Origin of the sequence: Streptomyces lavendulae subsp. lavendulae, assembly GCF_002803845.1 — a bacterium.
Taxonomy (GTDB): Bacteria; Actinomycetota; Actinomycetes; order Streptomycetales; family Streptomycetaceae; genus Streptomyces; species Streptomyces lavendulae.
Genome location: NZ_CP024985.1, coordinates 2,405,522 through 2,463,192 on the forward strand (window position 1 = coordinate 2,405,522; position 57,671 = coordinate 2,463,192).

Below are 57,671 nucleotides of genomic sequence, written 5' to 3' on the forward strand. Positions count from 1 at the left end.
GCCGTCACCGTGCTGGCCCAGCAGCGCGCCCAGGAACTGGCGACGGTGTGCTCGATGGCCCAGGTGGGCCACGCCGTCTGTCACGCCGACGTGCTGGACGACCTGGTCAAGGCCGAGGTGCCCGGTCTGCGGATCGCCACCTACGGCGGGGACTCTCCGGACGACCTGCTGCGGCTGGCCGAGAACCACCGGGAGCCCTATCCCGCCGTCGAGACCTCCGCCGACGACGTGGCGCTGATCGCCTTCACCTCCGGCACCACCGGCCGCCCCAAGGGCTGCATGCACTTCCACCGCGACCTCCTCGCCGTCGCCGACACGTTCTCCCGCCATCTCCTGCGCCCCCGCCCCGACGACGTGTTCGCCGGCAGTCCCCCGCTGGGGTTCACCTTCGGACTCGGCGGACTGGTCGTCTTCCCGCTGCGCGCCGGGGCCTGCGCGCTGCTGCTGGAACAGGCCGCCCCTCGCGCACTGCTCCCCGCGCTCGCCGAGCACCGGGTCACGGTCCTCTTCACCGCTCCCACCGCCTACCGCTCGATGCTGGACACCCTGGGCCCCTACGACACGGGCGCCTACGACCTCTCCGCGCTGCGCCGCTGCGTCTCGGCCGGCGAGAACCTGCCCGCCGCCACCTGGCGGGCCTGGCACGAGCGCACCGGACTGCGGATCATCAACGGCATCGGGGCCACCGAACTGCTGCACATCTTCATCTCCGCGGCCGACGAGGACGCCCGCCCCGGCGCCACCGGCCGGGCGGTTCCCGGCTGGGAGGCCCGGGTCGTGGACCCCGCGGGCCGGCCCGTGGCGGACGGCGCACCCGGGCTCCTGGCCGTGCGCGGGCCGGTCGGCTGCCGCTACCTGGCCGACCCGCGCCAGCGCGAGTACGTCCGCGACGGCTGGAACCTGACCGGTGACACCTACGTCCGCGACACCGACGGCTACTTCCGCTACGTCGCCCGCGCCGACGACATGATCATCTCGTCCGGCTACAACATCGCGGGCCCGGAGGTGGAGGAGGCCCTGCTGCGCCACCCCGACGTCGTGGAGGCGGCGGTGGTCGGGCTCCCCGACGAGCGCCGGGGGCAGATCGTGGTCGCCCACGTCGTCGCGCGCGACGGAGCGGTGCTGACCGAGGACCTCCTGCGCACCCACATGCGCTCCGAACTGGCCCCGCACAAATGCCCGCGGTCCTTCGTCTTCCTGCCCGCGCTGCCCCGGACGGCGACCGGGAAACTTCAGCGCTTCCGGCTGCGCGATCTAGAGTGAACCCGTGGTCGAGCAGCACACTCCGCGATCTCTGATCGTCACGTTCTACGGCGCCTACGGGCGGACCTTCGAAGGGCCCGTCCCGGTGTCCGCGCTGGTCCGCCTGCTGGGCGCGGCCGGCGTCGACGCGCCCTCCGTCCGCTCCTCGGTGTCCCGGCTGAAGCGGCGCGGCTTCCTGGTGCCCGCGAAGACCGCGGACGGCGCCGCCGCCTACGACCTCTCCGAGGAGGCCCGGCTGCTGCTGGAGGACGGGGACCGGCGGATCTACGGCCCCCCTCAGGTGTCGGAGGAATGGCTCGTCGCGGTCTTCTCCGTCCCGGAGCAGGAGCGGAACAAACGCCACCTGCTGCGCTCCCGGCTCGCCCGGCTCGGCTTCGGGGCGGTGGCCCCGGGCGTGTGGATCGCCCCGGCCCAGCTGGCCCGCGAGACGGAGCACACGCTGGAGCGGTTGCACCTGACGGCCTACGTCGAGCTCTTCCGCGGCTCCCACCTCGGCTTCGCGCCCACCGCCGAGGCGGTGGCCCGCTGGTGGGACCTGACGGCGCTGGCCAAGCAGCACGAGGAGTTCCTCGACCTGCACGAGCCGGCGCTGCGCGCCCTCCAGTCGGGCCCCGAGCCCACGCCGGAGGCCGCGTACCGCACCCACCTCACCGCCCTGGACTCCTGGCGCCGCCTGCCCTACGCGGACCCGGGACTGCCCCGCGAGCTGCTCCCCGCGGACTGGCCGGGCGACCGGGCGGCGGCGGTCTTCGCCGAGCTCCACGCCCGGCTGCGGGACGCGGGCGCCCGCTTCGTGCGGACGTAGCGGCCGGCCGCGGCCGACCGCCGTGACGGGGCGGCGGTACGGCTTCGCGCACGGGGTGCGGGTCTTCATGGTTCCTCCTCCTGCCGGGCCCCGGTGGGGCCGCCGGACCGGCCGGTGATCCGGCCGCATTCCCAAGATCCCAGCGGCCCGGCACCGCCGCTTCCCCCACGTGGGGGAACCCTCTCCCCCACCCGGGGGAGCGCCCCGGGACCACCCCGCGCGCCCCCGCGAGCAGCCCGGAAATTCGGGTGCGCCCGGCTCCGGGCACCCGCCACGATGGGCCATGACATGGACCTTCAGCACTGATCTGGCGGCCTACCTGACGGCCGCGCGCCCCGCGTTGGCGGCACGGCCGGTGGTCAACACCAGCCTGCTCACCGTCACCGACTCCCTGGAACGGCGCGGCCTGCACGCCCACGGCACCGCCGACCCCGTCTTCGGCTGGTGGACCGGCGCCGACGGAACCGTCACGGGCGCCCTGCTCCGCACGCCGCCCTACCCCGTGCTGCTCGGCGCCCTGCCACCGGAGGCGGTCCGCGCCCTCGGCCCGGAGCTCACGGCCGGCCCGCTGCTCAGCGGGATCAGCGGGATCAACGCCCGCCGGACGGACGCCCTGACGCTGGCCGCCGCCTGGGGGCGCCCGACCCGGATCGTGGAGGAGCTGCGGCTCTACCGGCTCGGCACCCTGACGGCCCCGGAACGCGCCCCGGCCGGACGGCCCCGGCTCGCGGCCGAGGCGGACCTGCCCCTCCTGCTGGAGTGGACCCGGGAGTTCAACCGGGAGACGGAGCAGCCCGGCCGCGCCTCGGAAGCCGCCCTGCGCGAGCGGCTCTCCTACGGCGGCGCCCTGCTCTGGGAGCACGACGGCGGCCCGGTGTCCCTGGCGGCGTTCTCCCGCCCGATCGCCGGCGCCTCCCGCGTCGGCCCCGTCTACACCCCGCCCGCCGCCCGGGGCCGCGGCTACGCCGCCGGGATCACCCACGCCGCGACCGGAGCCGCCCACGCGGCCGGCGCCCGCGAGGTCCTGCTGTTCACCGACCTCGCCAACCCCACCAGCAACGGCATCTACCAGCGCCTCGGCTACACCCCGGTCGAGGACCGCGTCCACCTGGAGGCGCTCTGACCGCCCCCTCCCGCCGCCACCGCTACCCCTTCCCGGCCGGCGGCTTGCGGCTGCCGGCCCGGTAGGGGGCGGGCCAGGGCGCGCCCGGTCCCTCGTACCCCTGGTCGGCCGCGGCGTGCAGGGTCCAGTGCGGGTCGTACAGGTGCGGGCGGCCGACGGCGCACAGGTCGGCGCGCCCGGCCAGCAGCAGGGAGTTGACGTCGTCCCAGGAGGAGATGGCGCCGACGGCGATGACGGGGACACCGAGCGCGTTGCGGATCCGGTCGGCGTAGGGGGTCTGGTAGGAGCGCCCGTACTCCGGGGTCTCGTCGGACACGACCTGGCCGGTGGACACGTCGACGGCGTCCGCGCCGTGGGCGGCGAAGGCGGCGGCGATCCGCTCCGCCTCGTCCGGCGTGGTGCCGCCGGGCGCCCAGTCGGTCGCCGAGATCCGGACCGTCATCGGGCGGTCCCCGGGCCACACCGCACGGACCGCGTCGAAGACCTCCAGCGGGAAGCGCAGCCGGTTCTCCAGGGGGCCGCCGTAGGCGTCGTCCCGGTGGTTCGTGAGCGGCGACAGGAACCCCGACAGCAGGTAGCCGTGCGCGCAGTGCAGTTCCAGCAGGTCGAACCCGCATTCCGCGGCGCGCACGGCGGCCGCCGCGAAGTCGGAGCGCAGGACGGCGAGGTCGGCGGCGTCCAGCGCGCGCGGAACGGCCGACACGCCGGGCCGGTAGGGCAGCGCGGAGGCGGCGACGAGCGGCCAGTTGCCCTCGGGCAGCGGCTCGTCCATGCCCTCCCACATGACCCTCGTCGAGCCCTTGCGGCCCGAGTGCCCGAGCTGGACGCCGAGGGCGGTGCCCGGCGCGGAGGTGTGGACGAAGTCGACGATCCGCTTCCAGGCGGCCGTCTGCTCCGAGGTCCACAGGCCGGTGCAGCCGGGGGTGATCCGGCCCTCGGCGCTGACGCACACCATCTCCGTCATGACGAGCCCGGCCCCGCCCAGGGCCCGCTCGCCGAGGTGCACCAGGTGGAAGTCACCCGGCACCCCGTCCCGCGCCGAGTACATGTCCATGGGTGCGACGACGACCCGGTTGCGCAGGGTCAGGCCCCGCAGGGTGAACGGCGTGAACATCGGCGGGGTTCCCGCCGCGCCCCCAGCGCCCGCCTCGCCCGCCGCGCTCACCTCACCCACCTCGCCCGTCGGGCAGCCGAACTCCTCCTCCACCGCCCTCGTGAAGCGGGCGTCGCGCAGCCGCAGGTTCTCGTGCGTCACCCGTCGGCTGCGGGTCAGCAGGTTGAAGGCGAACTGCCGGGCCGGCTGGCCGACGTAGCCCTGGATCTCCTCGAACCACCGCATGCTGGCGGCCGCCGCCCGCTGGGTGCTGGCCACGGCGGGCCGCCGCGCCGCCTCGTACGCCGCCAGGGCCCGTGCCACCCCGGCCGCGGGGACCCCGTCCGGGGCCGGGCCCGCCGCGCCCGCTCCCGCCGCGCCCGCTTCCTCCCCTGGCACGGCCGCCAGGGCCTCGGCGAGCGCCAGCGCGTCCTCGACGGCCAGCTTGGTGCCGGAGCCGATGGAGAAGTGGGCCGTGTGCGCGGCGTCCCCGAGCAGGACCACGTTCCCGTGCGACCACCGCGCGTTCTCGACGGTGCGGAAGCGGGTCCACGCGGAGCGGTTGCCGCGCAGCGGCCTGCCGCGCAGGGCCTCGCTGAAGATCTTGGCGCACCGGGAGGCGGACTCCTGCTCGTCGCACAGGTCGAAGCCCGCGGCGCGCCACGCCTCCTCCCGCATCTCGACGATCACGGTCGAGGAGTCGTCGGAGTACGGGTAGGCGTGCAGCTGCATCACCCCGTGCGCGGTCTCCGCGATCTCGAAGCGGAAGGCTTCGAAGGCGAAGTCGGCGGCCAGCCAGATGTAGCGGCAGCGCCCTTCGGTGACGGTGGGACGGAAGTGCGCCGCGCCGTTCTCCCGGGTCGTGCTGTGCACCCCGTCCGCCGCGACGACCAGGTCGTGCGTACGGGCCAGCTCGTCCACGTCGGGGGCCGGGGTGCGGAAGCGGATCCGGACCCCGAGGCCCGCGCAGCGCTCGTGGAGGATCTCCAGCAGCCGGCGCCGGCCGAGCGCGGCGAAGCCGTGGCCGCCGGAGGTGAGCAGCCGGCCCCGGTGGACGACCTCGACGTCGTCCCAGCGCACGAACTCGGCGCCGAGGGCCGCGTGCACGACCGTGTCGGCGCGTTCGATGCCGCCGAGGGTCTCGTCGGAGAGCACGACGCCGAAGCCGAAGGTGTCCTCGGGGGCGCCCCTTTCCCAGACCTCCACGTGGTGTCCCTGCCGTGCCAGCAGCGCGGCGGCGTACAGTCCCCCCGGTCCCCCGCCCACGACGGCGACCCGCATGGCGTTACCTGCCCTTCCAGCGCGGCGGCCGCTTCCCGGTGAAGGCCGCGTGGAACTCCGCGTAGTCCTCGCCGTGCATCAGCAGCGCCTGGGTGTTGGCGTCGAGTTCGACCGAGGCGGCCAGCGGCATGTCCAGTTCCGCCGTCAGCAGGGCCTTGGTCTGCGCGTACGCGAGGGCGGGTCCGGCGGCGAGGTGGGCGGCCAGTTCGGCGGCCCGGGCGTCGGCCTTGCCCTCGTCGACCAGCTCGCTGAGCAGGCCGATCCGCTCCGCCTCGGGGGCGCGTACGGGTTCTCCGAGCATCAGCAGCCGGGTGGCGTGGCCGAGGCCGACGACCCGGGGCAGCAGGTAGGCGGCGCCCATGTCCCCGCCGGAGAGGCCGACGCGGGTGAAGAGGAAGGCGAACCGGGCGGTGGGGTCCGCGATCCGGAAGTCGGCGGCGAGGGCCAGCACGGCTCCGGCCCCGGCGGCCACCCCGTGCACGGCGGCGATCACCGGGAAGGGGCATTCGCGGACGGCCCGGACCACCTGGCCGGTCATCCGGTTGAAGTCGAGGAGCTGGGCGGTGTCCATGGCGAGGGTGGCACCGATGATCTCGTCCACGTCCCCGCCGGAGCAGAAGCCACGGCCCTCGCCGGCGAGCACGAGGGCGCGTACGGAACGTTCGCGGGACAGTTCGGCGAGCAGGTCGCGCAGGTCGGCGTAGGCGCCGAAGGTGAGCGCGTTCAGCTTCTCGGGGCGGTCGAGGGTCACGGTGGCGACACCGTCCTGCCGGGTCACCCGCAGGTTGCGCCACCGTTCGGTCGATGGGGTGGAACCGGTGAAGGGGCTCACGGAACCGACGGTATCACCGACTCGTGACCACCGTCACGGAAACGCGACACGGGAGGGTGCGACGGCCCGTCGGCCAGGACCCGGCCGGGGTGCCCTACGGAGCCGGAATTCCACTTCGTATCGTTGAAAGCGGGAGTTCACCCGGGCGCCACCGGAGCGACTCCCGCAGCACCGCCCCTCCACGCTCCCGCGACGATCCCGGAACGGACGGATCCGCTTTGCCCGACGCCTCCGCCTGGCGGATCGCCCTCCCGCACTCCACCGCCGCCGTGCCCCTCGCGCGCGCCCTGGTCCGCACCGCCCTCACGGACGGCGGCCCCTCGGCCGACCGGGACACCGCGGAGCTGCTGACCGCGGAACTGGTCGCGAACGCCGTGGAGCACACCTCCGGCGGCGGAGCCCCCATCGAGCTGGTCGTGGAGCTGCTGGCGAACGGCTGCCAGGTGGAGGTGCACGACGGCGACCCGCGCCCGCCGGGCGATCTCGCCGCCCGCCCCGACGACACCCCGCCCGACCCCTGGCAGGAGCACGGCCGGGGCCTGCTGCTGATCCGGACCCTCAGCTCCGCCTGCGGCCACCGGCGCACCGCGCGCGGGAAGGCCGTGTGGTTCACCCTGCCGGGCCGCGCCGCGACCCCCTGACGGCGCGGACGGGGGGCGGCCACGACGCCCCGGCCACCACGCCCCGACCGCGGACCCGGGGACTACGCCCCGGCCGCGGACCCGGCGAGCAGCGCCACGAGGACGGCCTTGATGGTGTGCAGCCGGTTCTCGGCCTCGTCGAAGACGACGGAGTGGACCGATTCGAACACCTCGTCCGTGACCTCCAGCGAGTCCAGCCCGTGCCGCTCGTGGACCTCGCGGGCCACCTTGGTGCCCAGGTCGTGGTAGGCGGGCAGGCAGTGCAGGAACTTCACGTCCGGGTTCCCGGTCGCGCGCAGCACGTCCATGGTGACGGCGTACGGGACCAGGGCCGCGATCCGCTCGTCCCAGACCTCCTTGGGCTCGCCCATCGACACCCAGACGTCCGTGGCCACGAAGTCGGCCTGGGCCACGCCCTCGGCGACCTCCTCGGTGAGGGTGATCCGGGCCCCGCTGGCCGCGGCCAGCTCCCGGGCCCGCGCCACGACGGCCTCGGCCGGCCAGTACGCCTTCGGCGCGACGATCCGGACGTCCATGCCCAGCAGCGCGCCGGTGACCAGGTAGGAGTTGCCCATGTTGAAGCGGGCGTCGCCGAGGTAGGCGAAGGCGATGTGCTCCAGCGGCTTGTCGCTGTGCTCGGTCATCGTGAGCACGTCGGCGAGCATCTGGGTGGGGTGCCAGTCGTCGGTGAGGCCGTTGAAGACCGGGACGCCCGAGTGCGCGGCGAGCTCCTCGACGGCGTCCTGGCTGTCGCCCCGGTACTCGATCCCGTCGAACATCCGGCCGAGCACCCGGGCCGTGTCCCGGACGGACTCCTTGTGGCCCATCTGGGAGCCGGTGGGGTCGAGGTAGACCGTGTGGGCACCCTGGTCGGCGGCGGCGACCTCGAAGGCGCAGCGGGTGCGCGTCGAGGTCTTCTCGAAGATCAGCGCGATGTTCTTGCCCTGGAGGCGGCGCTGCTCGGTCCCGGCCTTCTTGGCGGCCTTGAGTTCGGCGGCGAGCTCGACCAGACCGCGGAACTCGGCGGCGGTGAAGTCGAGCTCCTTGAGGAAACTGCGGCCGAAGAGGTCGGTGGCCATGGGGGACACTCCAGGGTGACGCTGACAGGGGATGCTGGAAGTCTATACGATCCTCTGCATTGATATACAGTCCGGCCTGGTCATCCGCCCCGGATCACACGGCGCCGGATCACACAGGGCCGGATCACAAGCGCCCGGTCACACGGCGTCCCGCTCCACCGGGCAGCTCATGCACCGCGGCCCGCCCCGCCCCCGCCCGAGCTCGCTCCCCGGGATCTCGATCACCTCGATGCCCTCCTTGCGCAGGTGCGTGTTGGTCGTGACGTTGCGCTCGTACGCGACCACCACCCCCGGTTCCACCGCCAGCACGTTGCACCCGTCGTCCCACTGCTCGCGCTCCGCCGAGTGCACGTCCTGGGTGGCCGTCAGCACCCTGATCCGCTCCAGGCCGAGCGCGGCCGCGATCGCCCGGTGCATGTGTTCGGCCGGATGGTCGCTCACCCGCAGTTCCCCGGGCCGCTCGCCCGGCCGGATCGTGTAGGAGCGCAGCATGCCGAGTCCCGCGTACTGAGTGAACGTATCTGCGTCGACCATCGTCATCACCGTGTCCAGGTGCATGAAGGCCCGCCGCTTGGGCATGTCGAGCGCCACGATGGCCGTCGCCGAGCCGGCCGCGAACAGGCCGCGCGCGAGCATCTCCACCGCCTGCGGGGTGGTCCGCTCGCTCATCCCGATCAGGACGGCGCCGTTGCCGATGACCAGGACGTCCCCGCCCTCGATGGTCGAGGGGTAGTCCGCCTGCCCCTGTGACCAGTAGTGGAAGGCCCCGGATCCGGTGAACAGCGGGTGGTAGCGGTAGATCGCCTCGAAGTGCACGGTCTCGCGCTGCCGGGCGGGCCAGCGCATGGCGTTGATCGACACCCCGTCGTAGATCCAGGCGGAGGTGTCCCGCGTGAAGAGGTGGTTGGGCAGCGGGCCCAGCAGGAAACCGTCCGTCTCCAGCGCGTGGAAGCGCACCGACACCGGCTCGGCGTGCCGCTCCAGGAACTCCCGTTTGGTCATGCCGCCGACCAGCGCCTCCGCGAGGTCGGCCGAGGAGAGCCCGCCGAAGACGGAACGCAGGTGGTCGGTGGCGAGGGGGCCGTACTCCTTCTCGTCGAAGACCCGGTCCAGTACGAGGTGTCTCGCCTCGGGGATGTCGAGGGACTCGCGCAGCAGGTCGCCGAAGAGGTGGACGGCGACGCCCCGGTCGCGGAGCACGTCCGCGAAACCGTCGTACTCCTGGCGGGCCCGGCGCACCCACAGCACGTCGTCGAAGAGGAGGGCGTCCTTGTTGCTCGGTGTGAGCCGCTTCAGCTCCAGGTCGGGCCGGTGGAGGATGACGCGGCGCAGCCGCCCGGTCTCGGAGTCGACGTGGAATCCCATGCCGTACACGTACCCAGACCGGGCGGCTTTCTGACCTTGCGTCGGCCGCGCGGACTCAGCGCAGGCCGAGAAGTGCCGTCGGGGCGCCGATCACTTCCGGAGCGATCACGCCGAGCTTGGGGGCGGTCAGGTTCGGGAGGCCGCTGTTGCTGCCGTCCGGCATCGTCAGGGGCGAGCCGACGACGGCTCCGGGGCTCCGGGTGCGCAGGGTGGTGTCCGGGGACTCCAGCGAGCCCTCCCCGTCCGTCGAGGGGTCGCCCAGCAGGTTGGGCACCGGCGAGGTGACCCGGGTGACCCCGAGGTCGGTGGCGATCGGCACCACCGGGAGCAGTGGGGTCGGGAGCATGTCGCCCTTGTGGTGGCGGGGTGCCTCGGGGGCACCGACGACCGGCACCGGGACGGCGGTGACCACGTGCGGGGTGGGTACGCCCAGCGTGGTCTCCACCGCCTCCAGCGGGACTCCCACGGGAACCGAGTCGGCCACGGCCGGGGTGGCCGCGCCGGCCGCGGCCATACAGGTCATGAGCGCCGCAATGCTTCCGCGCGCGGTCATCTTCATAGGTGACGTTCCGTCCTTCCGGGTTCGCGGACATTCCGCTGCCCTGGATGAACGATCCGGCCGGTGTATTCCCCGGACTTCTCCGCGAAAGTTCCCCCATACGACCTAATTCCAGGCCGTACGGGGGCCGCCGCTTTACGGCACGCGTCCCTCGATCGGGGTCCCGGCCGGGACCCCGGCGGGGGTCACAGCCGGGGGTCCACCGGCTCCGATTCGAGGGCGAGCACGGCGAACACCGCCTCGTGGACCCGCCACAGCGGCTCCCCCGCCGCCAGCCGGTCCAGGGCCTCCAGCCCGAGCGCGTACTCGCGCAGGGCGAGCGAGCGCTTGTGGCCGAGGAACCGCGGGCGCAGTCGCTCCAGCTGCTCCGGACGCGTGTACTCCGGTCCGTAGATGATCCGCAGGTACTCGCGTCCGCGGACCTTCAGCCCCGGCTGGACCAGCCGGCCCTTGCCGTCGCGGGCGTACGCCACGAGCGGCTTGACGACCATGCCCTCACCGCCGCCGGCGGTCAGCTCCAGCCACCAGTCGGTGCCGGCCCGCACGGACGCCTCGTCCCCGGTGTCCACGAGGATCCGGGCGGTGCGCCGCAGCAGCGGGGCACCGGACCGGTCGGCGGCGGCCCGTCCGTCGGCGTCGGCGAGCCGGTCCAGCCACCCCAGCTGCTCGTCGTGCGGTACGGCGGCCAGCGAACGGCCGGCCGCCGCGAGCAGCTGGAACGGCGCGAACCGTACGTCGTCCAGCCCGTCGGTGGTCCAGCAGTAACGCCGGTACGCCTCGGTGAAGGCGGCGGCGTCGGCGGCCCGGCCGCGCTGGCGCTCCAGGAGGGCTCCGGTGTCCACGCCCCGGGCCGCGGCCGCCTCCAGGGCGGCGAGGGCGTCCGGGAAGACGGCGCGGGAGGCCGCGCCGACGGCGGCGTACTGGTTGCGGAGCAGGCCGGTGGACTTCAGGGACCAGGGCAGCAGCTCGCCGTCGAACAGCAGCCAGTCCGTGCCGAGTTCCTCCCACAGGCCCGCGCCGTCGACGGCTGCGCGCAGGCGGGCGAGGAAGGCCTCCGTCACCCCGGGGTCGTGGAAGAAGGGGCGTCCGGTGCGGGTGTAGAGGGAGCCGGTGACGCCGCCGTCGACCCCGAACCGCTCGCGGGCCGCACCGGCGTCGCGGCAGAGCAGGACGGTGGCGCGCGAGCCCATGTGCTTCTCCTGGCACACCACCCGCTCGACGCCGTCGGCCCGGTACTGGGCGAAGGCCTCGGCCGGGTGCTCCAGCCAGCCCTCCTGCGCGGCCGTGGCGGTCGGGGCCATGGTCGGCGGGAGGTAGGGCACCAGCCGGGGGTCCACCGCGAAGCGGCTCATGACCTCCAGGGCGGCCGCCGCGTTCTCCTCGCGGACGCCCACGTTGCCCAGGTGACGGGTCTCCACCACGCGGCGGCCCTGTACGTCGGCCAGGTCCAGCGGACGGCCGTCGTGCCCGCCCGGAACCGCGGCGACGAGCGGCTTGACCGGCTCGTACCAGACCTTCTCGGCCGGTACGTCGACCAGTTCGCGCTCGGGCCAGCGCAGGGCGGTCATCCGGCCGCCGAAGACGGCGCCGGTGTCGAGGCAGATGGTGTTGTTGATCCAGGTGGTGTCCGGGACCGGGGTGTGTCCGTAGACGACGACTGCCTTGCCCCGGTAGTCCTCGGCCCACGGGTAGCGCACGGGCAGGCCGAACTCGTCGGTCTCGCCCGTGGTCTCCCCGTACAGGGCGTGCGAGCGGACCCTGCCGGAGGTGCGGCCGTGGTACTTCTCGGGCAGGCCCGCGTGACAGACCACCAGCCGGCCTCCGTCGAGGACGTAGTGGCTGACCAGGCCTGCGATGAACGTCCGCACCTCCTGCACGAACTCCTCGGACTCGCGCCCGAGCTGCTCGACGGTCTCCGCGAGGCCGTGCGTGAGCTGGACCTTGGAGCCCTTGAGGTAACGGCCGAGCTTGTTCTCGTGGTTCCCGGGGACGCACAGGGCGTTGCCGGACCCGACCATGCCCATCACCCGGCGCAGGACGCCGGGGCTGTCGGGGCCGCGGTCGACGAGGTCGCCGACGAAGACGGCGGTGCGCCCGTCGGGGTGGACGCCGTCCTCGTAGCCCAGCTTGCCGAGCAGGGTCTCCAGCTCGGAAGCGCAGCCGTGGATGTCGCCGATGATGTCGAAGGGGCCGGTGAGGTGGGTGAGGTCGTTGAAGCGCTTCTCCAGGACGACCTCGGCGGACTCGGCCTCCTCCACCGTGCGCAGCACGTGCACCTTGCGGAAGCCCTCGCGCTCCAGACCGCGCAGCGAGCGGCGCAGTTCGGAGCGGTGGCGCTGGATGACCCGGCGCGGCAGCCCGGCACGGTCCGGGCGGGCCGCGTTGCGTTCGGCGCAGACGGACTCCGGCATGTCGAGGACGATGGCGATGGGCAGCACGTCGTGCTCACGGGCCAGCCTGACCAGCTGACGGCGCGATTCCGCCTGGACGCTGGTGGCGTCGACGACCGTCAGGCGTCCGGCGGCGAGCCGCTTGCCCGCGATGTGGTGCAGGACCTCGAAGGCGTCCTTGCTGGCGCTCTGGTCGTTCTCGTCGTCGGCGACCAGGCCCCGGCAGAAGTCGGAGGACAGCACTTCGGTGGCCTTGAAGTGCTTGCGGGCGAAGGTGGACTTGCCCGATCCGGTGGCCCCGATCAGGACGACGAGGGACAGGTCGGTGACGGGGAGGACGCGGTGGGTGGTGGGAGTGTTCATGCTGCCTCGCCCTCCTTCGGGGTATCGGTGGTTTCGGTGGCGGAAGGGGTTTCGGTGGCGGAAGGGAAGTCGGTGGCGGCGGCCGTGAAGACGGCCATCTGGGTCGGCGGACCCACCTCGGGGTCGTCCTCGCCGACGGGTGCGTACACGACGGTGTAGCCGTACCGGGCGGCGACCTCGCCGGCCCAGGCGCGGAACTCCTCGCGGTTCCATTCGAAGCGGTGGTCGCGGTGGCGGACGTGCCCGGCGGGCAGCGACTCCCAGCGGACGTTGTACTCGACGTTCGGGGTGGTCACGAGCACCGTGCGGGGGCGGGCCGCGCCGAAGACGGCGTACTCCAGCGCGGGCAGCCGCGGCAGGTCGAGGTGCTCGACGACCTCGCTGAGCACGGCGGCGTCGTAGCCGGCCAGCCGCTTGTCGGTGTAGGCGAGCGAGCCCTGCAGGAGGGTGACGCGGGAGCTCTGGCGCTCCCCCATCCGCTCCAGCCGCAGCCGCCGGGCGGCCGTGGCCAGCGCCCGCACGGACACGTCGACACCGACGATCTCCGTGAAGGACGGGTCCTTCAGCAGGGCCTGGACGAGCTGTCCCTGTCCGCAGCCCAGGTCCAGGACCCGGGCGGCCCCGGCGGAACGCAGGGCGGCGAGGATGGCCTCGCGCCGGCGCACCGCGAGCGGGACCGAGCGCTGCGTGTCGTCCGGCTGCTCCTCCGCGGCGTCGTCGAGTTCTCCGGCCTCGCTGCCGTCGGCCTCGGCGAGGCGGGCCAGTTCCAGGCGCTCCATCGCGTCCTGGGTGAGCCGCTTGTGCCGGGCCAGGTAGCGGGCGGTGATCAGGGCGTGCTCGGGGTGCGCCGCCAGCCAGCCGTCTCCGGCGCGCAGCAGCTTGTCGACCTCGTCGGGGGCGATCCAGTAGTGCTTGGCGTCGTCGAGCACGGGCAGCAGCACGTAGAGCTGGCGCAGGGCGTCGTCGAGCTTCAGCTCGCCCTCCAGGACGAGCCGTACGTAGCGGCTGTCGCCCCACTCGGGGAAGCGTTCGTCCAGCGCGACGGGCTCGGTGCGTACGGAGTCCCAGCCCAGCGGGCCGAAGAGCCGCCGCACCAGGTCCGCGCCGCCCCGGGCGGGCAGCGCCGGCAGCTCGACGCGCAGCGGACGCGGCCGGCCGGGCAGTTCGGGCCGGGCGGCGCACGTACCGGCCAGGGCGCTGCGGAAGACCTTGCCGAGCGCGACGGCGAACAGGGAGGAGGCGGCGTACGGGCGGTCGTTGACGTACTGCGCGAGCGCCGCGTCGGGGGCTCCTCCCCGGCCCTTGCCCTTGCCCTGGGAGCGCCGCACGAGTGCGACGGGATCCACCTCCAGCAGCAGGGCCGCCGTGCACCGCTCGGCCGTGGCCTCGGGGTAGAACACGTGGGCGGTGCCGTGGGAGGTGGTGAACTCCTGCGCCTTGCCGGGGTGCTTGTGCAGCAGGAAGCCCAGGTCGGTGGCGGGTCGTTCGGGGGTGCCGGTGGTGGAGATCGTCAGGAACACACGGTCGATTCTGTTCCACGACCGCCGTCCGGCGCCCCTGGTTTTCCGGGCCCGGAGACGGTGTGCGGGGGCGGTGTGCGGACCGGGACGGGATCAGGGCGGCGGGGTGCGCAGGGCCGCGATGACGTCCGGTCCCACACGGCAGCAGCCGCCGACGAGGCGCGCACCCGTCGCGCGCCAGGCCGCCACGTTCCAGGGGGCGGGGGCGGACGGGGGGTGCCAGGTCCGGTCGGCGGCGTCCCAGACGGAGCCGTCGTTGGGGTAGGCCACGAGGGGCTTGGCGGTGACGGAGGCGGCCGCCTCCAGGGCGGGGAGCACATCGGCCGGGTCGCAGCAGTTGACGCCCACCGCGATGACCTCGGGGGCGGCGGCCGCGAGGGCGAAGGCCTCGTCGAGGGGCTGGCCGGCCCGGGTGCGGCCGGCCGCCACGGTGTAGGTGAGCCAGGCGCGGGCCCCGGTGCCGGCCAGGACGCGCAGCAGGGCCTCGGCCTCGTCGGTGTCGGGGACGGTTTCCAGGGCCAGCACGTCCGCCCCGCCCAGGGCCTCGATCCGGGGGCGGTGGAAGGCGGCCAGCCGGTCCACGCCCAGCCCGTACCGGCCCCGGTACTCGGAGCCGTCGGCGAGGACCGCCCCGTACGGGCCCACGGAAGCGGCCACCCACACCTCGTGGGCGGCGGCCCGCGCGGCCCGGTCGGCCACCCGTACGCTCCGCCGCAGCAGGACCGGGTCGTTCCCGACCTGGTAGCTCGCGGTGATCAGTACCTCGGCGCCGGCCCGGACGTACGCCGTGTGGGCGGCCTCCACCTGGTCGGGCTGCTCGGCGAGCACCCGGCCGGTCCACAGGTCCCCGGACAGGTCGCAGCCCTGGGCGGCGAGCTGGTTGCTGAGCCCGCCGTCCAGGAGGACGTTCCGGGCAGCCAGGGCGTCGGCGAGCGGGCCGGTCGCGCGGGGCATGGTCGGCTTCCTCCTAACGGAGCTGGGAGAGCACCCGGGCGGAGATGAGCTCCAGGTGGTCGAGGTCGTCGAGGTCGAGGAGCTGCAGGTAGACGCGGGAGGAGCCGATGGCGGCGTAGGCGCCGATCTTGTCGACGACCTCGGCCGGGGAGCCGGCGAGGCCGTTGGCCTTCAGCTCGTCCACCTCGCGGCCGATGGCGGCGGCCCGGCGGGCGACCTCGGCGTCGTCCTTGCCCACACACACCACCAGGGCGTTGGAGTAGACGAGGTCGTCGGCCTTGCGGCCGGCCTGCTCGGCGGCTTCCCGGACCCGGCCGAACTGCCGCTCGCTGTCCGTGATCGACGCGAACGGCATGTTGAACTCGTCCGCGTACCGGGCGGCGAGGCGCGGGGTGCGCCGGGCGCCGTGGCCGCCGATCAGGACGGGCACCTTGGCCTGGGCGGGCTTGGGCAGGGCCGGGGAGTTCTCCAGCCGGTAGTGCTCGCCGTGGTAGTCGAAGGTGGAGCCCGGCTCGGTGGCCCACAGGCCGGTGATCACGGCCAGCTGCTCCTCCAGCCGGGCCATCCGCTCCGCGGGGAAGGGGATCCCGTACGCCTTGTGCTCCTCCTCGAACCAGCCTGCGCCCAGGCCGAGTTCGACCCGGCCGCCGGACATCCGGTCGACCTGGGCGACCTGGATCGCGAGGACTCCGGGCAGCCGGAAGGTGCCCGCCGTCATCAGCGTGCCCAGCCGGATCCGCCGGGTCTCGCGGGCCAGACCCGCGAGGGTGATCCAGGCGTCGGTGGGGCCGGGCAGCCCGTCGGCGGATCCCATCCGCAGATAGTGGTCGGAGCGGAAGAACGCGTCGAAGCCGAGGTCCTCGGTGGCCTTGGCGACGGTCAGGAGGGTGTCGTAGTCGGCGCCCTGCTGCGGCTCGGTGAAAATGCGGAGGTCCATGTCTCCCATCCTGCCCTTCCGACCCCTGCCGGGTGAATCTGCGTCAACCGGAAGGGCCACCCCCCCGTCCGGCCAGTGACCAGCGCGGATGGGGCTCGTTGGCTCGGACGGAGCCGGACCGCCCGGCCCGCGCGCCGGCGGCCTCTCGCCGGTGCGTCCACCGCCCCCTTCCACTCGGAAGGGCCGGGGCCGAGGAGGCCGCCATGTCCCACGAGGCCGTGCCGGAGACCCGCCGAGAGAACGGACGGACCGGACAGGCAGCACAGGACCAAGCCCACCAGGACTCCGCGGCAGACACCCCGGGCGGCGGCGCGCCGAAGGGGCTGCTGCAGCAGATGGAGGAGCTGATGGCCGCACTGAACGCCGACCTCTCCCGGCTCGACGCCGACCTCCAGCACTCCGCGGACCGCGCTCCCTCCGGCACACCGGTCTCCCCGGGCGGCAGCACGTACGAGAGCGAGCACCGCGCCGACCGCTCCCACTGACCGTGCCCGGGTCCCGTCGCCCGCGGCGGGACCCTTCGGGCCGCGGCCTCAGACCACCCCGGAGGCCGACCCCCGTTCCCGTACGGTCATCCGGCGCAGCAGTGCGCGGACCCGGTCGCTCGACTCGTCGGCCGCGTCGATCGACTCTATGCACTGCCAGTACAAGCCCTCGTCATCCGTCCCGCAGGCCACGCCGACGAGCGCTATGCCCACCTCGCCGAGCAGCGCCTGCAGTCCCAGCAGCGCCTGTCGCGCGTCGGTCACCTCCGTCAGCCGCGCGGCGCGCGGCGGCTGTTCGGGCGCGCTGCCCTCCCCGCGCAGCGCCGCCCGGTCGATGACCCCGCAGCCTCTGCCTCCCGCTTCCCCCAGTCCCCGTGCCTCCGCTCTCAGCTCCGGCGGCCCGGTGACCGCCAGCCAGCTCCCTATCCCCTGCGCCAGCGCCTGGGCCTGCCAGGCCTCGCCGACGATGTCCCACGCAGCCCCGCTCTGTGCCAGCGCGTGCCGGCCGGCCGCGATGAGCCGTACCGCATCCATATGCCGTCCCCCGTCCGCACGACATCCCGCCGTCCTTCACTACCCAGAGTGAAGGCAACGGGCCAGTAAAGCCAGGGGTATTCGGAAATCTGTGGACACAAACATGGTTGTGGATGACACCATCACTCCGAAGAGTGACGATCAGAGGTCGAAGTGCCGGTCGCCGGGAAGCGGACTTCGTTCCTCTCGATCTTCGCGGCGAGCGCATCCAGCACGTCCACCCCTAGGACCTCACAGAATTGCAGCAGATACGCGAGCACATCGGCCACCTCATCGGCCACCCGATGGGCACTTTCAGGCTCCTCCATGATCGCGGCCGACTGTTCCGGTGTCAGCCACTGGAAGATCTCGACCAGTTCCGACGCCTCGACGCTCAGGGCCACGGCGAGGTTCTTGGGCGTGTGGTACGGGCCCCAGTCCCGGGCGGCCGCGAAGTCGGCCAGCCGTCGCTGGAGCCGGTAGAGCCGTTCGCCGTGCGGGGGCTCGGGCTCGGGGTTCTGGGGGGCAGTACTCATGGGACCAGGTCTACCACCGAGACGCCGGGGAGCCCGCGCCCGGTTCCCGCGGTCGCCTCGCCCACCGCGGCGGCCAGCCGGACGTGCCCGCGGCCGCTGGACAGCAGGGCCAGGCGCAGCAGTTCGGCGCTCTGCCCCCGGTCCAGCCCGCGGTCGAGGTCGTCGGCGAGGACGGTGAGCGCCTGCCGGGCGGCCAGCACGTCGGCGACCGGCTCCACCTGGAGCACCCCGGGCCCGGTGAGCAGGACGAGGGCCAGCGCGAGGAAGCGGAGTTCGCCCGCGCCGAGCCGCCCGAGGTCGGTCGCGGGCACGCCGGGACCCCGGTCCAGCACGGCCGCCACCAGACCGCCGACCGGCCCTCCGACCGGCCCGCCGACCGGCCCGCCGCGACCGCCGGCCGACCCGCCGCGACCGGCTCCCGGACCTCCCCGACCTCCTCCGCCCGTACCGCCGCCGGGGCCGGCGGCCGCCCCCCGTACGTCCAGCCCGGCGACCGGCCCCGCGCAGCCGGTACGGGCCGCCGCGGCCAGCAGGGCGTGCCGGGTGGCGCACTCGTGGCGGGTCCGGCGCAGTACGTCGGCCAGGTTCCGGCAGTCGCCGTGCAGCCGGCCGTCGCCCTGCGGGACGGGCGCCCGCATCCGCTCGGGCCGGGGGTCGCAGGGGAACACCGAGCGCAGGGCGACCACGACCTGCTCGGCGGCGGCGAGCACCCTGCGCTGCCCGGCGGTGGCTCCGGCCACCCGCAGCGGCAACAGGGCGGTGGCGAGCCGGTCGTCGGGGAGCGGGGCGCGGGTCACGCCGACGGCGCCCCCGGTGAACCAGGCGGCCTGGACGGAGCGCCGGCGCGGGTCGCGCAGAGCGGTGGTGAGCAGCATCTGACCGTCCTGGGCGAGGCGTTCGCCGACGACCCGCAGCTCGGGTTCGGCCTGGACGGCGAGGTCGAGGCGGACGGGCCCGGCCGGGCCGTCGACGGTGCAGCCGATGCGGAAGCCCCTCCGCCCGTCCGGGTCGGGGACGGCCCGTTCGGGCACGTGGGCCGCCGGATCGGGGAACACCTCGTCCAGGGCGGCCCCGGAGGCGAGCCGGGACAGGGCCGCGTAGGCGGCCAGGGCCTGGGACTTGCCGCTGCCGCTGGCTCCGGCGAACAGGGTCACGGGGCCGAGCGGGAAGGCCGCCGCCCGGTGCCGGCCGAAGGCGGACAGCCGCAGTTCGGTGACCGCGGGCCGCCCCGGCCCGGCGACCGCCCCTAAGGAGGCGGCGGGGGGAGCGCAGGAGGGAGGAGGGCAAGGGGCGGCCGGAGGGGTCCGGGAGCCGGAAGGGAGGGTGGCAGCGGACCGTGTCGCGTCCAGGGTGGCGTCCATGGGCGGACGGTACGGTCCGTCGGCCCGCCCCGGGGTACGGCGAACCGTTCCACCGCCCCGACCTTCCTACGATCGGGGGACGGCGGCCGCCGCGATCCCTTCGACCTCGGTCCCGACGGGTGCCAGCAGGAAGACGTTCCGGTCGACCCGGTGCATCCCGCTGCCCAGCCCGAAGACGACACCGCTGCTGAAGTCGAGGATCCGCTTGGCCACTTCGCCGTCCGCGCCCGTGAGGTCGAGCAGCACCGGGATCTGGGCGATCAGGTACTCCGCCACCTCGCGGGCGTCGGCGAAGATCTGGACCCGGATCACCACGAAGCGCCGCTGTTCCGCCGTGGACGCCCCGGGCGCCGTGGGAATCGTGCGGTGGTCCACCCGGGAGGGCCATTCGTTGCGACTGCGCAGCGGCACCACCTGCGCGAGTCCCTCCCACTGCTCGTCGGTGACGTCGTACCTGCTCACCGGGCCGCCTCGGCCGTGCGCTTCATGTGCATCCCCCCATCCTCTCGCGTTTCACCCGTTCAGCCCAACACCGACACGAAGCACGTAGGGTCGCCGCCATGACCAATGGCGACGAGGTCCGCACCGTACGCGACATCACGGGCGGTGGCCCGGTACGGCGCGCCGCGCCGGGTGCCGGTGGCCTGATTCCGTCCCCCCGAGGCCGACAACGGGCGGACGCGGTCCGCAACCGGGCCCAGATCCTGGGCGCAGCCGAGCAGTTGTTCACCGAACGCGACCCCCTGACGGTGACGATGGACCAGATCGCCAAGGCCGCCGGGGTCGGCCGGGCCACCCTGTACCGCCGGTTCCCCGACCCGCCGTCCGTCGCCGCCGCCCTCCTCGACGAGCACGAGCGCATCCTCCAGGGCCGCCTGGCGTTCGGCCCGCCGCCGCTCGGACCCGGGGCGCCGCCGGCGGAGCGGCTGGCGGCCTTCTACGCCGCCGCGCTGGAGCACCTGGAGCGACACCTGCCACTGGCCCTGGGCATCCGCCCGGGGCCGGACCGTTTCGGCCGCGCCACCTACCGGCACTGGCGGGCGCACGTACGGAGCCTGCTGGCGGACGCCGGCGCCGCCGATCCCGACGCCGCCGTGGACGTGCTGCTCAGCCCGCTCGCGCCGGAGGTCTACCAGTTCCAGCGGCACACCCTCGGCCTGCCTCCCGAACGGATCACCGAGACCCTCGGACGGCTGGCCCGCGGGGTACTCCCCGACCGACGAATAGGTTAGGTTAGGCATACCTAACCCGCTCGCTCGGATGATGGAGACCTCCGCATGCGCCTGTCCGGCGATCCCGCCACTCCCGCCACGGCCCGGCCCGGCGACGCCGAGCGCGTCCGCTCCGTACTGGCCGCCGCCCACTCGATGACCGTGGTCGTCGACGGCGTCCACCACGAGGTGCGCCACCTCGACGGCTCCGACGTCCTCGGGCGGCTGCACCTGCACCCGGCCGCGCCCGCCGCCGGGGAGCCGGGCCTCCCGCTCCCCGACGAGCGCCCCGCGATCCGGCTGGAGTTCACCGACATCGCCCCGACCCCGGTGCGCGACCGGGTGCGCGCCCGCGTCACCGTCCTCGGCCGCCTCCTCACCCCCTACTCCGGGGACGGCCACGCCGAGGCAGGCGACAGCACCTGCGTCGAGTACGGCCGGGCGGTCCTGGAGACCGCGGACGGGACCGCGTACATCGGGCTGGAGGAGCTGGACCGGGCCTGGCCCGACCCGCTCGCCCCGTACGAGGCCGGCATGCTCACCCACCTGCTGGACGACCACCCCGAGCTCGTCACCCTGCTGCTGCGGCTGGTGCGGCCCGCACCGTCGGCCGCCGTGGTCCGCGCGCTGCCGCTCGCCCTCGACCGGTACGGGATCACCCTGCGCCTGGAGGAGCGCCGCGGGCACCGCGACGTACGGCTGCCGTTCCCCTCGCCGCTGGACGACGTCGAGCAGTCGGGCGCGCAGATCCAGGCCCTCCTCAGCGCGGCCCGGCGGCGTTCGCATCGCAACACCCTGCCCGCCTGAGGGTCGACGGAGATCCGCTGGAGCCCTTCTGGAGTGCGGGAACCGGGCGTCCGCCTCCAGGAACAGTCTCCGGAACCGGATCGTTGGGTCGTACATGAAGGCAATCACCTACAGCACGTACGGAACTCCGACCGCCTTGGAGCTCGTTGAGGTACCGGAGCCCAAGGTCGGGCCGGGCGAGGTCCTCGTCCGCGTCAAGGCCGCCGGCGTCAACCCCGTCGACTGGAAGCTCGCCGCCGGCTTCCTCGGTCACGTCCTGGAAGTCCGCCACCCCGTCATCCCCGGCTGGGACGTCGCGGGAACCGTCGAGGCCGTCGGCCCCGACACGTACGACTACGCCGTCGGCGACGAGGTCTACGGCTACGTCCGCAAGGAATGGGTGCAGCTGGGCACCTACGCCGAGCTGGTCGCCGCCCCCGTGCGCACCCTCGCCCCCAAGCCCCGCGAGCTGACCTTCGAGGAGGCCGCAGGGCTCCCCCTGGCCGGGCTCACGTCCTACCAGGCCGTCACCCGGGCGGGTGTCGCAGCCGGTCAGACCGTGGTCATCCACTCGGCCGCCGGCGGTGTCGGCTCGCTGGGCGTGCAGATCGCGGTCCACCTCGGCGCCCGCGTCATCGGCACGGCGAGCGCCCGCAACCACGACTACCTGCGCTCCCTGGGCGCCGAGCCGGTGCTGTACGGGGACGGGGTGGCCGAGCGGATCCGGGAGCTGGCCCCCGACGGCGTCGACGCCGGGCTCGACTTCTACGGCGAGGGCGGCGTCGAACTGCTGCAGTCGATCGTCCGGCCGGGCGGCCCGGTGATCTCCGTCGCCGACAACGACGCCGATTCCAAGGGCGCCAAGCACATCTGGGCGCGCGCCTCCACGGCCGATCTCACCGCGCTCGCGGAGCTCGCCGACACGGGCACGATCACCGTCAAGGTGGGTCACGTGCTGCCGCTCTCCGACGCCGCCGCGGCGTGGGAGCTGAGCGCGACGGGCCAGGCCCGCGGCAAGATCGTCCTCACCGTGTGAGGACGGATCAACGCCCGCGGGGCGGCCGGAGTTGCGCACTCCGGCCGCCCGCGCGCCACCTCCCGGGTCACCCGGGAGACCGGCTCACCCGGTCGGCCGGGTGTACCGGTTGGCGGGGCGCGGCAGGCCGTAGTTCTCCCGGAGGGTGGAGCCGGTGTACTCCGTCCGGAAGAGGCCGCGACGCTGGAGGACCGGCACGACGTGGTCGACGAAGTCGGTCAGGCCGGTGGGCAGGACGGGCGCCATGATGTTGAAGCCGTCGGCGGCGCCCTGGGTGAACCACTCCTCCAGTTGGTCGGCGATCTGCTCGGGGGTACCGGCGTACACGCGGTGACCGCGCCCGGCTCCGAGGCGGGCGATCAGCTCGCGCAGGGTGAGCCCGTCGCGGCGGGCCAGTTCGGCGACGAGCGTGAAGCGGCTCTTGTTGCCGTTGATGTCCCGCTCCTCGGGGAGCGCGGGCAGCGGGCCGTCGAGATCGGCTCCGGTGAGGTCGACGCCGAGCATGCCGGAGAGCTGCGCCAGGCCGTACTCGGGCACCTGGAGCTCGGTGAGCTCCCGCTCCAGGGCCTTCGCCTCGGCCTCGGTGGAGCCGATGACGGGGGCGATGCCGGGCAGGACGAGCAGGTCGTCCTCGGTGCGGCCGTAGCGGGCCAGGCGCGACTTGAGGTCCTTGTAGAAGGTCTGGCCGTCGGCGAGGGTCTGCTGGGCGGTGAAGACGGCCTCCGCGTACCGGGCGGCGAACTCCTTGCCGTCCTCGGAGGAGCCCGCCTGGACGAGGAGCGGGTGTCCCTGGGGTGAGCGGGGGACGTTGAGCGGGCCCGCGACGCCGAAGTACTCGCCCCGGTGGGCGGCGGGGTGCAGCTTGTCGGTGTCGGCGTAGACGCCGCCCTCCTTGTCGAGGACGATCGCGTCGTCCTCCCAGCTGTCCCAGAGCTTGGTGGCGACGTCGAGGAACTCGCGGGCGCGGTCGTAGCGGAGGCTGTGCTCCAGGTGTTCTTCGCGGTTGAAGTTGCGGGCCTCGTCGAGGGTGCCGGAGGTGACGATGTTCCAGCCGGCGCGGCCGTTGCTGATGTGGTCGAGGGAGGCGAACTTGCGGGCGGTATGGAAGGGCTCGTTGAAGGTGGTGGAGACGGTCGCGATGAGCCCGATGTGCTCGGTGACGGCGGCGATCGCGGAGAGCAGGGTCAGCGGTTCGAAGCCGCCCAGGGCGTTGTGGCGGGCCTTGCCCCAGAGGGCGAGGCCGTCGGCGAAGAAGATCGAGTCGAGCAGGCCGCGTTCGGCGGTACGGGCCAGCTCCTGGAAGTAGCGCAGGTCGGTGACGCGCTCGGGGCTGGCAGCGGGGTGGCGCCAGGCGGCGTCGTGGTGGCCGGCGTTCATCAGGAAGGCGTTGAGGTGGAGGGTGCGGCGGGGTGCGGACATGTCTGTTCCCTGTCGGTGGACGCGGAGGGCGCTCCGCGGGTGTCGGGTGGCGCGGGCCCGGGTCGCGGCGGGGCGGTCGCGGCGGGCGAAGCGGGTCAGGCGGGGCGGGTCAGGCTGCGGGGACGCGCCAGAGGCTGAGGCGGCGTTCGATCGTGACCAGGACCTGGTTGAAGGCCACGCCGATCGCGGAGATCGTCACGATCCCCGCGTACATCTGCGGGATCGCGAAGTTGAACTGCGAGGCGTTGATCAGGTAGCCGAGTCCCGCCTTCGCGCCGATCATCTCGGCGGCCACGAGCACGAGGATCGAGACCGCGCCCGCGAGCCGGATGCCGGTGAAGATCACCGGGACGGCGGACGGCAGGATCACCTTCTGGAAGAGCCGGGGCGTGGACAGGTCCATCGAGCGGGCCAGCCGGACCAGGGTGGGGTCGGCGTTGCCAACGGCGCTGATGGTGTTCAGCAGGATCGGCCACACGCAGGCGTAGACGACGATCGACACCTTCGAGGTCTCCCCGATGCCGAGGAGCAGGACGAAGACGGGCAGCAGCGCGAGGGCGGCCGTGTTGCGGAAGAGCTCCAGCAGGGGGCCGAGGAAGGCGGCGACCGGCCGGTACCAGCCGATCAGCAGGCCCAGCGGGACGGCGATCACCACCGCGATGGCGAAGCCGCCGAAGGAGCGGGTGAGGCTGGCCCGGGTGTGCTCGCCGAGTTGCCCGTCACCGAGCAGGTCCCACCAGGCGCGGGCCACCTCGCTGACGGGCGGCAGGAAGGTGGCGTCGACGAGGCCGGCCCGGGGCGCGGTCTCCCACACCGCGAGCAGCAGCAGGATCGCGGCCGAACGCAACAGCCCGGCCCGCAGCCACCGCCCCACCACCGCGACCCGCCGCGGGGCCCGCACGGGGGCGGGCGCACTCTCGGGTCTCGGCAGGGGGTCGTCGGTTCCGCTTACGGGGGCCGGGCCCGCTGCCGATGCCGGTACCGGGTCCGGGGCCGGACCGGGGGCTGCAACCGGCAGCGGGGACGGGACCGGGGCGGGAGCCTGAGCATTGGCCGGGGCCGGGCCAGGGGCCGGGGCGGGGGCCGGGGCGTTGGCCACGGACGGGTCGGGAGCCGTGGACGGGGGCGGCGGGGTGGTGGGGTGGGGTTGGCGGGTGGGGGTGGTCATGCGGCTGCCTCTTCCTTCTCCAGGCGCTGGGCGCGCGCCACCTCGTCGTGGAGCAGGGTCCAGATCTCGTGGCGGTAGCGGGCGAACTCCGGGCTGGAGCGCAGGTCCTCGCCCGTGGCGCCGGCTGCCCGGCCGCCGAAGGAGACCGGGACGACCTCCTTGACCCTGCCGGGCCGGGAGGTGATGACGGCCACCTTCTGGCCGAGGTACACGGCCTCCTCGATGCCGTGCGTGATGAAGACGACCGTCTTCCCGGTGCGCTGCCAGATGCGGCGCAGCTCGTCCTGGAGGGACTCGCGGGTCTGCGCGTCGAGCGCCGCGAACGGCTCGTCCATCAGCAGCACGTCCGGGTCGTAGGCCAGCGAGCGCGCGATCGCCACCCGCTGGCGCATGCCGCCGGACAGCTCGTGCGGGTGCCGGTCCTCGAATCCGGTGAGGCCGACCAGGTCAAGGAACTCCCGCGCCCGCGCGGCCCGTTGACGTCGGGGGACGCCGGTGGCCTCCAGGCCGAACTCGACGTTGCCCAGCGCCGTGCGCCAGGGCAGCAGGGCGTACTGCTGGAAGACGATGCCCCGGTCCAGACCCGGCCCGGTGACCGGTTCGCCGTCGAGCAGGATCCGCCCCGAGGTGGGGCGGGTGAGGCCGCCGAGGAGGTCGAGGAGGGTGGACTTGCCGCACCCGCTGGGGCCGACGACGACCACGAACTCCCCCGCGCCGATCTCCAGGTCGATCCCGTCGAGGGCCGTGAACTCCTCCTTTCGCTTCTTGTCCTTGGTGGGGAAGGTCTTGGTGACGGACTCGAACACGATCTTCGCCATGGCGGCCGTCAGCCCTTCCCGTTGCCGTTGAACTCGTTGGTGAACAGGTCCGCGGCGTTCAGCCGGCCCTTCTTGATCTCGCCGCGCTCGGCGAGCCAGTCGATCCAGAGCTGGAACTCCTTCTCCTCGATCCGGCCCGCGGGCGCGGCGACCCCGTAGGAGCGCCAGTACTTCAGGGTCGAGACGTCCTCGTTGCGGCCGCGCTTGCGGACGATCTCCGTCATCCGGGCGACGACCTCCTCGCGGGGCGTGGTGCGGGACCAGTCGATGGCCTTGCCCACGCCCGTCACGAAGGTCCGTACGGTGTCCGGGTTCTCCTTGATGAAGCGCTCGGTCATCACGTACGTGCCGCCGCTGAAGGCGCCCAGCAGGTCGAAGTCGCTGAACAGCGGGCGGACGCCGCCGGCCGCGACGGCCTTGTCCCGCAGGACCCCGCTGAGGACGCCGACCTCGATCTGCTTCTGTCTCAGGGACTGTTCGGTGTTGACCGGCGGGACGACGAGGGCCTCGACCTTGTCGGACTCGGCCCGAGAGAGGCCGCCCCGGCTCAGGTAGATGTCGAGGAGGGCCTGCGCGTGGGCGCCCAGCGTGTTCATCCCGACCTTCTTGCCGATCAGGTCGCGGGGGCCGCGGAGGGGGCTGTCCTCCAGGACGTAGTAGCCCAGGTTCGTGTCCTTGTCGGAGCCGTAGTACGAGATCACGGCCTTCACCGGGGCCTTGCCGGCGACGAGTTTGACGACCGCGCCGTTGAACGCGCCGCCGAAGTGGGTCTGACCGGTCGCCGCGGACTGGATGTCCTGCGGACCGCTGATGGTGTTGCCCACCCAGTCCAGGGTGAGGTTGCCGAGGAAGCCGAGGTCGGCGGCGAGTTCGGGAAGGGTGACGGCGCCGACGGCGCCCTGGTACTTCAGGGCGGTGATCTGCTTGCCGGGTGCGGCGGCGGGTCCGGAGGCGGACCCGCCGGTCGCGGTGGCCGTGCCGCAGCTCACCGCGGCCGCCGAGATGCCGAGCAGGGTGAGGAACTGGCGCCGGGTGCGGGTGGTCGGGGTGGGAGCTGCGGGCATGGCTGGTCCTTGTCGCTGTCTGCGGGGTGGTCGGGGGCTCGGGGTCAGGGGGCCGGGCTGAGGGCGGCCGCCCCGGAGACGCGCAGGGCGTCGGAGAACTCGTCGACGGCCTGGTAGAGGTCCAGTTCCGCCTCGGGCCGCAGCCGGTCGGGGCCGGCCCCGCGCTCGACCGAGGAGTCCAGGACGAACCGGCCCGCGGTCACGTGGCGGGCGCCGAGGGCGGCGAGGACCGGGCGCAGCGCGTAGTCGATGGTCAGGACGTGGGCGAGGCTGCCGCCGGTGGCGAGCGGCAGGATCGTTTTGCCGGCCAGGCCGTCCTGCGGGAGCAGGTCGAGGAAGGCCTTGAGCAGGCCGGTGTACGAGGCCTTGTAGACCGGGGTCGCGATGACCAGCCCGTCGGCCTCGGCCACGGCTTCGAGCGCGCGGCGGATCTCCGGTTCGCCGCGGCGGGCGGCGAGGAGGTCGGCGGCGGGCAGGTCGCGTACGGCGAGGTGGGCGGTCTCGAACCCGGAGTGGGAGAGCCGGCGCAGCACGTGGTCGGCGACGACGGCGGTGCGGGACTGGGCGGAGGGGCTGCCGGTGAGGGCGAGCAGCTTGGGCACGGGGGCTCCTCGGGCGGAGGGCGGACCGGGCGGCGGCCCGGAGGGGGCGGAGATCAGGCGGAGGCGGGTGCGGCGGAGGCGGCGGAGGCGGCATCGGCCTCGGCTTCGGCGTCGGCGGAGCCGTTCGACGCGCCGGAGGGGATGCCGAAGGAGGGGGCCGGGACGGCCTCGGGGCTGATCAGGCGGGAGGGCAGCCCGTCGGGGCCGACCGGGACGTCGCCGTCGACGGTGACGCGGCGCAGCGTGCGCTCGTGGTCGTCGGAGTCGTCCACGCCGTAGTGCTGGGTGGCGCGGTTGTCCCAGATCGCGACGTCGCCGGCCCGCCACTGCCAGCGGACGGTGTTCTCGGGGCTCTCGATGTGGGCCTGGAAGAGGTCCAGGAGGGTACGGGAGTCACGGCCGGTGAGGCCGTTGATGCGCTGGACGAAGTTGCCGAGGAGCAGGGTGCGTTCGCCGGTCTCGGGGTGGACGCGGACCACGGGGTGCTCGGTGAGGAACTTGGTGGAGGTGAAGACCTCGCGGTACTGGGCGAGCGCCTCGGGGAGGGCGTCGGGCTTCAGGGCGGCGTAGTCGTACTCGTTGGAGTGGACGGCCCGCAGCCCGTCGGCGAGGGCGCGCAGCGGCTCGGGGAGGTGGGTGTAGGCGGTGGCGGTGTTGGCCCAGAGGGTGTTGCCGCCGTACGGGGGGATGGTGACGGCGCGGAGGATGGAGAAGGCGGGGTAGGCGGGGACGAAGGTGACGTCGGTGTGCCACTGGTTCGCGCGGGCGCCGTGGTGGGAGTCGATGCCGAGGGCGTAACGGCCGTCGGCGGAGGGGACGGTGGGGTGGGCGACCGGCGTGCCGAGCAGCTGGGCGAAGGCTTCGTGGCCGGCCTCGTCGAGGTGGTCCTGGCCGCGGAAGAAGACGACCTTGTGGGCGAGGAGGGCGGTGCGGATCTCGGCGACGGCCTCGGGGGCGAGGTCCCCGCCGAGTCGTACGCCGCCGATCTCGGCTCCGATGCGGCCGCCGAGCTGGGTGACGGTGGTGGCGGTGGTGGCGGTGAGCGTGGTCACGGTTACTCCCGGTGTGTGGGTGGTGGATTTATTTCCGCTGCGGAAGAAATGAGCCGAGGCGAACGGGCGCCACGAATCGGAACTGCTCCTGGGGGTCGCGCGCCGGTCCCGCCTGGTCGTGCCCCGGCTCCCTGGCCGTCCGCCGGGACCCGGGACAGCGGGCCCCCGAACCCCACGGCCGGGTCGCTCCGGGCGGCCGGCGGGCCGGACCGGGGGTCCCCTACCGGGCCCGGTCCGGTTCCGTCAGGGGGAACCGGGCCGGCGGGCCGGGAGCGCGGGGGCCGCCCGGGCCCGAAAGCCCGGTCGGCAGAACGACCCTGGCCGACCCGGCCGAGCCCGGTGTGGCCCGGCCCCGTCAGAGGAACCGGGCGGACGGGCCCGCCGGAGCAGATCCCCTGGGGAAGCGGCCGCCCGACGGACGGAACGGAACGGCACGGCACGGCGGATCCGGGACCCCGGGCGCTACGGGCAGGAACGCCGACTCCGGCTCGGCGACGGCGCTGCCGCGTACGGGCCGGGGCCGGTCCCGCCGGAGCGGGCTCCGGGGCCCGGGGCGCGGGGCGCGGGTCAGGAGCAACAGAGGCCCGGACACCGGCCCGGCGTGGGACAGGGGCCGGGGGTGCAGAGCCGCGGGGCGATGTGGACGTTCGCGGTCATGACCCGGAGCCTGTCAGCGCCCCCGTCGCGGGTCAACCCCCGCCCCGCACCCGCCCCCAGACCCCCCGCACGGGCACTGACCTGCACGTTCCTCACCACCCGGCGGCCGAAAACCGTGGCCGGATTTCACGGCCCCGCAATGCCGCCGCCACGCACCACGCGCTCCGGGCCGGCCGCAAGGCTTGGGGCGACCATCGGCACCAGCGCGCCCTGGAGCAGGGGGCCCACCGGGGGCGAGGGCACCGGACGACGCGTCCGGACCGCACTGCCGGGCAATCCGACTGCCCCCGCCCTCCCGGCTCACACCCGCCCCACGCCACCCACCCCCGGGGCCCCGGGGGAACCAGGGCCGGGGCCCGGAGCCAGGGGAGACGGAGAGCGGGGCGGGGAATCGGGGACCGGGGAATCGGGGGCGGAGAGCCGGACCTCCGGGACGGACAGCGCGGGCGGCCGAGGGCGGCGAGCCCGGGCGGGCCGGGGAACCCAGGGGGCCGGGAAACCGGGAGCCCGGAGGCACCGGGAAACCGTGGGACGGGGGCCGGGGCCGGGGCCGGGGGGGGGGACGGAGAGCCGGGGGCCCGGGGCCTCGGGCCCTGGGCCCGGAGGACCGCGCCCCGGGCCCGGTGCCGTGCCGAGTCGGGCGGCGCCCGTGGCCCCGGTTGCCCCGCAGGGTCCGGCATGATCGGGGGATGATGCGAATGGCCGGGGACCGGCGGGGGGTCGCCAATGCCGCCTCCGTGTTGCGGACGGTGCTCGACCACGGGCCCGTGGCCCGCAGCGGGATCTCCCCGCTGTGCGGGCTGAGCCCCGCCGCGGTGTCGCGGCAGACCACCGGCCTGCTCCGGGCCGGGCTGCTGCGCGAGCTGCCCGACCCCGCCGGCCGGGCCGGCTCCGGACGGCCCCGGATCCCGCTGGACCTGCACACCGGGGCGGTCGGCGGACCGGTGGCGGCCGGGCTGCACATCGGGGTGCCCGCCTCCACCTTCAGCCTCGTCGACCTGCGCGGGCAGGTCCTGGCCCGCCGCGCCTTCCCGCACCGGGACCCCCGCGACCCGGACCTCTCCGGCCTCATCGCGGCGGAACTGGGCCGCTTCCTGCGGGAGTACGTCACCGGCAGCCGCCCCCTGCTCGGCGTCGGCGCCGCGCTCGGCGGCTGGGTCCGGCCCGACGCGGGGACCGTCGTACGCCATCCGGCGCTCGGGTGGCGGCAGCGGCCGCTGGCCACCGAGCTGTCGCGGGCCCTGGGCCTGCCCGTGCACGTGGACAACCACGCCCGTGCCGTCGCCGGGGCCGAGATCCTCTTCGGGCATCCGGCGGCCCGCCGGAGCCTGGTGCACCTGTTCATCGGCAACGTGGTCGACGCCGCGTTCGGCATCGAGGGCACCGTCCACCAGGGTCCCGGCTCCGCCGCGGGCGACGTGGCGCACCTGCCGGTGCCCGGGTCGGGGGCCGTCTGCGCGTGCGGACGTACGGGCTGCCTCCAGGCGGCCGCCTCCGACACCGCGCTCGGCGCCGAGGCCGTGCGGCGCGGGATCGTGCCCGACCCGTCCGTCCCCCTCCTCGTCGACGCCGCCGCGGCCGGCGACCCGCGGGCGGACCGGCTGCTGCGCGAGCGGGCCCGGGACGTCGGACGGGCCGCGGCGTTGCTGCTCGACGTGTTCAACCCGGCCGTCATGGTGGTCACCGAACTGTCCGGCGTACTGCACGAGGGTTATCTGGACGAGATCCGCGCCGCCGCCGTCGAGCGCTCGCACGTGTGCGACGATCCCGAACGGATCATCGCCCCGCACGCCGGTCCGGCCGTCCTCCCGCAGGCCGCCGCGACGGTGCTGCTGGACCCGCTGTTCCGGGACCCGGCCGGGCTGACCTGGGAGTGCGAGATCACATCCGGCGGTTATGGTCTCGGTTGAGCGGGCCCCCCTAGCATTCGAGCCATGACGGTCCTGCCTGACGACGGGCTCTCCCTGGCCGCCGAATTTCCTGACGCGACACATGAGCAGTGGCAACGCCTGGTCGAGGGCGTACTGCGCAAGTCGGGCAAGGAAGTATCCGGCGAGGCGGCGGAAGACGCGCTGTCCACCACACTTGAGGACGGGCTCATCACCCGCCCGCTGTACACGGCACGTCCCGACGGGGACGGCCCCGACACCGGCTTCCCGGGCTTCGCGCCCTTCGTGCGCGGCGGTACGCCCGCCGGGACGGGGACCTCGGGCTGGGACGTGCGCCAGCGGTTCGCGGGCAGCGACCCGGTACGGATCAACGAGGCGGCCCTCGCCGACCTGGAAAACGGCACCACCTCCCTCTGGCTGACCGTCGGCCGGGGCGGTCTGCCGGCCGACGGCCTCGCGCGGGCCCTGGAGGGCGTCTACCTCGACCTCGCCCCCGTGGTCCTGGATTCGGGAGCCGACTACGCCGACGCCGCACGGGCGTTGCTGGCCCTGTACGACGGGCGCGGGGTGGCCCCGAAGGACGCGCGCGCCTCGCTCGGCATCGACCCGCTGGGGCACGAGGCCCGTACGGGTGAGGCCCTGGACCCGGCGCCCGCCGTCGAACTGGCCCGGGAGACGGCCGCCTCCTGGCCCGGCGTGCGCGCGCTGACCGTGGACGCCCTGCCGTACCACGAGGCGGGCGGCTCCGCCGCCGAGGAGCTGGGACTGTCCCTGGCCACCGGGGTGGCGTACCTGCGGACCCTCACGGACGCCGGTCTCGGCATCGAAGCCGCCCTCGGACAGCTGGAGTTCCGCTACGCCGCGACCGCCGACCAGTTCCTGACCATCGCCAAGCTGCGCGCCGCCCGGCGCCTGTGGGCCCGGATCGCCGAGGCCTGCGGGGCCGCGGAGGCGGGCGCCCAGCGGCAGCACGCCGTCACCTCGCCGGTGATGATGACCCGGCGCGACCCTTGGGTGAACATGCTGCGCACCACGGTCGCCTGCATGGCGGCGGGCGTGGGCGGCGCGGACTCCGTCACCGTGCTCCCCTTCGACAGCGAGCTGGGCCTGCCGGACGCCTTCGCGCGCCGGATCGCCCGCAACACCTCCACCGTGCTGCTGGAGGAGTCGCACCTGGCCCGGGTCATCGACCCGGCCGGCGGCTCGTACTACGTCGAACGGCTCACGGACGAACTGGCCGAAGCCGCCTGGGAGTTCTTCCGGACCGTGGAGCGGGCCGGCGGGCAGGGCGCAGCACTGCGCTCGGGGCTGGTCGCGGAGCGGCTCGCCGCCACCTGGGCCGCCCGGTCGAAGAAGCTGGCCACGCGCCGCGAACCGATCACCGGCGTCAGCGAGTTCCCGCTGCTGTCGGAGAAGCCGGTGGTCCGCGAGGCCGCGCCCGCGCACCCGGCCGGCGGGCTCCCCCGCGTCCGGCGCGACGAGGCCTACGAGGCTCTGCGCGCCCGCAGCGACGCGCACCTGGCCGCCACCGGCGCCCGGCCGCGGATCTTCCTCGCGGCGCTGGGTCCGGCGGCCGCGCACACCGCCCGTGCCACCTTCGCCTCGAACCTGTTCCAGGCGGGCGGGATCGAGCCGGTCCACGACCCGGTGTCGGTGGACCCGGAGACGGCCGCCGCGGCCTACGCGGCGAGCGGTGCCGACGGCATGGCGGTGCTGTGTTCCAGCGACGCCCTGTACGAGGAGCAGGCCGAGGCCGTGGCCGCCGCCCTGCGCGCGGCGGGCGCGGGCACCGTGTTCCTCGCGGGCCGGCCCGGCACCGCCGGGCAGGCCGTGGACGAGTACGTCTTCGCCGGCTGCGACGCGGTCGCCGTGCTGTCCTCCGTACTCGACCGGATGGGAGTAGCGCAGTGAGCAGCATCCCCGATTTCTCCGAGCTCGCCCTCGGCGGGGCCTCCCCCGCCGCGACCGAGGACCAGTGGCGCGCGGCGGTGAAGGAGTCCACCGGGACCGCCACGGGCGACCTGCTGTGGGAGACCCCCGAGGGTATCGGCGTGAAGCCGCTGTACACGGGCCGGGACCTGGAGGGCCTGGACTTCCTGGCGACGTACCCGGGCGTGGCCCCGTACCTGCGCGGCCCGTACCCGACGATGTACGTCAACCAGCCCTGGACGATCCGGCAGTACGCCGGCTTCTCCACGGCGGAGGAGTCGAACGCCTTCTACCGGCGCAACCTCGCGTCGGGCCAGAAGGGCCTGTCGGTGGCCTTCGACCTGCCGACGCACCGCGGTTACGACAGCGACCACCCGCGCGTGACGGGTGACGTCGGCATGGCGGGCGTGGCGATCGACTCGATCTACGACATGCGCCAGCTGTTCGACGGCATCCCCCTCGACAGGATGTCGGTGTCGATGACGATGAACGGCGCGGTGCTCCCGGTCCTCGCCCTCTACATCGTGGCGGCGGAGGAGCAGGGCGTCTCCCCCGACAAGCTCGCCGGGACCATCCAGAACGACATCCTCAAGGAGTTCATGGTCCGCAACACCTACATCTACCCGCCGAAGCCGTCGATGCGGATCATCTCCGACATCTTCGCCTTCACCTCGCAGAACATGCCGCGGTACAACTCGATCTCGATCTCCGGGTACCACATCCAGGAGGCCGGGGCCACGGCCGACCTGGAGCTGGCGTACACGCTCGCGGACGGGGTGGAGTACCTGAGGGCCGGTCAGGCGGTCGGCCTGGACGTGGACGCGTTCGCGCCGCGGCTGTCGTTCTTCTGGGCGATCGGCATGAACTTCTTCATGGAGGTCGCGAAGCTGCGCGCGGCCCGGCTGCTGTGGGCGCGCCTGGTCAAGCAGTTCGACCCGAAGAACGCCAAGTCGCTGTCGCTGCGCACGCATTCGCAGACCTCGGGCTGGTCGCTGACCGCGCAGGACGTCTTCAACAACGTGACGCGCACCTGTATCGAGGCGATGGCGGCGACGCAGGGGCACACCCAGTCGCTGCACACCAACGCCCTCGACGAGGCGCTGGCGCTGCCGACGGACTTCTCGGCGCGCATCGCCCGCAACACCCAGCTGCTGCTCCAGCAGGAGTCGGGGACCTGCCGGTCGATCGACCCGTGGGGCGGCAGCGCGTACGTCGAGAAGCTGACGTACGACCTGGCGCGGCGGGCCTGGCAGCACATCGAGGAGGTCGAGGCGGCCGGCGGCATGGCGCAGGCCATCGACGCGGGCATCCCGAAGCTCCGGGTGGAGGAGGCCGCCGCCCGCACGCAGGCGCGGATCGACTCCGGCCGGCAGCCGGTGATCGGCGTGAACAAGTACCGGGTGGAGAGCGACGAGCAGATCGAGGTGCTCAAGGTCGACAACTCCTCGGTGCGCGCGCAGCAGATCGCCAAGCTGCGGCGGCTGCGCGAGGAGCGCGACGAGGCGCGCACCCAGGACACCCTGCGGGCGCTGACGAACGCGGCCGGCAGCGGGGAGGGCAATCTGCTCGCCCTGGCGGTGGACGCGGCGCGGGCCAAGGCCACGGTGGGTGAGATCTCGGACGCACTGGAGAAGGTGTACGGGCGGCACGCGAGCCAGATCCGTACGATCTCGGGTGTGTACCGCAACGAAGCAGGCGAGTCGCCGTCCGTGGAGCGCACGCGGGCCCTCGTCGACCGGTTCGAGGAGGCGGAGGGCCGTCGTCCGCGCATCCTGGTCGCCAAGATGGGCCAGGACGGGCACGACCGCGGCCAGAAGGTGATCGCGACGGCCTTCGCCGACCTGGGCTTCGACGTGGACGTCGGCCCGCTGTTCCAGACCCCGGCGGAGGTGGCCCGCCAGGCCGTCGAGGCGGACGTCCACGTGGTGGGCGTGTCGTCGCTGGCGGCCGGTCACCTGACCCTCGTCCCGGCGCTGCGCGAGCAGTTGGCGGAGGAGGGGCGCGAGGACATCATGATCGTGGTGGGCGGGGTGATCCCGCCGGCCGACGTGCCGACGCTGCTGGAGATGGGCGCGACGGCGGTGTTCCCGCCGGGCACGGTCATTCCGGACGCGGCCCACGACCTGGTGACGCGGCTGGCCGCGGACCTGGGCCACGAGCTGTAGGCGCCGCGCATGCCCCCGAAGATCGACATCGACGTGTACGTGAAGGGCGTGCTCGACGGGAAGCGTGCGCACATCGCGCGGGCGATCACCCTCGTCGAGTCCACCCGGCCGGACCACCGCGCCCTGGCGCAGGCCCTGTTGACGCGGCTGCTGCCGCATGCGGGAAGTGCGCGGCGGATCGGCATCAGCGGGGTGCCGGGGGTGGGCAAGTCCACCTTCATCGACGCGTTCGGCACGATGCTGACCGGGCTGGGCCACCGGGTGGCGGTGCTGGCCGTGGACCCGTCCTCCACCCGGACGGGCGGGTCCATCCTGGGCGACAAGACGCGGATGGAGCGGCTCGCCGTCGATCCGGCGGCGTTCGTCCGGCCGTCCCCGTCCGCGGGGACGCTGGGCGGGGTCGCCAGGGCGACCCGCGAGTCGATGATCGTCATGGAGGCGGCCGGGTACGACGTGGTCCTCGTCGAGACGGTGGGCGTGGGCCAGTCGGAGACCACGGTCGCCGGGATGGTGGACTCGTTCCTGCTGCTGTCGCTGGCGCGTACGGGCGACCAGTTGCAGGGCATCAAGAAGGGCGTCCTGGAGCTGGCGGACGTGCTGGCGGTGAACAAGGCGGACGGTCCGCACGAGCGCGACGCGAAGGCGGCGGCCCGGGAACTGTCGGGCGCGCTGCGGCTGATGCACCCGGTGGACGCCGCCTGGACCCCGCCGGTGCTGACGTGCAGCGCGCGGGAGTCGGCGGGGCTCGACGAGGTCTGGAACCGGCTCGAACAGCACCGGATGCTGCTGGAGGCGGGCGGCCGGCTGGCGGCCAAGCGGGCGGCTCAGCAGGTGGAGTGGACCTGGTCGATGGTCCGCGACGAACTGCTGGAGCGGCTGCGGGCCGATCCGGCGGTACGGGAGCTGGCTCCGGAGCTGGAGGCGGGGGTGCGGGCGGGTACCGTCACCGCCACCTCGGCGGCGGACCGGATCCTGTCGGCGTTCGGCCGGAACTGACGGACGGGCTGTCGGAGTGACCCGACGGCCGGGCGCGCGTCCGGCCGTCGGGTCGGGTCCGGCGCGGGGCGCGTCCGGGCCGTCGGGTCCCGTCCCGGCCGTCGGGTCCGGCGCGGGAGCGGGGGTCGTGCCTCCGCTCCCCCGCACCCCGTGCTTCCTGCGCGGTTACGCGTCGATGAGGACCGAGCCCGCCGCGCCCAGCACCTCGTGCAGGACGCGGGCCCGCTCGGCCGGCTCCGGGGAGGCCAGCAGCGCGGAGAGGACGGCGATCCGGGCCTGGCCGGCCCGCAGGGTGCCGGTCGGGACGGCCCCGGCGGCGACGAGGTCGACCGCGCCGCCGTGGGTGTAGATCTCGGTGACGGGACCGGCCGCGACCCGTGTGGTCAGCGCGACCAGGACCCCGCGGGCGACGGCGGCGGCCACCGCGTCCACGATCTCCGGGGTGGCGTTGCCCGCGCCGGTGCCCACCAGGACGATGCCCTTGGCGCCCGCCTCGACGGCGGCGTTCAGCAGCACCGGGTCGCCGTCGGCGTGGTGCATCACCATGTCCACGCGCGGCGGCAGCTCCGGCATCGCGGGCAGCGGCAGCGGGGCCGGCCGCTGCGGGCCGCGCAGTACGGCGACCTTTCCGAAGCCGACCTTGCCGAGGAGCTCCTTGGAGGGGTCGGCGAACGCGTCCAGGGCCACGGCCTGGGTCTTCACGGTGCCCCGGGCGGCGTGCACCCGGCCGGCGAAGGTGATCAGGACGCCGAGTCCGCGCGTGGTGGCGGCGGTGAGCAGGGCGTCGTAGAGGTTGCCGGGACCGTCGCCCTCGGCGGATCCCATGGGCAGCTGCGAGCCGGTGAACACGACGCTCCGCGCGTCGTGGTGGTGCAGGTCGACGAGGAAGGCCGACTCCTCCAGGGTGTCGGTGCCGTGCGTGACGACGATGCCGTCGACGCCGGGGTCGGCGAGCACCTCGTGGACGGTGCGCAGGAGGGTCAGCTGGTGGGCGGTGGTGAGCCGGGGGCTGTTCACGCTGAACAGGTCCACGACCTCGACGCTGACGCCCTCGGGCAGCGGGGCGGTGGCCATCACCTCGCGCCCGTCCGCCTCGGCGGCGAAGCCGGAGCCCATCCACCGGCTGGCTATCGTCCCGCCGGTGCTGATGACGACGATGCGTCCCATGCCTGGCCACCTTCCCTCGCGTAGATCTCGTACAGATTTCCTATACCCGGCAATGATAGTGAGATCTACGCGCAATGCGATTGCGCGTTCGAGCGCTGCCGTAATAAACCGTGGGCGATAATTGCGCCATGGATGCGATCGATCACGAAATCTTGCGCGAGCTTCAGCACGACGGCCGCCTCAGCAACCAGGAACTGGCCCAGCGGGTCGGCCTGACACCCTCCCCGTGCATGCGCCGGGTGCGCCAGCTGGAGCAGGACGGCGTGATCCAGGGCTACCGGGCCGTGATCGACCCGGAGGCCGTCGGGCGCGGGTTCGAGGTGCTGGTGTCGGTCGAGGTCAAGCGGGACCGGGAGGCCGTCGAGGCCTTCGAGGCGGCGCTCCAGGACATTCCCGACGTGATCGAGGCCTACCGCCTCTTCGGCAGTCCGGGCTGCCTGCTGCGCATCGCCGTCGCGGACCTGCGCGCGTACGAACGCCTGTGGATCGAGCGGCTGACGGCACTCTCCGGGGTCACCGAGGTCAACTCCCAGATCATCATGAAGCGCATCAAGGAACCGACCGGGCTGCCCGTCGGCACCCGGGGCGCCGAAAGTTACCGCCAGTAGGTTGCTCGTCCGGAGTTCTGGATCAACCCACTCTTCCTAGGTGACGATACGGGTTGGACTACTCACCGGTAGATGGTGACACTTCAAACGATCATTAGCGTTGCTGGCACTGACGGGGGATCTACCAGCGTGCGACGATATGCGTTCAACCTATTGGGCCCACTCGCGGTCAGGGCCGAAGAAGAGAAGATCAACGTCGGGGGACCGCGGCAGAGGACCATCCTGGCCATGCTCCTCCTGTCACCGAACCGGGCGGTTTCGGTCGACTCGCTCATCGAGGCGGTGTGGCCCGGCGGCCCGCCCGCGACGGCCCGCAACCAGATCGCGATCTGCGTCGCGGGGCTGCGGAAGGCCCTGGGCGAGAAGACCGGCAACGGAGAGCTGATCACCACCTCGCACCCGGGATACGTCCTCAACAGCGCCGAACACCACATCGACACGATCGAGTTCGACACACGCGTGCGCGAGGCTCGGAACCTGGCCCGCTCGGGCCAGACCGCCGCAGCCTGCGGACTGATCACCGAAGCGCTCGCGCTGTGGCGCGGGCCCGCCCTGGACGGACTCTCCGGCGACCGCATCGAGGCCGAGGCCGCCCAGCTGGAGTCCGTACGGCTGAGCCTGCGCGAGGAATACGCCGACCTGCAACTGAAGCTCGGCCGGCACCACACCGTCATCCCTGCACTGACGACGCTGGTCAAAGAACACCCGCTGCGGGAACAGGCCCGTGCCCACTTGATCCTCGCGCACTATCGGGCGGGCCGGCGGGCCGACGCGCTGGCCGTCTTCCGCGAGGGCCGCGACCTGATGATCCAGGAACTCGGCATCGAACCGGGCCCCGCGCTCCAGACCCTGCACAGCCTGGTGCTCAAGGATTCGCCCACCCTCGTGCTGCCCGTGCACAATCCGACGCCCGCGGCCCACACCCGGGCACCGGCCCAGCTCCCGGTCCAGTCGGCGTCGTTCACCGGACGCGCCACGGCACTGCGTGCGCTCGACGAGATGCTGGACGAGCGGTTCGGCCACTCCCCGCTGATGGTGGCTGCCATCAGCGGCGTCAGCGGCGTGGGCAAGACGGCCCTCGCGGTGCGCTGGGCGAACCAGGTGGCGGCGCGCTTCCCGGACGGGCAGCTCTTCACCGACCTGCGCGGGTACCACGAGAAGGAGGAACCGGTCACCGCCAGCGCGGTACTGGACCAGTTCCTGCGCGCCCTCGGGGTACCGGCGGCGCAGATACCGGCCGACCTCCACGAACGGGCCGGGCTCTACCGCAGCATGCTGGGCGGCACGCGCATGCTGATCGTGCTGGACAACGTACGGGACGTGGAGCAGATCCGGCTGCTCCTCCCGGGGAGCGGCCGCTGTTGCGTGCTGATCACCAGCCGGGACCCGATGGTGGAGCTGATCGGCGACTTCGCGCTGCTCCAGGTGCCGCTGCACGTCATGTCGCCCGACGAAGCACACAACCTGCTCGCCGAGATCGCCGGCGCCGCACGCGTCGAGGCGAGTCCCGATGCAACCGCCGACCTGGCCGCCCTGTGCGACCGGCTGCCGCTGGCGCTGCGCATCGCCGGCGCGCGGCTCGCCGCCAAGCCCTACTGGACGGTCCGCGATCTGGCGGCGCGCCTGCGTGACCAGCGCAGGCGGCTCGACGAGCTCAGCCTGGGCGACCTCGGCGTCCGAGCCGGGTTCCGGCTCAGTTACCGCGACCTGTCCCCCGCGGCCCGAGGGCTCTACCGGCGCATCGGCCTGCTGACCGTTCCCGATTTCGCCGCCTGGACGGCGGCCTCGCTCATGGGCACCGACTGCGCCGAAGCCGAGGCACTGCTCGAAGAACTGCTCGACGGGCAGCTGCTGTCGGTGTCCTCGGACTCCGGTCCGGCGGTGCGCTACCGCTGCCAGGACCTGCTGCGCGTGTTCGCCTGGGAGTGCGCGCAGGCAGAGGACGGCGAACATGAACAGGGCGCCGCCCTGGAGCGCGTCTACGCCTCCTACCTGCAGATCGCGGACGCCGCACGGCAGCGCCGCTACGGCGGAAGCCACCATCAGGGCTACGGCGTCCCGCTGGCCACGCCCCAGCCCGCCCACCTGGTCGACCACCTGATCGAGGACCCGATGGCCTGGTTCGAGTCAGAGCGCACGGCCCTCACGGACATCGTCTCGCAGGCCGCCGCCGCCGGGCGCAGCTCCTACGCCTGGGGGCTGACCGTGAACGCCACCATGCTGTTCGAGGCGAAGAACTACCTGGAAGACTGGCACACCTGCGCCAAGGCCTCCCTCGCCGCGGCACAGCACACCGGGGACCGGCGCGGCGAGGCGACGATGCTGCGCTCCCTCGGCACCCGCGCCATCTACCGGCGTTGCTACGAAGAGGCCGAGTCCTGGCTCGGGCCCGCGCTGGAGCTGTTCGAGAAGGAGGACGACCCCCACGGCCTGGCCGTGGTCCAGCGCAACCTGGCGCTGTGCCGCCGGTTCGTCGGCGACCTGCCCCGGGCCCAGGACCTGACGCGCCGCTCGCTCGACGCGTTCCGGCTGGCCGGAGACCTGGCCGGGGAATCGCACGCGCTGGGGCTGCTCGCCCAGATCGAACTGGAAAACGGCAGTGTCGAGACCGGCATCGCGCTGTCCAGGCAGGCCATCGAGAAGAGCCGTCAGGCCGGCAGCCCGCGCGGGGAGGCCCAGAACACCTACCGGCTCGCGGAAGCCATGCTGCGCCAGGGGGACCACCACAGCGCGGAGCAGGCCTGCCTCACGGTGCTGGAGCTGCTGGACAACGAGGGCGACAGGCTCGGCGAGGGGCACGCGCTGCGGGGCATCGGCGAATCGCGGTGGCGGCGGGGTGACGCGGACGGGGCCGTCACAGTGCTCCGCAAGGCGAAGGCTGCGGCGAAGGACGTCAACGACCGGTACCTGCACGCCCGGGCGCTGACCGATCTGGGCTGCGCCCAGCTGCTGCTGGGCCTGCCCGAATCACTGGACCGGCTGCGCGAGGCACGGACCGTCTTCACCGAACTCGGCGCCTCGGTCTGGGAGAAGCGGGCCGCCCGTTTGGTCGAGGCGACGCAGCAGGCCTTCCGGTCCAGCCCTCCCGAGCCGCCCTCGCCCGGGGAGCTGGCGCGACTGACGGACTCCTGAGCAGGCGGCCGCCATCGGCCACAACGGGTGAGGGGCCCCGGCCCCCCGGACTCGGTGTCCGGGGGGCCGGGGCCCCTCACATCGGGCCGGCGGGCAGGGAACGCCGACCCGGTCCGCTCAGGTCCAGGGGACCTCGTCGAGGGCGGCGCCGGTGACGACCGCGTCCCGGAACCCCTTGGGGGTCGGGGCGGTCCACGGGACCTCCGGCTCAGCGCCGGCCGTCACCGCCCATGCGCCCTTCGGGGTCGGGGCGGTCCACGGGACCTCCGGGGACGGCGCCTCCGGCCGGTCGGCCGCGGAGGCCGAGGCGACGCCCGTGACGGCCAGCGCGAACGCCGCGACGGTGGTGGCGATGATGCCGGCGGTGGTGTGCTTGCGCATGTCTTTCTGTCTCCCCCGTTGGTGGCCCGGCGTGTTCACCGGGCTGCTGAGGAAGAACTTACGGAGCTGCTCTATTGACTCGATATCAGTCGGATTTCGAGGCTCTTTCGAGCCCGCCCACAGCACTTCTCATGCGATCCTCCAGCCCCCTGCGAGCCCTCGTCGGCGGCTGCGGTGCAGGTGGGGAATGCTCACGACCAGGCGCCCAGCCGGGTCATGCGCTCGGCAACGGCCTCGGCGGTCGGCCGGTCGAGGTGTCCGGCCAGGGAGCCGTCGGCAAGGAAGAGAACCCGGTCCGCGTACGAGGCGGCACCCGGGTCGTGGGTGACCATGACGACGGTCTGGCCGCCCTCGTCCACGCACTCGCGCAGCAGCGCGAGGATCTCCCGGGCGGTGACGGTGTCCAGGGCTCCGGTGGGCTCGTCGCCGAAGATGACGTCCGGGCGGGTGACGAGCGCCCGCGCGATGGCCACGCGCTGCTGCTGGCCGCCGGAGAGCTCCCCCGGCCGGTGGCCGGCCCGGCCGTCGAGGCCCACGCGGCCCAGCACCTCCGTGAGCCATGCCTCCTCGATCCGCTCACCCGCGAGCCGCAGGGGCAGTTCCACGTTTTGGCGCACTGTCAAGGAAGGCACCAGGTTGAACGACTGGAAGACGAAACCGATCCGCTTGCGGCGCAGTTTCGTCAACGCCGTCTCGCCGAGCCGGGTCAGCTCGGTCCCGCCGACCTCGGTCGAGCCCGAGGTGGGGCGGTCCAGGCCGGCCGCACAGTGCATGAAGGTGGATTTTCCGGACCCCGAGGGGCCCATCACCGCGGTGAAGGTGCCCCGTGGAATCGCGACCGATACCCCGTTGAGCGCCCGGACTTCGGTTCCGTCCTTCCCGTACACCTTGGTGACGCCGACAAGATTGAGTGCGGGAGTCCGGTCACGGTCGGTGCCGCGTGACGACGTCACGCCGCTCGTCTCGGTCCTCATGTGGGGTAAGTCCTCTCGGCCGTAGGCTGTTCACTCCCAGCCTGCACGACGGATCTCTCTTCCCTCTATGCGCGCGGGCGAAGAAGCCGCCGCATACGCGGATCCCAGCGAAATCGAAGCGAAATCCAGCCAAAAGCCGCCCGTCCTACCTTCAGGATCTGTGCTCAATGCACAGTGTCCGAACGGGGTGAGGCATGGACTTCCGAATTCTCGGCCCAGTTGAGGCCAGGCGGGGTGACACCCGGATCCCACTCTCCGGGTCGAAGGTGCACACCGTACTGGCCGCGCTGCTGCTCTCCAGAGGGCGGGTCGTCTCCGATACCGCGCTCAGCTCCCTGCTGTGGGGGTGGGACCCCCCGGCGACGGCGGGCGCTCAGATTTACACCTACATGTCCCGGTTGCGCAAGCGGCTCGGTGACGATGTGGAGATCATCCGCCGTCAGCCCGGCTACCTGTTCGTGGCCCACGACAGCCGAGTCGACCTCCTTGAGTTCGAGGACCTGGAACGGCGGGGTCGCGAGGCGCTCAAGGCACACGCCCACGAGGAGGCGGCGGAGCTGCTCGACCGGGCCCTCGGGCTCTGGCAGGGACCCGCGCTCAGCAATGCCACCGGCCATCTGCGCGACATCGAACTCCCACGGCTGCAGGAAGCCCGGTCGCTGACCCTGGAGGCCCGGATCGAGGCCGATCTGGCCCTCGGCCGCCACGAACGAATCCTGGCTGAACTCACAGGCCTCGTCAGCCAGTTCCCACTGCGCGAGCAGCTGCGCGCCCAGCTGATGACGGCCCTGTACCGCTGCGGACGGCAGGCCGACGCCATGCGTGTCTACCACGACGGGCGCGCCGTGCTGGCGGAGCAGCTCGGGGTCGACCCCGGCGCCGCGCTGAACGCCACCTACCAGGCCGTCCTGACCGGAAGCCTGGCCCTGGACACCACGGACCCGGCCTCCGGGGCACCCGGCGGCGACCCGGTGCCGACGATGCTCCCCGCCGACGTGGAGGACTTCGTCGGACGCGCCGGCGAACTGGCCGTGCTGGACGCCGTGATCGAGCCGAGCGACGGCCCCGGCTGGCGGCCCCGGCGCTGCCTGGTGACCGGCATGGCCGGCGTGGGCAAGACGGCTCTCGTGGTCCACGCCGCGCACCGGGGAGCCCGGCACTACCCCGACGGGCAGCTGTACGCGGACCTGTCGGACCCCGACGGCACCCCGCGTGATCCCTGCACCGTACTGGTGCGGCTGCTGCGCGCGCTGGGCGAACGGCGGATCGAGGTTCCCGGGGTACAGGACGACCTCGAAGAGCTGGTCCGGCTCTACCGCGAGCGCACCGCCGACAAGCGGCTGCTCATCGTGCTGGACGGGGCTGTCGGCGATCTCCAGCTTCGGCCGCTGCTGCCGAACACGGTCAAGTCGGCCGTCCTGATCACCTGTCGGACCCGGCTGACGCAGGTGGCCGGGGCCCAGACCATGGCGCTCGCGCCGCTGGACGAAGCGCGGTCGCTGGAGCTGCTGGCCTCGGCGGCCGGCGGCTCCCGGGTGACGGCGGAGCCGGACGCCGCGGACGATCTGGTGGCCTACTGCGGGGGGCTGCCGCTCGCGCTGCGGATCACCGGGACCCGGCTCGCGGCCCGGCCGCACTGGCCGACCGCACGGCTCGCTGACCGGCTGGCCACACCGGCCGCACGGCTCGCGGAGCTGAGCTACGGGGACTTGAGCGTGAGCGACGCTCTGCGGCGCTCGCTGCGCTCGCTCCCGGCCACCGGGCTGCGGACCCTGCGGGGTGTGGCGCGCCTGCGCGGCGGAAACTGGACGGCGCAGGAGGTGGCCGGCGTCCTCGGGACGGCGGAGCTGGAGGCCGAGTACGGGCTGGAACAGCTCGTGGACGCCGCGTTGATGGACATCGCCGGTGTCGACGCGCAGGGCCGGCCGATCTACCACTGCCACGAGCTGGTGCTGCTGTTCGCCCGCACGCTGGAGGAGCGGGCCGTCGTCCCCGCCCAGCGGGCGCTGTCGGAAACGCCCATGTGGTGAACCTCGTCCCGGGGCGCAGATCCGCCCGCCGCCGCACCATCGGGCGGCCGGACGGCGCCCCGGGACGCTCCCGGGCTCACCAGGCGCCGCGGGGGCGGCGGAAGACCGGGGTGTGCCGGTCCACGGCCGGGACCAGCAGGGTGCGCACGACCGTCCACACGTCGGAGACGACCCGCTCGCGCGGAAGCCGTTCCGGGCCGGTGACGGCCGCCGTGGTGATCTCCCACATGGCGGCGACGGCGGCCGCGGCCCAGGCGTCGGAGCTCGGGCGGGCGGGGCGGGCCACGGCGCGGCCTCCGTCGAGCCTGCCGGCCAGTTCAGCGGCCTCGCGGCGACGGGCCCCGGCCGCCGCGCCGGTGTCCGGATGCCGCAGCAAAAGGGCGGAGGCGGGGTGCTCGTACACGTGGCGCACCCAGGCCGAGGTCCGCATCCGCTCGCGGGCCTCCCAGTCGTACGTGGAACCGGGATCGGCGGCGGCCACCACGGCGGCCAGTTCCTGCACGTACGCGTCCCACTCCTGTCCCTGGGCGGCACGGTCCGGCGGGGTCAGGGCCAGTTCTACGGTCATCGCAGGTCTCCTCGTCTCAGTCGTGCGGGTGAATGTGGGTGCCCGACGGGGCCGGGCCGTGCGGCCGTGCCACGGCTGCCGCGTAGCGGTCGCCGAGGTCCAGGTCCTCGACCGACCACCGGGTGGTGGGGCCGTCCTGCGTGTGTTCGACCACCACCGGCCCCGATGTCCGCGGGTGGGTTTCCAAGCGGTTCAGCTCGGTGCCGACGAGACCCAGGCCCACGGCCTTGAGCACCGCTTCCTTGCGGGTCCAGCACCGCAGGAAGAGACCGTCCCGCCGCGGGCCCGGGGGCGTGTCCAGGAGGGCTTCGCGTTCTGCGGGGGTCAGGGCCATCTGGGCCAGGTGGTCATTGGACGGGTCGCCGATGGTGCGCAGCGCCTCTATGTCGACGCCGACGGCGGTGTCCGAGCGGACGGCGATGACTCCGCGGGACGCGGTGCGGGAGATGCTGATGGCGACGGGCAGGCCGGGGCGCTCCAGCCGGGGCGGCCCGTGGTGCGGGTCGCCGCAGCCGGGGCAGGCGGCGCGACCGAGGGTGATCTCGTGCGCGGGGATGCCGAGGACGGAGCCGAGGGCGCGTCGGGCACCGGCCCGGGTGGCAGCGTAGGCGGCGGCATCGGCCGGCTTGCGATAGCGCCGCAGCCGGTCCAGTTCGGCGGGCCCGAGCAGGACCACGTCGGCAGGAACGGCGTGTGCGGGCAGGTCCCACCACCAAACGTGGGTGCGGCCGAGCAGCCGCGTCTCGGCGTTCGCGTAGGCGAGTTCGGGCACGTGGGGCTCCTTTTCAGGCCGGCAGGAGAACGGCTTGGACCAGGCGCAGCAAGGCCTTGCGGTGCCGTTCGAGGTAGAAGTGGTCACCGGGGTAGACCCGGTGGTTGAAGCCGCCCGTCGTCAGGTGGGACCACTGGAGGGCGTCGTCGACGGGGACGAGGGGGTCGGCGTCCCCGACGAGTGCGGTGATAGGTGCCCGCACCGGGTCGAGTTCGGCAAGGGCGGGTCGGTAGCGGGCGCTGAGCCGGTAGTCGGCCCGCAGTGACGGCAGGAGCAGGGCGGCGAGTTCGGGGTCGTCGAGCAGTTCGGTGTGGGGTGCGCCGAGCCGCTGGATCTCGGCGATCAGCGCCGGGTCGTCGTAGGAGTCGACGTCGACGGGTTCGCCGAGGTGCGGAGCCTGGGCCCCGGAGACGAAGATGCGCTCGGGGGTGCTGCCGTGGTCGCGCTCCAGCCGGCGGGCGACCTCGTAGGCGACATCGGATCCGAGGCTGTGCCCGAAGAAGGCGTACGGCAGGTCGAGCAGGGGGTGCAGCGCCTCCGCGATCCGGTCCGCGAGCTCGTCCATGTGCTCCAGGGGAGTCTCGCGGAAACGGTCCTGTCGGCCCGGCAGCCGGGCGGCGAGCACCTCGATCCCGCTGGGCAGCCCATCGCTCCAGTCGCGGTAGAGGCTGGCGGCGCCGCCCGCGTGGGGGAAGCAGACCAGCCTCACCCGCGGTGCGGCGGTACGGGCCTGGCGGCGGAACCAGCGTGTGGTGTCTGCTGTGAGGGTGGTGGCGGGCAGGGCCATCGGGTCTCCGGTGTGCGTCTGGGGTGCGGGCAGGCTCGGCCGCGTGCGGTCAGTCGGTCATGGCGACGAGGATCCGGCGCGCTCCGGTGAAGGGCCTGCGGCCGTGCCCGACCGAGACGTTGTCGATGAGCAGCAGGTCGCCGGTGTTCCAGTCGACGTCGACGGCGGTCTCCAGACCCCGGTCGCGGACCTGGAGGACGTGGGCGTCGGGGATGGGGCTGCCGTCCGCGAAGGTGACGTACTGCGGGAGTTCCTCCGGCGGCAGGAGCTGGGCGAGCGCGCCGGCGGCCTCGTCACCGAGCGAGGCGGGGTGCCACTGGTCGGCCTGGTTGAACCAGACCTCCGCGCCGGTGACGGGGTGGCGGACGGTGGCCGGGCGCAGCAGGCTGACGCGCAGACCGCCGTCGGGCCGCCAGTCCCAGTCGGCACCGGTGCCGCGCAGGTACTCCTCGACGACGGTGCGGTCGTGGGTCTCGAAGGTGTCCTGCCAGCTCTTGCCCAGCCCCATGCCGTCGTGGAGGTTCTGTGTGTAGCGCACGCCCGGGGCGAAGGCCTCGCGGACCTCGGGGTCGAGGGCGGCCAGCCAGGCCTCGCCGTCGACGACGGGAGTGGCACCGCCGGTCTCCGCGGCCTGCTGGCAGAAGAAGGCGAGGCGGGTCGGCCAGCTCTCGGCGTACGAAAGCTCGTTGTGCATGGAGATGGTGAACTGCTGCGGGTACTCGGTCGAGGTGTAGAGGTTGTCGCCGACCTTGGTGCGCGGGGAGTTGCCGTGGACGTAGGCGAGGCGGTTGCGCAGGATCAGGTCGAGGGCTCGGTCCACCGTGTCCGCGGTCAGGCCGAAGCCGCGGAAGACCAGTGCCTTGTGGGCGAGGAGCAGTCGGTCGACGTTCTCCGTGTCGGAGAGGTAGGACAGCAGGCCCTCGGGGGTGGCCTCGGTCCCGGTGTCGGCGGAGGTCAGTTCCAGCAGGGGGGTGCGGGCCGTGTCGGCGGCGGGGAAGATCGCGGTGGTCACGTCGTTCACTTCTCTCGGTTCTGGGCGGAAGGGGTCTTGGTCTCGGGGCCCGCGGCCGGACCCGCCGGGGCCGGGACGACGGGGGTACGGGCGGCGGTGACCTCGGGGTCGGACTCGGGCGGGAAGCCGGGGAGGTCGGCGTTCGGCAGCAGCAGGGACAGCAGGGCGAGCAGTCCGAGGCCGGCGGCCACGCCGAAGACGGTGCGGGTGCTGCCGAAGTGGTCGAGGGCGAAGCCTCCGATCACCATCCCGAAGGAGGAGGCGCCGGTGGCGATCAGGCCCATCGCGGCTCCGACACGGCCCTGGAGCCGGTCGGGGGTGACCGTCACCTGGTAGATGCCGCCGGCGACATTGGTGATGCTGCCGATCATGGCGGCGGCCAGGAAGATCAGGCCGAGCAGGAGCGGGTTGTCGGTCAGGCCCACGAGCGGGACGAGCAGGGCCCAGCCCACGGTGCCGCCGATGAGCATGCCGCGCAGGCTGACGCGACGGATCCACCAGGAGCCGGTCAGGGCGCCGAACATGCCCCCGAGGCCGCTGACGGCGGTGACGACGCCGACGACGCCCGCGGAGCCCCCGCCCTCCTTGATGATGACGATCAGGGCGAGCGAGACCACCTGGAAGAGCAGGTTGGTCCCGCTGATCAGCAGCATGCCGTTGCGCAGGAACCGCTGGCGCCAGGTCCAGGCGAGGCCCTCCCGCACCTCCGCGGTGATGTTCCCGGGCTGCTCGGTCCGCTCCTCCTGAAACTTCTTGCGGATGAGGAGCAGCGAGCACAGCGACACCAGGTGGGAGACCGTCGCGAAGAGGAACGGCGCCGAGCGGCTGACGGCGTACAGGACGCTGCCGCCGGGCTGGCCGAGGAAGCCGGCCGCCTGCGTGCGAGCCTCGTTGCCGGACATGGCCTGCGGGAGCTGCTCGACCGGTACGACGTGGCGTACGGCGGCCCGTTCGGCGAGCCGGTAGAAGATCGCCAGGCTGCCCTGGGCGAACGCGGCCGCCATCAGCAGCCAGATCCACAGGTGTCCGGTGAGGACGGCGGCGGCCACGGCACCCGTGGCCGCCAGGCAGCCGAGGTCGCACAGGATCATCAGCCGGCGCCGGTCGAAGCGGTCCACGACGGCGCCGGCGTGCAGCTGGACCAGCAGGTTGGGCAGCAGGGCAGCGAAGCCGACCAGGCCGGCCGAGCCGGCCGAGCCCGTGGTCCAGATGACCAGCAGCGGGTAGGCGATGCCGCTGACGCGGGCGCCGAGGGCGGTGGCCCCGGCGCTGACCCACAGCAGGATGAAGTCGCGGTTGCGGCGCAGGGGCACGGGGCGGGCCTGCTCGGGCTCGCCGGATCTGACGGGGGCGGGTGCCGTGGTCATGACCGCACCGCCCCACCGGTCGCGTCGGCGAGGGCGCCGTGGCGGATCCACTCCAGGACGGCCATCGCACTGTGCATCTTGTTCTCGGCCTGGTCGAAGGCGATGCTGGCCGGGCCGTCGAGGACCTCGGCGACGACCTCCTCGCCCCGGTGGGCGGGCAGGTCGTGCATGAAGACGGCCTTCGGAGCGTGCTTCCACAGGGCGGGGGTCACCTGGAAGGGGGCGAAGCGCTCGCGCCAGTCGGCGTCGGGCTTGGTGGTGCCGGTGGTCTGCCAACGGGTGGTGTAGACGACGTCGACGTCGACGGGCAGGCCCTCCATGTGGTGGGTCTCGGTGACGGTGGAGCCGTAGCGGGCGGCCTGGGCCTTTGCGCGTTCCAGGATCTGCTTCTCGACTCCGTAACCGGCCGGGGTGCGCAGTTCGAGCGCGGTGCCGGGGAATCGGGTGAGGGCCAGGGCCAGGGCCGCCGCGGAGTTGTTGCCCTCGCCGACGTACAGGACGCTGAGGCCTTCGACGCGGCCGAAGGTCAGCTGGAGGGTGGTCAGGTCGGTGAGCCCCTGCGTGGGGTGCTCGGCGGCGCTCATCGCGTTGACCACGGGCAGCCGGCCGCCACCGGTCAGGCCGAGGAGCTCCTCGTCCGTGCCGGCCGTCCGGGCGACGAGCACGTCGAGCATGCGGGCCATGACCCGGCCGGTGTCCTCGACGGTCTCGCCGGTGTTGACCTGGAGGTCGTCGGGTCCGTACGTGACGATCTGCGCGCCGAGCCGCAGGGCTCCGGCGGAGAAGGCGGTACGGGTGCGGGTGGAGGTCTTCTTGAAGTAGATGCCGGCCACCCAGCCGGCGAGGGAGCGCTCGGCCGCCCCGCGTCCGGCGGCGAAGTGTGCGCCGCGGGTGACGATGGAACGCAAGTCCTCGTCGGTGAGGTCGTCGATGGAGAGCAGCCGGCGGGGGGCTGCCGATGCGGTGGTCATGGGATGCCGTCCTTAGCTTCGGGAGGCGGTTGGGAGGGGGGCGGGTGGGGTCCGGGCCGGCCCCGGCGGGGGCCGGCCCGGCAACGGTCAGTCCTGGGCTTCGGGGTTGACCCGGCCGACCTCCCACAGGCGGGCCAGCTCGCCCTTGGCGGCCCACCGGTCCTGTTCGCGTACGGCTGCCATCAGCCACTTGAGGACCGGCCGGGCGTACTCGGCGTTCGCGAGCATCACCAGGCCCGTGCCGGATTCGATCTGGCTGAGCGCCATGGCGCGGTAGCCGGCGGTCTGGCCGGTGTGGCCGTAGTCGATGCCGCCGCCCGAGCGGTCCACGAAGACGCCCATGCCGTAGAAGTGGCAGGGTTCGACGATGGTCAGCATCCGCTCGGTCAGCTCGCGGGTGAGGATCGGGGACGGCAGGCCCCGGTGGGCGCGGCGGATCTCGGTGGTCACCCGGGCCAGTTCGGCGGCGGTGGTCCACAGTCCCGCCGCGGCGGTCTCCGGGTGGGCCTGCCAGCCGTCGGGGTGGACGACGCCGGGCGCGTCGTGCCCGTGGGCGACCGGCCGGCCGAGGACGGTCGGATCGGCGCTGACGAAGTGGCTGGCCGTCATGCCCAGCGGGTCCAGGACCAGCTCGCGCATCAGTTCCGGGAAGGGCTTGCCGGTGACGTCCTCCATCAGCAGCTGGAGGACGGTGTAGCTGATGTTGTTCTTCAGGAACACCTGGCCGGGAACTCCGTCCAGGGCTCCGGCCGGGGTCTTGGCCGGTGCCCGGCCGTGGAGGACGTCGAGGCCGGTCGGCAGCTCCTCGCCGACGGTGTAGTAGTGGTCGTCCGGGTCCTCGGAGACGTTGTTGACGGCTCCGGTGAAGCGCAGCAGCCGCTCGGCGGTGACCGGGTGCGCCGGGTCGGTGCCGGGGACCTGCCAGGAGGTCAGGTAGCGGTTGACGTCCTCGTCGAGGTCGATGACCCCGTCCTTGGCCAGCCGCATGACGCCCAGGGCGGTGACGTGCTTGCTGACCGAGCCCGCAGGGAAGAGCGTGTCGGGGGTGACCCGCTCGCTCCCGCCGTGGCGGGTCACGCCGTACGCCTTGACCTCGGCAACCTCCCCGTCCCGGATGACGGCGACGGAGATGCCGGGCACCTGGTGTTCGGCCATCAGCGCTTCCGGCGAGGGGAGTTCGACGGGCTTCTCGGACACCACCCGCAATCCGAGCGCGTCCTGGTGCGCCATGACCAGGCGCAGCGCCTCGGCCAGCGCGTCCGCGTCGGCGGCCGGGGCCGGGGGTGCCGGGTCCACGGCGTCCGCGAGCTCGGCCAGGGTCTCGTTCTCGTACAGGGTGCTGAGCGAGAAGACGAGTCCGGCCTTGCGGGCGGCCGAGATCACCGGCAGGACGAGGATCGAGTCGCCGCCGAGCGCGAAGAAGCTGTCGTCCAGGCCGACCCGCTCCACTCCGAGGACCTCGGACCAGACGCCGGCGAGCAGCTTCTGGGCCTCGGTGACGGGCTCCCGGTAGGGGACTCCGGAGGTGAGCTGGGACTGGTCGGGGGCGGGCAGGGCCTTGCGGTCGACCTTGCCGGAGACCGCGAGCGGCAGCTCGTCGAGAGTGACGAAGACCGGGGGGACCATGTAGGCGGGCAGCCGGGTCCGCAGGTGGGCGGCGAGGTCGGCCGGGGCGGGCGCCACCGCCGGGTCCTCGGCGACGACGTAGCCGACGAGCCGGCGCTCCCCCGGGCCGTCCTGGCGGGCCAGGACGACGGCGTCCCTGACGCCGGGAGCGAGCAGCAACTCCGCCTCGATCTCGCCGAGTTCGACACGGTAGCCGCGGATCTTGACCTGGTCGTCGCGGCGGCCCAGGAACTCCAGGGTGCCGTCGGAGCGGAACCTGGCCAGGTCGCCGGTCCGGTAGAGCCGCCGGCCCGGCACTTCGGTGAAGGGGTGCGGTACGAACTTCTCCGCGGTGAGCGCGGGCCGCCCGTGGTAGCCGCGGGCCACTCCGTCCCCGCCGAGATGGAGCTCGCCGACCGCACCGACCGGGACCGGCCGGCCTTCCGCGTCCAGCACGTACACCTGCGTGTTCGTGATGGGACGGCCGATCGGCACCGACGGGGCGGCGCCCGGGTCCCCGGCCGTCGCGTCGTGGACGACGCAGCCGACCACGGTCTCCGTCGGCCCGTATTCGTTGACGATCCGGGCGTTCGGGGCGACCCGCCGCCAGGCGGCGACCGCCTCGGCCCGCATCTCCTCGCCGCCGACCACGAAGGTGCGGACGGAGTCGATGCCGCCGGCGTCATCGATCTCGGTGGTGACGAGATCGAGGTGGGCTGGGGTGATCTTCACGATGCTGAAGTCCCCCTCGCCGCGCAGCAGTTCCGGCAGCGCCTCCTGACCCCGGTCGCCCGGTACGACGACGACGTCGCGTCCCGAGATCAGCGGGAGCAGGAAGCTGGGAACGGCCAGGTCGAAGGCGATCGAGCCGAACATGGGGGCACCGTGCGCGCCGTCCATGCCGTAGTGGCCGAGTGCCCAGTCCAGGTAGTTGGCCAGGCCGTGGTGGGTGACGAGGACGCCCTTGGGGCGGCCCGTGGAGCCCGAGGTGTAGATGGTGTAGGCGAGGTCGTCGCCGTCCACGGGCACGAGCGGGTCGTGTCCGGGGCGGGCCGCGATCGCCGCCGCGTCCCGGTCGGCGCACACCGTACGGATCTCCGCGGCGGGGGCGCCGGCCAGGTGGTGCTCCTGGGTGACCAGGACGCGCGCCGCGCTGTCGGCGAGCTGGTGGGCCATCCGGTCGGCGGGGGCCTCCGGGTCGAGCGGCAGGTACGCCGCGCCCGCCTTGAGCACGCCCAGGACCGCGACGAGCTGTTCGAGACCCCGGTCGGCGAGGACGCCGACGAAGTCGCCGCGCCGCACGCCGGAGTCGATCAGGTGGTGGGCCATCCGGTTGGCCGCGGTGTTCAGCGCCCCGTAGGTGGTGTGCTCCTCCCCGACGGTCACCGCCACGGACTCGGGGGCGGCGGCGGCGCGCTCGGCGATGCGGTGGTGCACGGGGCGGCTGTCGAAGGCGTTGCCGGCGGTACCGGCCCACTCCCCCAGCAGCCGCTCCCGCTCACCGGCCGGCAGCAGGACCGTCCCGGCGTCGCCGTCGAGGTCGTCGACGATCGCATCCAGGGTCGCCCGGTACATGGCGCCGAGGCGTTCGGCCTCGGCCCTGCTCATGATCCGGGAGTTGGTCAGCAGCCCGAGTTCGCCCGCCATGGTGGTGACCGCGAGGTCGAACTCGGTCCCTCCCTCGCGGACGCTGCTGCTCATGTCCATGAGGTCGGTGTCGATCTGCCGGAAGTCCAGGTAGTTGAAGAAAACGTCGATGATGCGGCGGCTGCCGGCCTCGCGCTGCACCTCGGGGAGCGGGAAGCGGCGGTTGGGCCACAGCTCCGTCTCGGTGGCGAAGACCCCCTGGATCAGCTCCCGCCAGGTGCGGGCGCCGCGCCGGAAGGCGATGGGCAGGGTGGTGAGGTACATGCCCACGACCCGGTCGGCCCCGGGCGCCTCGGGACGGGCGTCACACACCAGGCCGCTGTAGAAGGACTCCTCCTCGGTGAGCTGTCCGAGCACCTTCAGGTGGGCGGCCAGCAGTACGCTCTTGACCGGTACGTCGGCCTCCTTGGCCACGGCCCGGATCCGGTCCTGGATGTCCCGCAGCGACACCTCGACCGAGTAGGTGCGGGCCTCCTCGCCCTGCTCGGGCTCCTCGCCCCAGGCCGAGGGGAGGATGAAGCGCGCGTTCTCCTCGACCACGGACCGCCAGTAGGCACGTTCGCGCGGGGAGGCCAGCGACTCCAGTTCGCCGGCGATGAAGTCGGCGTAGCGCAGCTGCGGCTGCTCGGGCTCGACGGGTCGGTTGCCGTCGCGCAGCTCACCGTAGGTGGTGAGGACCTCCATCCAGATGTTGTAGTGGCTCCAGCCCTCGATGATCGTGTGGTTGAGGCTGATGAACAGCCGCCAGCCGCTGTCGTTGACCGCCGCCGCCAGACGCAGCAGCGTCGGGCGGCTGACGTCGAAGGCGTTCTCCTGCTCCTCGATGCTGATCTCGGCGACCCGCCGCGCCACCTGGTCGGGGGTGAGCCCGGTCAGGTCATGGAAGGCCACCGGCATCTCGGCGCTCTCGTGGACGAGCTGCATGGGCACGGAGAAGGTCTCCAGGTCCACCCCCGTACGCAGGGCCTCGTGCCGCGAGGTGACCAGCTGGGCCGCCGTGTACAGCGCCTGCCGGTCGAAGGGCCGTCCGTCCTTGATGTCGAAGGACGTGGTGTGGTGGTAGGTGCCCTTGTCCTTGGAGCTCAGCTGTTCGACCAGCATGCCGATCTGGAGCTGGGCGAGCGGATAGGCGTCCGACACCCCGGCCGGGAGCAGCGCGCGGTCGGCGTCCGAGATCAGCTCGAAGGGAGCGACGTAGCGCAGTTCGGCGGTCTCCCGGCCGGCCGTGGCCTCGGCCAGCTTCGCGACGGTGCGGTGCTCGAAGACATCGCTGACGGTGGCCTCGAAGCCCGCCACCTTGAGCGCGCCGACGAGGGTGACGGCCCGGATGGAGTCGCCGCCGAGATCGAAGAAACTGTCCTCGACGCCGATCCCATCGAGCCCCAGCACCTCGCTCCACACTTCGGCCATGCGGGCCTCGGTGGGGTTGCGCGGTGCCACACTCCCGGTGCCGGCTGCGAACGCGTCGGCGCTCGGAACCGGCAGGGAGCGGGTGTCGAGCTTGCCGTGGGCGGTGAGCGGCAGCCGCTCCAGGGCCACGAAGGCGGCCGGGACCATGTAGTCGGGCAGCACCGGCAGCAGGTGCTCGCGCAGTGCGGCCGGCGAGGGGGCCGAGCTGGCGGCGTTGACCGTGTAGGCGACGAGCCGCTTGTCGCCCGGGGTGTCCTCGCGGAGCACGACGACAGCCTCGGTGACGTCGGCATGGGCGCGCAGCGCGGACTCGACCTCGCCGAGTTCGATGCGGTAGCCGCGCAGCTTGACCTGGTGGTCGGCGCGCCCGTGGAAGTCGAGCGTGCCGTCCGGCAGCCAGCGCACGATGTCGCCGGTGCGGTACATCCTCTCGCCGGGAGCCCCGAACGGGTTCGGCACGAAGCGCTCGGCGCTCAGGCCGGGCCGGCCGTGGTAGCCGCGGGCGAGGCCCGCGCCGCCGACGCACAGCTCGCCGGGAACACCGCGGGGGACGAGGCGCAGCTCGCTGTCGACGACGTAAACGGTGGAGTTGTGCACGGGGACGCCGATCGGGACGGAGCTCGCGGCCCCGTCGACGGCGGTGATCACCTGGACGGCGGAGAAGGTGGTGTTCTCCGTCGGGCCGTACATGTTGACGAGGCGCTCGGGGCCGCCTGCGGCCAGCAGCGTCCGGACGGTGGCGGCGTCGGCCGCCTCACCGCCGAAGCCGACGGTCCGCAGGCCGCCCAGGGCACCGGGCACGGCCCGGGCCACGTGGTTGAAGAGGGAGGTGGTCAGGAACAGGGTGGTGACGCCGCGCGAGGCGACGACACCGGCCAGGGCCTGCGGGTCCAGGACCGTGTCGCGGTCGAGGATCTCCAGGCGGGCGCCCGTCAGCAGGGCACTCCAGATCTCGGCCGTGGCGGCGTCGAAGGAAACGCTGGAGGCGTGGGTCACCACGTCGTCCGGGCCGACCGCGAGTGAGGCGTCCTGGGTGACGGTCCGGACGACCCCTCGGTGGGTGATCATCGTGGCCTTGGGCGTGCCGGTCGAGCCGGAGGTGTACATCACGTACGCCAGCTGGTCCAGGTGCACGGCGGGAAGGTCTACCGGGGCCGCTGCGACGGCCTCGTCCAGGCTCGCCCGGACGACGGGTCCGGTCCAGCTGTCGGGGGCGGTCGCCGTCCGGCCGTCGGTGACGAGGACCACGGCCCCCGAGTCGGCCAGCATGAACTCCTTGCGGTCGGCCGGGTAGGCCGGGTCCACGGGAAGGTATGCGGCGCCCGTCTTGAGGACGGCGAGCAGGGTGAGCGGGAGCAGCGCCGAACGGTCCATGCTGACCGCGACGGTCGTCTCGGGTCCGGCGCCGACGGCGATCAGGGCCGCCGCCAGCCGGTCGGTGCGCCGGTCGAGTTCGGCGTAGCTCAGCCGGGTGTCTCCGTACGAGACCGCCACCTCGTCGGAACGCTGTGCCACCTGGGCGGCGAACAGGCCCGTGATCGTCCGGTCGATCGGCGACACGGGGGCGGTACCCCAGCCGAGGAGGAGCTCCTCTTCGCCGGCGGCGAGGGGGGCGAGGGCATCGCCCTCGGCGTCGGCGGCCATCGCCAGGACGACCGCGCGGTACATCGCGGCGATCCGCTCGGCCTCGGCCCTGGAGAGCACCCCGGTGTGGGTGGCCAGGCTGAGCCGGCCGCCGGTGGTGGTGACGATCAGGGCGAACTCGGTAGCGGCGGCGCCGTCGCTGGCACCGGTGTCGATCTCGCCGCTGTCGATGCGCTGGTAGTCCTGGTAGTTGAAGGTGACGTCGATGAGGCGGTGGCCGCCCGCCTCCCGCTGGATGGCGGGCAGCGGGTAGCGGCGGTGGGACCAGTCGGCGGCCTCCTGCCCGTAGACCTGCCCGACCAGTTCGCGCCAGGTGCGCGCCCCGCGTTCGAAGGCGAAGGGGACGGTGTTGAGGTGCATGCCGAGCACGCGCTCGGCTCCCACGGCCTCGGGCCGTGCGTCGGTGGCGAGTCCGGTGCTGAAGCGCTCCTGTCCGGTGAGCCGGGAGAGCACGGAGAGGTGCACGGCGTGCAGGACGGCCTTCATCGAAGCGCGGGCCGTACGGGCCAGCTCCCGCAGTGCGGGCTCGACGTCGGCGAACGGCACCCGGACCGTGAAGGGCTCGGGTTCGCTCCGGGTGTCGCCCCAGCCGCCGGGCAGCTCGAACGGCTCGTAGTCCGCGGTGACCGCACGCCAGTGGTCCCGGTCCTCGTCGGAGGCCAGCGCCTCCAGCTCGCCCGCCACGAAGTCGGCGTAGCGGACACCGGTTACGGGCCGGGCGCCCGGCTCTCCCGTGTCGCGTACCGAACGGTAGAGCTCCAGGAGTTCGGCCACCATCGTGTGGTGGCTCCAGCCCTCGGTGATGGCGTGGCTCTGGGTGAGTCCCAGCCACCAGGCTCCCTCGCCCTCCAGGAGGGCGGTGACACGCATCAGCGAACGCGCTCCGGCGGGGAAGGGGGTGGTCCGCTCCTCGGCGACGAACGCGGCGACCGCGTCGGCCCGGGCCTGCTCGTCGAGCCCGCGCAGATCGCGCTCGGCGAGCCGCTGCCCGGCGTCCTCGTGGACCAGCTGGAGCGGTACGGAGTAGCGGGTCAGCTCGAAGGAGGTGCGCAGCACCTCGTGGCGGGCGGTCAGCTCGGTCACGGCCCGGCGCAGCGCGGCCGGGTCGAGGGGCTGCTCGTCCCGCACCCGGAACGCACTGACGTTGACGTACTTGGGCGTTGCGGTGTCGGCGAGCTGCTCGACGAGGATGCCGAGCTGGCCCTGCGAAACCGGGTAGGCGTCCGTGAGGCCGGCGGGCAGGGCCGCCCGGTCGGCGTCGGTGATCAGGGCGAAGGGAGCCACCGGCTGGAAGGCGGTGGTGTCGCCGCCCCCAGTGCCCAGCGCGGCCAGGCCGGCCACGGTTCGGGCGTCGAAGACGTCGCGGACGGTCAGTGCGAAGCCGGCCGCACGCAGCGCGCCCACCAGGGCGACGGCGCGGATGGAGTCGCCGCCGACCTCGAAGAAGCTGTCCTCGACCCCGGGCTGCTCCAGGCCCAGCACCTCGCCCCAGACCTCGGCGATGCGCCGCTCGTCCCCGGTGCGGGGTTCGACACGGGAACGGCTGCCGGCCAGAGCCGACCAGTCGGGGGCCGGCAGGGCCTTGCGGTCGACCTTGGTGTTGGAGATCAGCGGGATGTGACCGAGTTCCGTGAAGGCGGCCGGGACCATGTAGTCCGGCAGCCGGGTACGGCAGTACTCGGCCAGCGCCGCGGGCTGGGGCAG

44 protein-coding genes (2 of these 44 running past the window's edge) are annotated in these 57,671 nt (G+C 73.4%); 15 read left to right on the plus strand and 29 right to left on the minus strand.

Annotation, left to right across the window (positions count from 1 at the left end):
- From SLAV_RS10030 to SLAV_RS10040, 3 genes are all read left to right on the plus strand, one after another.
- On the plus strand, positions 1-1,263 hold the 3' portion of the coding sequence (locus SLAV_RS10030; RefSeq protein WP_030238301.1) for an AMP-binding protein. 357 nt of this gene lie to the left of the window's left edge; 1,263 of the gene's 1,620 nt are visible here — the last part of the coding sequence; its start codon lies off the left edge, out of view; its stop codon occupies positions 1,261-1,263.
- A gap of 4 nt (positions 1,264-1,267) precedes the next feature.
- Entirely contained in the window at positions 1,268-2,068 is an 801-nt protein-coding gene (locus tag SLAV_RS10035; protein ID WP_030238298.1) for a PaaX family transcriptional regulator, read from the plus strand.
- 283 nt (positions 2,069-2,351) lie between these two features.
- Complete coding sequence (locus tag SLAV_RS10040) at positions 2,352-3,191, plus strand: GNAT family N-acetyltransferase (RefSeq protein WP_030238296.1); 840 nt, start codon at positions 2,352-2,354, stop codon at positions 3,189-3,191.
- 22 nt (positions 3,192-3,213) lie between these two features.
- Here the strand turns inward: SLAV_RS10040 and SLAV_RS10045 are convergent, their stop codons facing one another.
- Positions 3,214-5,565 (minus strand): bifunctional salicylyl-CoA 5-hydroxylase/oxidoreductase, encoded by a 2,352-nt coding sequence (locus SLAV_RS10045; RefSeq protein ID WP_030238293.1) that lies wholly within the window; start codon positions 5,563-5,565, stop codon positions 3,214-3,216.
- A gap of 4 nt (positions 5,566-5,569) precedes the next feature.
- Positions 5,570-6,397, minus strand: a complete 828-nt coding sequence (locus tag SLAV_RS10050; protein ID WP_030238282.1) for an enoyl-CoA hydratase family protein — start codon at positions 6,395-6,397, stop codon at positions 5,570-5,572.
- A 218-nt stretch (positions 6,398-6,615) separates the two neighbouring features.
- Between SLAV_RS10050 and SLAV_RS10055 the strand changes: the two genes are divergently transcribed.
- A complete protein-coding gene (locus SLAV_RS10055; protein ID WP_030238280.1) occupies positions 6,616-7,038 on the plus strand; it encodes an ATP-binding protein in 423 nt (140 codons plus the stop codon).
- A gap of 62 nt (positions 7,039-7,100) precedes the next feature.
- Here the strand turns inward: SLAV_RS10055 and argF are convergent, their stop codons facing one another.
- The 7 genes from argF to SLAV_RS10090 all read right to left on the minus strand — a co-directional run bounded on the left by argF (position 7,101) and on the right by SLAV_RS10090 (position 16,205).
- A complete protein-coding gene (argF, locus tag SLAV_RS10060) occupies positions 7,101-8,117 on the minus strand; it encodes an ornithine carbamoyltransferase (RefSeq protein WP_030238277.1) in 1,017 nt (338 codons plus the stop codon).
- Positions 8,118-8,255: 138 nt separating this feature from the next.
- A complete protein-coding gene (locus tag SLAV_RS10065) occupies positions 8,256-9,482 on the minus strand; it encodes an arginine deiminase (protein ID WP_100661273.1) in 1,227 nt (408 codons plus the stop codon).
- A gap of 55 nt (positions 9,483-9,537) precedes the next feature.
- On the minus strand, positions 9,538-10,035 hold the full coding sequence (locus tag SLAV_RS10070; protein ID WP_244225239.1) for a hypothetical protein: 498 nt from the start codon (positions 10,033-10,035) through the stop codon (positions 9,538-9,540).
- Positions 10,036-10,226: 191 nt separating this feature from the next.
- Positions 10,227-12,794 (minus strand): polynucleotide kinase-phosphatase, encoded by a 2,568-nt coding sequence (locus SLAV_RS10075; RefSeq protein ID WP_030238269.1) that lies wholly within the window; start codon positions 12,792-12,794, stop codon positions 10,227-10,229.
- Entirely contained in the window at positions 12,791-14,314 is a 1,524-nt protein-coding gene (locus SLAV_RS10080; protein ID WP_030238266.1) for a 3' terminal RNA ribose 2'-O-methyltransferase Hen1, read from the minus strand. Before SLAV_RS10080 ends, SLAV_RS10075 begins: the two co-directional genes overlap by 4 nt.
- 93 nt (positions 14,315-14,407) lie before the next feature.
- Positions 14,408-15,268: a homocysteine S-methyltransferase gene (mmuM, locus tag SLAV_RS10085; protein ID WP_030238263.1), complete on the minus strand. Its 861-nt coding sequence runs from the start codon at positions 15,266-15,268 to the stop codon at positions 14,408-14,410.
- A gap of 13 nt (positions 15,269-15,281) precedes the next feature.
- Positions 15,282-16,205 carry an LLM class F420-dependent oxidoreductase gene (locus SLAV_RS10090; RefSeq protein WP_030238261.1) on the minus strand — a complete coding sequence of 308 codons (924 nt, stop codon included), beginning with the start codon at positions 16,203-16,205 and terminating at the stop codon, positions 15,282-15,284.
- A gap of 203 nt (positions 16,206-16,408) precedes the next feature.
- On the opposite strand from SLAV_RS10090, the gene SLAV_RS10095 reads away from it, so the two are divergent.
- Positions 16,409-16,690 (plus strand): hypothetical protein, encoded by a 282-nt coding sequence (locus SLAV_RS10095; protein ID WP_051841345.1) that lies wholly within the window; start codon positions 16,409-16,411, stop codon positions 16,688-16,690.
- Positions 16,691-16,738: 48 nt separating this feature from the next.
- Here SLAV_RS10095 and SLAV_RS10100 read toward each other — a convergent pair whose 3' ends face one another.
- From SLAV_RS10100 to SLAV_RS10115, 4 genes are all read right to left on the minus strand, one after another.
- Positions 16,739-17,224: a DUF6099 family protein gene (locus tag SLAV_RS10100; RefSeq protein WP_030238259.1), complete on the minus strand. Its 486-nt coding sequence runs from the start codon at positions 17,222-17,224 to the stop codon at positions 16,739-16,741.
- A gap of 122 nt (positions 17,225-17,346) precedes the next feature.
- On the minus strand, positions 17,347-17,739 hold the full coding sequence (locus SLAV_RS10105) for a nucleotide pyrophosphohydrolase (protein WP_051841344.1): 393 nt from the start codon (positions 17,737-17,739) through the stop codon (positions 17,347-17,349).
- Positions 17,736-19,100 (minus strand): AAA family ATPase, encoded by a 1,365-nt coding sequence (locus SLAV_RS10110; RefSeq protein WP_051841343.1) that lies wholly within the window; start codon positions 19,098-19,100, stop codon positions 17,736-17,738. The genes SLAV_RS10105 and SLAV_RS10110 overlap by 4 nt, the downstream gene beginning before the upstream one ends.
- A gap of 66 nt (positions 19,101-19,166) precedes the next feature.
- Positions 19,167-19,562 (minus strand): cell division protein SepF, encoded by a 396-nt coding sequence (locus tag SLAV_RS10115; protein WP_030238253.1) that lies wholly within the window; start codon positions 19,560-19,562, stop codon positions 19,167-19,169.
- Positions 19,563-19,660: 98 nt separating this feature from the next.
- Here SLAV_RS10115 and SLAV_RS10120 point away from each other — a divergent pair, with 98 nt between their 5' ends.
- From SLAV_RS10120 to SLAV_RS10130, 3 genes are all read left to right on the plus strand, one after another.
- Positions 19,661-20,332 (plus strand): TetR/AcrR family transcriptional regulator, encoded by a 672-nt coding sequence (locus tag SLAV_RS10120; protein ID WP_078950590.1) that lies wholly within the window; start codon positions 19,661-19,663, stop codon positions 20,330-20,332.
- A gap of 45 nt (positions 20,333-20,377) precedes the next feature.
- Entirely contained in the window at positions 20,378-21,118 is a 741-nt protein-coding gene (locus tag SLAV_RS10125) for a DUF2470 domain-containing protein (protein WP_030238248.1), read from the plus strand.
- Positions 21,119-21,212: 94 nt separating this feature from the next.
- The gene (locus SLAV_RS10130; protein WP_030238246.1) at positions 21,213-22,133 is read left to right on the plus strand and encodes an NADP-dependent oxidoreductase; all 921 of its coding nucleotides are present in this window, start codon (positions 21,213-21,215) and stop codon (positions 22,131-22,133) included.
- An 84-nt stretch (positions 22,134-22,217) separates the two neighbouring features.
- Here SLAV_RS10130 and SLAV_RS10135 read toward each other — a convergent pair whose 3' ends face one another.
- The 6 genes from SLAV_RS10135 to SLAV_RS10165 form a co-directional block, all read right to left on the minus strand.
- A complete protein-coding gene (locus tag SLAV_RS10135; protein WP_030238244.1) occupies positions 22,218-23,552 on the minus strand; it encodes an LLM class flavin-dependent oxidoreductase in 1,335 nt (444 codons plus the stop codon).
- Between the two features lie 109 nt (positions 23,553-23,661).
- Complete coding sequence (locus SLAV_RS10140) at positions 23,662-24,720, minus strand: ABC transporter permease (RefSeq protein ID WP_335341814.1); 1,059 nt, start codon at positions 24,718-24,720, stop codon at positions 23,662-23,664.
- Positions 24,717-25,538 (minus strand): ABC transporter ATP-binding protein, encoded by an 822-nt coding sequence (locus SLAV_RS10145; protein ID WP_030238239.1) that lies wholly within the window; start codon positions 25,536-25,538, stop codon positions 24,717-24,719. The genes SLAV_RS10140 and SLAV_RS10145 overlap by 4 nt, the downstream gene beginning before the upstream one ends.
- Positions 25,539-25,546: 8 nt before the next feature.
- The gene (locus SLAV_RS10150) at positions 25,547-26,602 is read right to left on the minus strand and encodes an ABC transporter substrate-binding protein (protein WP_030238237.1); all 1,056 of its coding nucleotides are present in this window, start codon (positions 26,600-26,602) and stop codon (positions 25,547-25,549) included.
- 44 nt (positions 26,603-26,646) lie between these two features.
- Positions 26,647-27,204, minus strand: coding sequence for an NADPH-dependent FMN reductase (gene ssuE, locus SLAV_RS10155; protein ID WP_030238234.1), 558 nt, complete (start codon positions 27,202-27,204; stop codon positions 26,647-26,649).
- Between the two features lie 53 nt (positions 27,205-27,257).
- On the minus strand, positions 27,258-28,256 hold the full coding sequence (locus tag SLAV_RS10165; protein WP_051841342.1) for a TauD/TfdA dioxygenase family protein: 999 nt from the start codon (positions 28,254-28,256) through the stop codon (positions 27,258-27,260).
- Positions 28,257-29,602: 1,346 nt separating this feature from the next.
- On the opposite strand from SLAV_RS10165, the gene SLAV_RS10170 reads away from it, so the two are divergent.
- The 4 genes from SLAV_RS10170 to meaB are packed head-to-tail and all read left to right on the plus strand — an operon-like array spanning position 29,603 to position 35,892.
- Complete coding sequence (locus SLAV_RS10170) at positions 29,603-30,823, plus strand: ROK family transcriptional regulator (protein ID WP_051841341.1); 1,221 nt, start codon at positions 29,603-29,605, stop codon at positions 30,821-30,823.
- Positions 30,824-30,847: 24 nt separating this feature from the next.
- Positions 30,848-32,713 carry a methylmalonyl-CoA mutase family protein gene (locus tag SLAV_RS10175; protein ID WP_030238226.1) on the plus strand — a complete coding sequence of 622 codons (1,866 nt, stop codon included), beginning with the start codon at positions 30,848-30,850 and terminating at the stop codon, positions 32,711-32,713.
- Positions 32,710-34,896 (plus strand): methylmalonyl-CoA mutase, encoded by a 2,187-nt coding sequence (scpA, locus tag SLAV_RS10180; protein WP_030238223.1) that lies wholly within the window; start codon positions 32,710-32,712, stop codon positions 34,894-34,896. Before SLAV_RS10175 ends, scpA begins: the two co-directional genes overlap by 4 nt.
- Before the next feature lie 9 nt (positions 34,897-34,905).
- Positions 34,906-35,892, plus strand: coding sequence for a methylmalonyl Co-A mutase-associated GTPase MeaB (gene meaB / locus SLAV_RS10185; protein WP_030238221.1), 987 nt, complete (start codon positions 34,906-34,908; stop codon positions 35,890-35,892).
- A 165-nt stretch (positions 35,893-36,057) separates the two neighbouring features.
- On the opposite strand, the gene SLAV_RS10190 is transcribed toward meaB, so the two are convergent.
- Positions 36,058-37,059, minus strand: coding sequence for an asparaginase (locus tag SLAV_RS10190; RefSeq protein ID WP_030238220.1), 1,002 nt, complete (start codon positions 37,057-37,059; stop codon positions 36,058-36,060).
- Between the two features lie 128 nt (positions 37,060-37,187).
- Between SLAV_RS10190 and SLAV_RS10195 the strand changes: the two genes are divergently transcribed.
- The gene (locus SLAV_RS10195) at positions 37,188-37,667 is read left to right on the plus strand and encodes an Lrp/AsnC family transcriptional regulator (protein WP_030238217.1); all 480 of its coding nucleotides are present in this window, start codon (positions 37,188-37,190) and stop codon (positions 37,665-37,667) included.
- Positions 37,668-37,739: 72 nt separating this feature from the next.
- Positions 37,740-40,799, plus strand: a complete 3,060-nt coding sequence (locus tag SLAV_RS10200; protein ID WP_100660854.1) for an AfsR/SARP family transcriptional regulator — start codon at positions 37,740-37,742, stop codon at positions 40,797-40,799.
- A gap of 117 nt (positions 40,800-40,916) precedes the next feature.
- On the opposite strand, the gene SLAV_RS10205 is transcribed toward SLAV_RS10200, so the two are convergent.
- Positions 40,917-41,180 (minus strand): hypothetical protein, encoded by a 264-nt coding sequence (locus SLAV_RS10205; RefSeq protein WP_030238213.1) that lies wholly within the window; start codon positions 41,178-41,180, stop codon positions 40,917-40,919.
- 191 nt (positions 41,181-41,371) lie between these two features.
- Positions 41,372-42,154 carry an ABC transporter ATP-binding protein gene (locus tag SLAV_RS10210; RefSeq protein WP_030238211.1) on the minus strand — a complete coding sequence of 261 codons (783 nt, stop codon included), beginning with the start codon at positions 42,152-42,154 and terminating at the stop codon, positions 41,372-41,374.
- A gap of 266 nt (positions 42,155-42,420) precedes the next feature.
- Between SLAV_RS10210 and SLAV_RS10215 the strand changes: the two genes are divergently transcribed.
- Positions 42,421-44,184 (plus strand): AfsR/SARP family transcriptional regulator, encoded by a 1,764-nt coding sequence (locus tag SLAV_RS10215; protein ID WP_234333835.1) that lies wholly within the window; start codon positions 42,421-42,423, stop codon positions 44,182-44,184.
- A gap of 76 nt (positions 44,185-44,260) precedes the next feature.
- On the opposite strand, the gene SLAV_RS10220 is transcribed toward SLAV_RS10215, so the two are convergent.
- From SLAV_RS10220 to SLAV_RS10250, 7 genes are all read right to left on the minus strand, one after another.
- The gene (locus tag SLAV_RS10220; RefSeq protein ID WP_051841338.1) at positions 44,261-44,752 is read right to left on the minus strand and encodes a hypothetical protein; all 492 of its coding nucleotides are present in this window, start codon (positions 44,750-44,752) and stop codon (positions 44,261-44,263) included.
- A gap of 16 nt (positions 44,753-44,768) precedes the next feature.
- Positions 44,769-45,524, minus strand: a complete 756-nt coding sequence (locus tag SLAV_RS10225; protein WP_037688390.1) for a 4'-phosphopantetheinyl transferase family protein — start codon at positions 45,522-45,524, stop codon at positions 44,769-44,771.
- A gap of 13 nt (positions 45,525-45,537) precedes the next feature.
- Positions 45,538-46,311, minus strand: a complete 774-nt coding sequence (locus tag SLAV_RS10230) for a thioesterase II family protein (RefSeq protein ID WP_037688387.1) — start codon at positions 46,309-46,311, stop codon at positions 45,538-45,540.
- 49 nt (positions 46,312-46,360) lie between these two features.
- Positions 46,361-47,323 carry a TauD/TfdA family dioxygenase gene (locus SLAV_RS10235; RefSeq protein WP_234333834.1) on the minus strand — a complete coding sequence of 321 codons (963 nt, stop codon included), beginning with the start codon at positions 47,321-47,323 and terminating at the stop codon, positions 46,361-46,363.
- A gap of 5 nt (positions 47,324-47,328) precedes the next feature.
- A complete protein-coding gene (locus tag SLAV_RS10240) occupies positions 47,329-48,690 on the minus strand; it encodes an MFS transporter (protein ID WP_051841337.1) in 1,362 nt (453 codons plus the stop codon).
- A complete protein-coding gene (locus tag SLAV_RS10245) occupies positions 48,687-49,661 on the minus strand; it encodes an ornithine carbamoyltransferase (protein WP_037688384.1) in 975 nt (324 codons plus the stop codon). Before SLAV_RS10245 ends, SLAV_RS10240 begins: the two co-directional genes overlap by 4 nt.
- An 87-nt stretch (positions 49,662-49,748) precedes the next feature.
- A protein-coding gene (locus SLAV_RS10250; protein WP_100660855.1) for a non-ribosomal peptide synthetase crosses the window boundary here: on the minus strand, positions 49,749-57,671 show its end. It continues 15,708 nt past the right edge of the window; 7,923 of the gene's 23,631 nt are visible here — the last part of the coding sequence; the start codon falls outside the window, past its right edge; its stop codon occupies positions 49,749-49,751.

Excerpts from the sequence above, each read along its gene's own strand:
- SLAV_RS10040 (WP_030238296.1), top strand. The coding sequence starts at position 2,352 with ATGACATGGACCTTCAGCACTGATCTGGCGGCCTACCTGACGGCCGCG.
- SLAV_RS10045 (WP_030238293.1), bottom strand. The coding sequence starts at position 5,565 with ATGCGGGTCGCCGTCGTGGGCGGGGGACCGGGGGGACTGTACGCCGCC.
- argF (WP_030238277.1), bottom strand. The coding sequence starts at position 8,117 with ATGGCCACCGACCTCTTCGGCCGCAGTTTCCTCAAGGAGCTCGACTTC.
- SLAV_RS10065 (WP_100661273.1), bottom strand. The coding sequence starts at position 9,482 with ATGGGATTCCACGTCGACTCCGAGACCGGGCGGCTGCGCCGCGTCATC.
- SLAV_RS10070 (WP_244225239.1), bottom strand. The coding sequence starts at position 10,035 with ATGACCGCGCGCGGAAGCATTGCGGCGCTCATGACCTGTATGGCCGCG.
- SLAV_RS10075 (WP_030238269.1), bottom strand. The coding sequence starts at position 12,794 with ATGAACACTCCCACCACCCACCGCGTCCTCCCCGTCACCGACCTGTCC.
- mmuM (WP_030238263.1), bottom strand. The coding sequence starts at position 15,268 with ATGCCCCGCGCGACCGGCCCGCTCGCCGACGCCCTGGCTGCCCGGAAC.
- SLAV_RS10090 (WP_030238261.1), bottom strand. The coding sequence starts at position 16,205 with ATGGACCTCCGCATTTTCACCGAGCCGCAGCAGGGCGCCGACTACGAC.
- SLAV_RS10095 (WP_051841345.1), top strand. The coding sequence starts at position 16,409 with ATGTCCCACGAGGCCGTGCCGGAGACCCGCCGAGAGAACGGACGGACC.
- SLAV_RS10100 (WP_030238259.1), bottom strand. The coding sequence starts at position 17,224 with ATGGATGCGGTACGGCTCATCGCGGCCGGCCGGCACGCGCTGGCACAG.
- SLAV_RS10105 (WP_051841344.1), bottom strand. The coding sequence starts at position 17,739 with ATGAGTACTGCCCCCCAGAACCCCGAGCCCGAGCCCCCGCACGGCGAA.
- SLAV_RS10110 (WP_051841343.1), bottom strand. The coding sequence starts at position 19,100 with ATGGACGCCACCCTGGACGCGACACGGTCCGCTGCCACCCTCCCTTCC.
- SLAV_RS10120 (WP_078950590.1), top strand. The coding sequence starts at position 19,661 with ATGACCAATGGCGACGAGGTCCGCACCGTACGCGACATCACGGGCGGT.
- SLAV_RS10125 (WP_030238248.1), top strand. The coding sequence starts at position 20,378 with ATGCGCCTGTCCGGCGATCCCGCCACTCCCGCCACGGCCCGGCCCGGC.
- SLAV_RS10130 (WP_030238246.1), top strand. The coding sequence starts at position 21,213 with ATGAAGGCAATCACCTACAGCACGTACGGAACTCCGACCGCCTTGGAG.
- SLAV_RS10135 (WP_030238244.1), bottom strand. The coding sequence starts at position 23,552 with ATGTCCGCACCCCGCCGCACCCTCCACCTCAACGCCTTCCTGATGAAC.
- SLAV_RS10140 (WP_335341814.1), bottom strand. The coding sequence starts at position 24,720 with ATGACCACCCCCACCCGCCAACCCCACCCCACCACCCCGCCGCCCCCG.
- SLAV_RS10145 (WP_030238239.1), bottom strand. The coding sequence starts at position 25,538 with ATGGCGAAGATCGTGTTCGAGTCCGTCACCAAGACCTTCCCCACCAAG.
- SLAV_RS10150 (WP_030238237.1), bottom strand. The coding sequence starts at position 26,602 with ATGCCCGCAGCTCCCACCCCGACCACCCGCACCCGGCGCCAGTTCCTC.
- SLAV_RS10170 (WP_051841341.1), top strand. The coding sequence starts at position 29,603 with ATGATGCGAATGGCCGGGGACCGGCGGGGGGTCGCCAATGCCGCCTCC.
- SLAV_RS10175 (WP_030238226.1), top strand. The coding sequence starts at position 30,848 with ATGACGGTCCTGCCTGACGACGGGCTCTCCCTGGCCGCCGAATTTCCT.
- meaB (WP_030238221.1), top strand. The coding sequence starts at position 34,906 with ATGCCCCCGAAGATCGACATCGACGTGTACGTGAAGGGCGTGCTCGAC.
- SLAV_RS10190 (WP_030238220.1), bottom strand. The coding sequence starts at position 37,059 with ATGGGACGCATCGTCGTCATCAGCACCGGCGGGACGATAGCCAGCCGG.
- SLAV_RS10195 (WP_030238217.1), top strand. The coding sequence starts at position 37,188 with ATGGATGCGATCGATCACGAAATCTTGCGCGAGCTTCAGCACGACGGC.
- SLAV_RS10200 (WP_100660854.1), top strand. The coding sequence starts at position 37,740 with ATGGTGACACTTCAAACGATCATTAGCGTTGCTGGCACTGACGGGGGA.
- SLAV_RS10205 (WP_030238213.1), bottom strand. The coding sequence starts at position 41,180 with ATGCGCAAGCACACCACCGCCGGCATCATCGCCACCACCGTCGCGGCG.
- SLAV_RS10210 (WP_030238211.1), bottom strand. The coding sequence starts at position 42,154 with ATGAGGACCGAGACGAGCGGCGTGACGTCGTCACGCGGCACCGACCGT.
- SLAV_RS10220 (WP_051841338.1), bottom strand. The coding sequence starts at position 44,752 with ATGACCGTAGAACTGGCCCTGACCCCGCCGGACCGTGCCGCCCAGGGA.
- SLAV_RS10230 (WP_037688387.1), bottom strand. The coding sequence starts at position 46,311 with ATGGCCCTGCCCGCCACCACCCTCACAGCAGACACCACACGCTGGTTC.
- SLAV_RS10240 (WP_051841337.1), bottom strand. The coding sequence starts at position 48,690 with ATGACCACGGCACCCGCCCCCGTCAGATCCGGCGAGCCCGAGCAGGCC.
- SLAV_RS10245 (WP_037688384.1), bottom strand. The coding sequence starts at position 49,661 with ATGACCACCGCATCGGCAGCCCCCCGCCGGCTGCTCTCCATCGACGAC.